Consider the following 57,671-nt stretch of genomic DNA (forward strand, 5'->3'; position numbering starts at 1 on the left):
ACCATGCGCCCGAGTGAATCGTAGGTAAAATCATAGCGATGTCCCATGGCATCGGATTGCTCAATCAGCTCACCATAATGGTTATATTTATATCGCCAGGTACCTTTATCAGGGTCAGTAGTGTTGATTTTACGCCCCCAACTGTCATAGGTGTTAGCAATGACTTGACGGTTAAAGCTATTACTTGTTCGAGTAAGATTTCCCATGACATCGTAAGTAAAAAAGACTTCATTACCCAGATTATCTTTGGTCGAACGTAATTGCCCAAAGGGATCGCGCTGCTCAGTGTGGACTTGACCTAAAGCATTAGTGGTGATGATTGCACCATTACTTCGCGATACCGTTTCTACTTGACCCTCTGGACGCGTCACGCTAGTGGGTCTGCCTAGCACATCATAGGCGGTAGTGGTCGTTGCAGTAAAATCATTCGGTTGCGATACACTTGCTAAACGACCTTGATTATCATAGGTTTTCTTGACCACAATATCCTGATACTCATCGTTAACTTCGCGTTTGCGCGTCACGCTTGCCACCTCACGCCCCCATGCGTCATAATACACGGTCACCGGGGCTTGACCAGGCTGGGTACGTTGCTCATAAAAATGCGCAGCGTAGCTGCTGGTATACCCCATACTGGTGCGCTGTATCACCCCATTGGGCAATGTCGTAGCAACTTGGCGCCCAAATCCATCTATGTGCACACGGGTGCTGACGCCATTTTCTGTCGTGGTGGTGACCTGATATATTATCCCTAGGTGCTCACCGTGTGAGGCATCATAGTCTAGGGTCGTCCTCTCGCCTAGACTGTTAATGCTCGCACTGATGACACGTCCATCGTCGCTGTATTCGGTGTGCGCGCAGCGAGCACCATGTGACTGACTGGATGCATCGAGCACTTGCGTTTGGCTAATATCGTCTGTCGTACACTGGGCGGTTTGTTGTCCATATGCATCATAGGCATAGAGCGTTTTTAAATGATGACCAACGTAGCGCGGGTCTTGCGCGTGATAATTCCCCGTAACGCTATCGCCATAGACGGTACTACTTTGCAGTAAGCCATTGGCTTGATAGGTAAACACACTTTGGCGCTTATTCGTGCCTGCCACATTGCTTGAATGGGTGACTTGTGTTTTGGTCAACCGCCCCAAACGCTGCATGTTTTCATCAGAGCCATAGGTGTTGGTGGTTTCAGTGCGTATATAGGGGGTATACCATGAGGAGCGTCGGTCATATTGCTCGGTTTTAGAGTAAGTCAGATTGCCATAGTCATCGTACTCATAGGTGGTATGGATTGCCCCAACCTCATGCACCGCTTGCGCATCATCATCCACGTGAATAATGCTATCGGTGGAGCTCGCAATATAGGGAAATAGACTGCCCGTTGCCGTCGTTTTCACGGCCAAGGTATTGGTGGATGTCGATAACACTTTATCGTTGAGTGTTTGCGTCGTCGCTAAGGGCATGCCAATCAATGCATACCGCTGGCCACTTGCGTCTTGGTGATATGACGTGGTGGTGACAACGCCCGTTTGCCTATCTTGGGTTTGTAACTCACCAAAGCCCAATACACCGCGTCCTGCAATATGCAATAACGCATCGCGGTAGTGATAGCGCACGCTCAACCGCTCTTTGGTGTAGCTGTCGATATCCACATTACTATCAGTATGCACTTGGTAGACTAAGTTTGGACCCCGTCCGGGCGCAATCACCTGCTCAGGCAAGCTATGTCGAGGCTGGGTCAGGGTATAGACCGCCGGGTCAGATTGCGCGCGATAGTCAATCTCGGTGCTGACCCCAAAGCCATTGGTGATGGTGTGAATGGTATCGACTGCCGGATGCTGTTGCCCCCAGTATACCGACCAGGTGCCGCGCTGGTAGGTCAATACATCGATGTGATTATCGCGGTTGAGCAAGCCTAAATGGATCCGAGCGTTCGCTGACACATGCCTTGTACCTGTGCGTGAAAAGCTCACTCGGTCACTGACACCGTCGATGGGTGAGGACATGTAGATATCCAGTTGCGTTTCTCGCGAAGCGTGCAAGATATCGGTGCGCCCATCGCCGTTGATATCAACAAAGTGCGTGCGGTGGCTCAGCGCATTACTGGCACTTAGCCCCGTCGACTGGCCTTGACGAAAATAGGTGCCAGTTGAGATGCGATAAAACCATGTCCCATTGAGGGTATACATAATATCCGATAGGCCATCGCCATTGATATCCACCGGACGCATCTGTTCGGTACTGGCTGTGCCAAGGGTGCCGGTGGCCCTCAGGCGAGGTGTGGCCATATCCCCTGAGGAGACAAACATCTCTTGGGTGGTGTAGCGCTGAGACACCCAGCGCCCACCCCGACGCATGCACTCAAACTTCCCACCATTATCCAAACCAGCATCCAAACCAGCATCCAAACCAGGCTCAGCGGCCGCAAAGGCATCAAACTCAGTGCGCATAGCGGATATTGCAGGCTCAGCCAATGGCCGGGGCATGCTGCGCGGATTAAAGATGGGCCCTGAAAACACACAATAATATTCCCGTTTTTGTAGCTCAAACACAAAATCCGTGCGCCCATCGCCGTTCACATCAAAGGCGGCGGTGGTGTCTTTTGCCTCATCAAACAGACGCAAGTTCACCACATCGTCGGCAGCAAATGCATGCAAGGTGATGCGCTGCCAGCGCCCTTGTCCGGCAGGATTGATAAGCGCTCTGACATGGCCACTTTGTTGATAGACCAAATCGCTGCGCCCATCGCCATTGACATCGGCGCTGATAACCCCGCGCTGATAGTCAGTGAATGGAATGTGCATTTGGGTGTTTACTTGTACCGGACGGCTGTGCGTGTCAAGGTACACGTACATCACTGTGCTGCCATGAAACACCAGCAAGTCCATGACCCCATCCACATTGCCATCAAACGCCATGGCATAGGAGCGCTCTTTACTGCCCGCCCCAACATGACTTAAGTGAATATCGCCAAAATGAGTGATTCTGGCTCGCCACGCACCGTCTTTTTCATACACCACATCATCCACCCCATCGCCATTGATATCAAAGAGGCGATGCTCAGCATAGCGGTGATGACTGAGCCAGCGCTCTGCTGACGCAAAGGGTTGATAATAGGGAGTATCAGGTACGCCGTGCCAAGCAAACTGAGTCGCCGGTTTGCAGCGCAAACTCAGCTGTTGACCGGAACGAGGGGCGCATTCGACGATGCTCGTTAATGTGGTTTTGGCCTGCAAATGCGCAGCCACATCGTAATTAAGGGTATACTTGCGATACGTATGGCCATCTTGCAACACCGTGATATCCGTTAAGCGCTGGTCATTGCGCACAGGCATACCAAAATAATAGCCGGAAAAGCCAGTGCCGGTGTGCTCGTACTCAAACCGCACATCGATATACGGCGCATCACCTTGGATGTGGCCACCGTATTGAATATGGGATAACAGGGCTGCACCGCTCATGGCAGAGCTATGATAGTGAAACTCAATATAATTACCTGCCACATCCTCAATGGCTTTTAACATCCACGCCTTGGCCACATGAGATTGCTCAGGGTGTAAGACCAACGCATCCTCACCTCGATAGGGATAAGGTGCATGACTGACATCGCCATAATAATGCGTTTCACCGGACTTGGTTTGCACACTAAAATAACGCGGGTGACCGTCATGGTTATCATCAAAGGACGTTATCACGGCAAAATTATCAATATCGGTATGATACGTTGTGCCATCGTGACCTTTTTGCCCCGAGCTCACAACTAAGCGCTGACCATCAAGACAAAAGTGGTCGCGTGTATCAAAATAAATTGGTGTGATGGTGCTATCCATGATGGGCGTGGATGGGCAACGCGTGATGGCTGAGCTGGCCGATAACTGCCAACCGACGCCCAGCAAGCCCTCGCGCGTGTTATGTGAATGATATTGCAAAGCGATCTGAGGTGCTACGTCGCCGCGGGCTTTGGGTACGGTGATGGGCACCGTATACGTCGCTGCGCCACTTTCGGCTACGCGAAACTCGCCCGCTAGGGTGCCGACATACTCTGTGCTGGCATGAGCATGGTACAAGGTACTGCAAACCAACAAAACACATAACACACTTCGAATGAGATACACCATCATCTATCCCTTACTGCCAGTCGATATCAAGGGATTGTGTGCAATACCCCGCATCAAAACGCACCCGATAGCGCGATACACCTTCGCTGTAAGTGACGGTGCCGACAGCAAAACGCGCATTATCCGGTGTGATGGCCACCAATGTCATGGAAACGGCAATATCAGATGCAGAAGACGTTTCAAGCGCAACATGCGCTTCATGAGATAGCGTCAATTGCACTAACTGCTGCCCCACATAAGGGCAATCTGGGGTGCTTGCGCCTTCTAAGGTGGCTATGTGAAACAATGCATCTGGTGTATTGGTATGAAGAGAAGGTAAATCATTGGCGCTCTGCGCCATAGCTGGTGACACCGCAGATGGCAGAAGTATGAGTAACAACGCTCCGATAGAAATAATAATGGGCATTACAACAGGCGTGATAACGCAAGCAAAACAACGTTTCATAGGCAATCAAGACGGCTAAACATGATGTATCATCACGCTAAAAAAAAGATAACCCCTTGTCAATATTTACATTTTATTTACTTTTTAATTGCACTTATTTTACAAGTGAAAAATGATAGGAATATAGCGCCGTAATACGCATTGAAGCGCAAATTCAAAATGGATAAAAAACAAAAAAGCAAAATGTAAGTTAGTGAATAGATTGATTAAAAATTGTACAAATTGTAGCTTTTGGTAATTTCTTGAAAGAGGAAATGCACTAATGATGGCTGAACGAAATTAGGTTACTTTTGATAGACGAGGTTTACCGGACGTGTATGGTTTATCTTCGCTATCGTTCTTTACAAAATTCTCATGATCACACCGTTTTTCCCGATAGGTTTGGTATACAACAAAAATTTATCCATTATAATTTATGACTGACAAATACAGTCAGTTAACTAGGTCACAGTTTTTAATTTATATGCGTCAAATTGAAATATTTGAAATTCCCAGCCCATGTATTGGGGTATGTACTTCTGGACCTAAGGGGTTTTGTGAAGGCTGTTTTCGTTCTCGTGAAGAACGTTTGCACTGGCTGTCTATCGATGACAATACCCGTAAGCAAATCAATGATGCATGTATGCGCCGGAAAACAGCCTACTTAAAACGTCAGCAGGCCAAAATCAAAGTCGTTGAAGAAGATACACAACAAGACCTATTTTAATTTTAGGTTGTTCCTTATGTATCCTAGTGCATCTGATGTAACCCTTTGAGATGAGATAAGTCCCTATTTTCGGCATAATATTATTGGCCTGCTATACTGTTGACTAAAACATTTAGCAAACTATAGAAGTACTGTTTACTTATGCCATTTAGTCAATATGCGGCCTATGCCCAAGACACTTATACTCTCCCAGAAATCAGTCTTCGTTTACGTGAGTTGCTCGACTCGCCAACTACGGATGTGCAAGATATTGCCCGTTTGATTAGTATAGATCCAGCACTAACGAGTAAAGTACTTCGCTTAGCGAATAGTGCATTATTTCGTTTTCCTGCACAGATAGACAATATTGCTAGGGCGATTAATGTGGTAGGTGGTGAGGCTATTTATAACTTAGTGATTGCGGAAACCGCACAGAAAGCTGTTTTTACGTACCATAATGATTTGATTAATACCAAACAGCATTGGTACAAGTCAGTCGTCACAGGAGTACTCGCAAAGCGTCTAGCAAAAGAGCACGTTAGAGGGACAGAACGTTTTTTTGTGTTGGGAATTTTGTATCATCTCAGTGAAATGATCATAGCACAGCACTCTCCCGATGCTTACCAGTCATATCTGAATGATGCCGAGTGTGTTGAACCCTGGCAAAAACAGAGTATTTATTTTGGTTTTGACTTTGCTTTGTGTAGCGGGGGAGTACTTCAGCATTGGCAACTGCCTCTACAACTTTATGCACCGCTCATGGATGCTCATGACAGCTCCCAAGATCATAAGCCGCTAGAAGAGCGCTTACTGTGTCAGGCACAAGCTATAGAGTGGATCTTTAATAGTTGTACAGACCCTGAACAATGTTTTCACAAAGCTAGTTCTTTGACTGAATTATCGTTAGAATATAAGGAATTAGCTGCTTTCTATGCATTAGCAGAACAAGAAGCCCTAACGATACAATCCCTATTTTAACTGTCTTACAAAAAGGACCTTTTATGCGTTTTCTTCCTGTGGTAACCCTTGCGTTATTAGGAGCCACCATTACACCTGTATTTGCCACTTCAGAAGCTGCACCTAAACCTTATTCAATGGATGGTGAGTTCGGTTTTATTTTGACCACAGGTAACACTGATACAACATCTATCACTGCTGGCTTAAAAGGCACTCAGGAGCTTACTGAATGGAGTAATGAGTATACGTTGGAAGGGTTATACAAGCAGGATGAAGTCGCAGGCTCGAAAGAAACTACTGCACAAAAACTCTTTTTATCCGGGCAGGGTAATTATAAGTTAACGAATCCAGATCAACGTCTGTTTGCGTTCTCTTCGTATGAGGATGACCGCTTTTCTAGTTTCCAGTATCAAGCGACTGTGGCCTTGGGGTATAACCAACAAGTACTGCAAGATGAAAAACAAACGTTTAATTATTCCGTCGGTCCTGGTTATAGCTTTGCCAAAGATCAAGCGGGTGCTGACTTAAATAGTGTTATCGTCCGTGCGGCTTTGGATTATAGTTATGTGTTGTCAGATAATGCGCGGATCACACAAACGCTTTCGACAGAATATGGTGAAGATAACACTAAATCACGTTCTAAAACCTCAGTGATTGCTAAGTTAAACAACGGTATTTCAATGAAAGTTTCGTTAAAGTTGGATCATAACTCCAGCGTAGAAGGTGACGCCGATAATCTCGATACTGAAACATCTGTCACATTGGTCTATAGTTTTTTCTAAGCTTGAACTTCCCCTAGGCACAAAAAAAGGAGAATGAAAATTCTCCTTTTTTTGTGCGTTCGCGCTTTGAGAAAGCGTGAGTGCTTAGTGCAAGATCCGAGTTTTAATCGTTCCGGCGATACCTTTCAATTGGGTAAAGGCATCTTCTGCACGGTCAGTTTCTACTTCTAGTACTACGTAACCGATATTTTCGTTGGTTTGTAAGTACTGCGCAGCAATATTAATATTCTGCTCTGCAAATGCTTGGTTAATTTGTGTTAGTACACCCGGTGCATTTTTATGAATGTGCAATAAACGGGAATGCTTAGCATGTCCAGGAAGGGAAACTTCTGGAAAGTTAACCGCAGATAAAGTAGAACCATTATCTGAGTACTTAGCCATTTTTCCAGCAACTTCAATACCGATATTCTCTTGTGCTTCTTGGGTACTGCCGCCAACGTGAGGGGTTAATATGACATTATCAAAGCGACGTAATGGAGATTCGAACTCCTCTTGGTTTGATTTTGGTTCAACCGGGAATACGTCAACTGCAGCGCCGTTGAGTTTCCCTGATTCCAAGGCGGCTTCTAGTGCAGGAATATCAATCACTGTGCCACGCGCGGCATTAATTAAAATAGCACCGTCTTTCATTTGAGCGATTTCTTCTGCACCCATCATATTTTGGGTATCGGCAGTTTCAGGCACATGCAAACTAACAACATCAGATGTGTTCAATAATTGCTTAAGTGTCTTGATTTGGATGGCATTACCCAGCACAAGTTTATCTTCAATATCGAAAAACTGTACACGCATACCCAAATGTTCAGCCAAGATACTTAACTGTGTACCGATGTGACCATAACCAATAATACCTAGTGTTTTACCACGGGCTTCATAAGAACCAACCGCAGATTTCTCCCATTCGCCACGATGTGCTTTAGCATTTTTAGCAGGGACACCACGGAGTAATAAGATCAGCATACCCAGAACTAACTCGGCAACCGAACGCGTATTAGAGAATGGTGCATTAAATACTGGAATACCACGAAGCTGTGTTGCTGTTAGGTCGACCTGATTGGTACCAATACAGAAACAACCTACTGCAATGAGTTTTGGCGCATTAGCGACAACGTTTTCAGTAATCTGAGTACGAGAGCGAAGGCCAATGAAATGAACATCTTTTACTTTTTCAATCAGTTCGTCTTCTGGCAAGGACGTTTTTAAATATTCAATATTGAAGTAACCGTTATTTTCTAGTGTTTCAACGGCGCTTTGATGAACACCTTCAAGTAATAAAATTTTGATTTTATCTTTTGGGAGAGAAACCTTGCTCATGTGGATATGTTACCTATTTGTAAAATTAAGGACATCTAGACGTCTAAATGAGTAATTTAGCAAAAATCCGTTTTTGTGAATAGTCTTTTTTAGTCTTAGTTAAAACAAACATTACGGTTTTGGGTAACGTTTGTCATGTGTATAAATGTTGGCCTATGAAATGGTAGTTACACCATTATTATCTCCAACTAAAACAATGTCAGCACCACGTTCGGCAAATAGTCCGTTAGTGACGACACCAACTATGTTGTTAATTTGCTGTTCCAGTTCACGAGGATTCAATATGGTCAAGTTGTGTACATCGATAATCACATTACCATTATCGGTAACGACACCTTCGCGATAAACCGGATCGCCACCTAGTTTGACCAACTCTCTGGCCACATAGGAACGAGCCATTGGAATCACTTCCACAGGTAAAGGGAAGTTACCAAGTACACCAACTTGTTTCGTATCATCAATAATACACACAAATTTCTGGGCCACGGCCGCGACAATTTTTTCTCGAGTAAGTGCAGCACCGCCACCTTTTATCATGTGTTTGTGTTCGGTGATTTCGTCTGCACCATCGATATAAATATCAAAGCTGCCGACAGAATTTAGGTCAAATACTTCTATACCAAGTGCTTTTAAACGTTCGGTTGATGCGTCTGAGCTAGATACCGCACCTTCGATCAGGTGTTTTTTTTCTGCTAGCGCCTCGATAAAGTAATTGACTGTAGAACCGGTCCCGACACCGACAATTGCATCTGCTTCTACATATTTCAAGGCAGCTCTGGCTGCAGCGCGTTTTTTGTCATCTTGTGTCATGGTGTGTTCACTCATAGTTGATTCATTATTATGCTAATTGTAGCGTAAATTTACTTGCGAGAAATAACCTTTCTATCAGTCACAATATAATCCATTGGTATATCCCATTCAGCAGGGGTGAGCTGTGTTACTTCTTGTGCATCGTGGGCCACTCCAACCAGTAGGGGACGATCTTTATTTTGGTAAATATTGGCCAAAGTCCGATCGTAAAATCCCCCGCCCATGCCCATGCGATTAGCCTGTTGATCAAAGCCAACCACAGGAACTAACATCACGTCTATGTGGGCCATTGTCACTTGCTTATTCTTTTCTAGAAGGGGCTCTGCAATACCAAATTTATTGACTTGCATGTGGCTGTCGGCAAAGTACTCGTGAAAGACCAAGTGCCCAGAGTGTTTGGGATCTAAAATCGGTAAGACAATCGCTTTGTTTTGTTGCCATGCTAGAAGGTGAATGAGGTGCGTTGAGATCTCACCATCAAAGCATAAGTATGAGCTAATGGTTTGCGCCGAAGACCATTGCGGCAAAGCACTAATACGTTCTTGTAGTGCGATTGCCGCGTTAGTTTGTGCATCCTCACTCAGAGCGCGTCGAACTTGTCTGAGGTGCTGGCGCAGTCCTTTAGTTGGCATATGTATCGATAAAGAGTTGGGTTAAAGCAGCGTGATCTACCTGGGTAGCCACGTTAATTTGTGGCGCATCTAGCCACAGTGGACTCATGGTTGAACCTTCTGGGGCAAGCGAAGTTTGTCCTCGGTCTAGGGTATCTACGCCAACTCTAGCGTGACCTCTGGTAAATTTAAATAGCTCAGGTTGGATCAAATAAGCCAGTGGAAATGCATCGTGGAAATAGCAGACTCTCTGAGGTAAGCCTTGTGAATAAAAATCCATATAAAACTGTGACGAATCTCTAACAAAGCCTCCTAAAACTGGGTTTTTCTCAGCTAAAATGTCAACAAAGTCAGGGGCAAAAGGAATGTCATAAGTGACATCTAAACCAAACATGGTGAGTTCCCAATCAGCACCAAAAACAATCGCAGCTGCATGGGCATCATTCCAAATGTTTGCTTCTGCTAATGGCGTCACGTTACCTTTGACAAATGCAGCCCCGCCCATGATGTAGACTTGCTTGACGAGTTTGGGTAATTCCGGCTCCAAGCGCAGAGCAAGTGCTAAATTACCAAGCGGTCCAACGGCAACCAACGTTACTTCGCCCGGCTGTGCTTTGACGGTATCAACAATAAATTGGGCCGAAGAACGTGGATCGAGTTGGCGTTTTGGTGGGGCGACAGGAATATCCCCAAATCCGTTATCTCCATGGACAAAATGTGCATAGGTAGACTCTGGACCTACCCATGGTAAACCAACACCTTGGGTAACAGGCACATCCACTTCGGCCAAATCACACAAACGCAAAGCGTTTTGGGCAGACATTGTCACCGGGACATTACCATAGACCGTGGTTAGCCCAAGGACTTCTATAGCTGGAGATTGGAAGGCAAAAAATATTGCCATTGCATCGTCAATACCTGGGTCGGTATCTAAAATAATTTTATGTGGTTGTGACATAGCGAGTTATCCTTGTTCAGCTAAAAATGCGCTTACTTGTTCCGCCGTAGGGATGGATTGGGCCGCACCGGGCTGAGTAACCGCTAGTGCTGATGCGGCGCAAGCATAGCGCAAGGCACTTTCTGCTTGATTATGCGCTTGGTAATGCGCCAAAAAGAAACCGATAAAGGTGTCCCCTGCAGCAGTAGTATCTACCGCATCAACAACAAAAGCAGGGACTTCTACCGTGGCATCTGCGGTAAACCATTTAGCTCCCTTTTTACCTTGGGTAATGATGACAGCGCCATGTGCAAAATGCGTTCTGAAGAACGCTTCTATATCATCCATATGCGTTTTTTCTGATAATTCGGCCGCTTCGACCTCATTGACAATAATGACATCAATTTCGGTAAACTTTAATGATTTGATATCTTCAGTCATAGGAGCTGGGTTAAATGCCACTTTAAGCCCTTTTGCTTTGGCCTGTCGTAACACTTCAGCTGTACCAGAGGTTTCGTTTTGCAGTAACACCCAATCAGTCGCTTCGGAATCAGCTAAGGCTTTTTGAATATCCTGTTCCGCAATTTCGCGATTGGCTCCACCGAAGAGGAAGATCGCGTTTTCACCGCTCGGTGTTACTTGGATAATAGCATGCCCTGAAGGCGTGTCTGTACAGCGAATAAAACGACCATTGATCCCATTTTTGATCATGGCTTGTTTAAATTGCACATCGTGTTCGTTGATACAACCAACATGTAACACATCAGCGCCGGCATTTGCCAAAGCGATTGACTGGTTAGCACCTTTCCCCCCCAGTAAAATTTGATATGAGGTAGAGTCTAATGTTTCACCGGGTTGGACAAAGTGTGGGACTTGGTAAACGTGGTCGATATTTATCGAACCAAAATTGATAACTGCCATAAGGAACGGTGCCTTTTTTTGTTATTGATTTTATATGTTTGAATTATAAAAGAAATGCGCGGCAGTGTCAGGTGAAGATGGAGAATATTTGCAGGAGATTTGTCACCCAAGATGCCGCGGATCATAATTCGCCCAGAACGCCGAAATGTTCAGGGCGGAAGTATCATCACTACCGTAGGCTTCTCAATACGGGTTGAGCTTGCACAAAAGCAGTGGAGTCAACTTCCTAGGTTTAAAGCATCGGCCAGGGACATGTATGAACACGCCAACACCTCAGGAGACAAAAATAGGATAACAAAACCGTTTCACAAGTCCACATAATTAATTTTATTTTTCCCAGAGAAAATACAGCATTTTGGCTGAAAATTTGCTAGTCTAAAACTATAAAGTACTGCAGAGAATCCCTTATGAGTCAACAATTTCAAACACTTACAGACCTTTTAGCAAAGCACGATATTTTGATTGATGGGGCTGAATTACATGGTCTGATATGTGGTATGTTGAGTGGTGGAATGCCCGTTGATAACCGCGAATGGTTTGCGGTGCTTGCTGACATTTCAAACAATGGCGTTGATTACCCCCAAGAAGTACTAAATGCGGTCGATGATTTGTTCAGCACGACGGTAAAAGAATACGCAGAAAACGATTTTGCTTTAAATATGCTGATTCCAGAGATGGATGCGCCAATCAATGAACAAGGTCAGGGACTGATTCATTGGGTCCAAGGTTTTATGACAGGTATCGGCCTTCGCCAAACATCTTTTGCAGACTGTTCTGAAGAAGTGCAAGAAGGTATCCAAGATTTTGCAGAAATCATGCGTATGGATGCACCGATGGATGATGATGAAGAAACGGAATCTCAGTTAACAGAAGTCATTGAATACGTTCGCATAACCGCAATGCTCTGTTTCAACGAATTCCAACCTGCCCAAGCTGCAACCAAGATTCATGTAGAAGAAACAACGGGTTCAGCAACTGTCGATAGCGATAAACCCACACTGCATTAATAGCACTTCTTTGAGGCCTTATGACATCATTTATTGCTCCTAGTTTATCTAATACAGTCTTCGCAGAAAGACGGGCTCGTTTAGCTGAGTTTATGAGCACGAATAGTGCTTGTTTAGTCCTTGGAGGACAGTTAAAAACACGCTCAAATGACACCGAATATGTCTTTAGGCAAGACAGTGATTTTATGTATCTGACCGGTTTTTTAGAGCCTGATGCAGCGTTACTTTTACTGAAAACTGACGCTGGTTTGGACAGTATTTTGTTTTGTCTCCCCAAAGATCCCCTAGCAGAAATTTGGCATGGAAGAAGGTTAGGTACGGCAGCCGCTCCACAGACTTTAGGCATAGATAGCGCTTGTTCCATTGAGAATTTACATGTCTTGTTAGCTGAGCATCTCTCAGGTTTATCTGAGGTTTATTACCTATTTACCCAAGATGCCGCCCAAACTATCGTACAAGACGCTATTACACAAGTGCGCAAAACACCGAAACAAAGTTTTTTGGCACCGCAAACTATCAAAGATATCAGTGAGAGTTTGCATCAACTGCGTTTGGTCAAAACTGCTGAAGAATTAGAGATTATGCGTTTGGTTGGAGAAATCTCTGCTCACGCACATAAAATGGCAATGCGAGCATGCCGACCAGGCCTGAATGAAGGGCAACTAGAAGCGGTGTTGCATTATCATTTTGCAGTGGCAGGCGCGCGTAATCAAGCTTATACATCGATAGTAGGTGGGGGGGATAACGCTTGTATCCTACATTACACCGAAAACAATCAGATCTTGCAGGATAATTCCTTGGTCTTGATTGATGCCGGTGGTGAGTTGGCTGGATATGCGGCAGATATTACTCGAACTTTTCCGGTTAATGGTCGTTTTTCAAAACCTCATGCGCAGTTATATCAAATTGTCCTCGATGCCCAACAAGCCGCACTAGCACAATGCCGTGCTGGTAATACCTTATCTGAAATTATGCAGGCCAGTTTGGTAGTTTTGGTAACAGGCCTCTGCGAGTTAGGTATTCTGACTGGCAGCGTCCAAGATAATATCGAGCAGAATACATATCGCGACTATTTTATGCATGGTATAGGGCATTATTTGGGATTGGATGTACACGATGTTGGTGCTTACAAGGATACTTATGGCGATCTTCCTCTGGCAGAAAATACCGTCATAACCATTGAACCTGGTTTGTATATCTCTCCTGGCAGTCCTTGCCCAGAAAGATATCATGGTATTGGGATCCGTATCGAAGATAATGTAGTAATTAAATCAGATTCATGTGAGATTTTAACCAGCGGTGTGCCCAAAACCATTGCTGAGATTGAGGCGCTCATGCAAGAGCCTTATCACCATCAGTTATAAATTCCTTAAGGTGAAATGATGCATAACCAGTCTGTTGATATTGTGATAAATGGTGGCTCTACGTTAGGCCTGTTAACCGCACTGGCAATTTTAGAACACACTGCGTTATCTGTGGCGGTGATAGAGCAGAATCAGATCACTCATGAGACAGCTGACCCGCGTTATGTTGCCTTGGCGCAAAACTCGGTTAGATACTTAGCAGAACTCGGTATTGATCCGCATTTATTAGGACCAGGCATTGAGCAAATCCATGTCTCCGATCAAGGACATATTGGGCAATGCCGTTTAACTGCCAAGGAAGTGTCTGTCGCTGAATTAGGTGTCGTTGTGAATTTATCAGCACTGACACAATGCATTACAGATAAATTATATGAGAAGTATGTCGATAGTGGGCGCTTACTTATTTATTCTGGTTATGTGTTGCAATCAGTGGAAAGTATCGCCTTAGCCCCTTTGCAATTGCTGGTAGCGCCGCACACAGAAGCTCATATTGGGCCTGAGGTGAATCCTCAAGCCACTCCGTTTGAAGATGAGACACCTAGCGTATTTACGCTCAGTTCCGAGCTTTTATTTTTTGCAGACGGAGAGCGCAGTCCACTGAAAACTGAGCTCGGTTTTACCAAGTCGATAGTCGATTTTGGGCAATACGGAGTGGTCGCAAATGTGGCCGTTGATCGTGTCGCTTATTCTCGTTACCACCATCCATTAACGGCCTTTGAACGCTTTACCAAACATGGTCCACTGGCGTTGTTACCGATCCATACACCAGCAGGTCAGCCTGCTTACCAGCAATGGTATTCCATGGTATGGTGTATTGCCGAAGACCAAAAAGATGGATTTGCAGCAATAGATTTAGCCGCCTTACAAGAGGTCTTTGGTGACCGTGCAGGACGTTTTTGTGCCAGTACCAAACCCTATGTGTTTCCCTTAAAGCTAACCCAACACCAAGGCGTCGTGCAGCGTTGTATCTGCCTAGGGAATGCAGCTCAAGCGTTACATCCTATTGCAGGGCAAGGATTTAACCTTGGTGTTAGAGATATCAAAGACGCAGTTTTTATTCTGCAAAGTCAGATTGGGGCAGAGCAGTCCGTCGCTCACATAGCGGCTCAATTTAGTGCACAATTCACCGAGTATCGTCGCCTTGATAGAGCACAAACAGTGACTGCAACATCCGCTTTGGTAAGTATCTTTTCAAATGATATACCTGGTGTTAATACACTGCGAAATTTTGGTTTGTTGACCTTGCACAAATATCCCTTTCTGAAATCATTGTTTACCCAACAAGCAATGGGCGAAAAATAATCGAGATTTCATACTTCTGATTGGGCATATCCGGTCGATATAATTAGGAAATGTACTGAAATTAAATGCCAGGCAGTGTTTTTGCGAACGCATTCTTCCTGCAAACCTTACGTTTCCAGCTATACTTAATTATAGCTATGCAGTGGCATTAAAATTAGCTTAGCCACTACGATTATTCAAGGACGATAAATCATGTATGAAGCCCATTATGGACTGAACGCGAAACCTTTCCAACTAACACCCGATCCAGAGTTTTTCTTTGCTAGTACGTTGCACAAACGGGCGATGTCGTACTTGGAATATGGTTTATCACAAGCTGAAGGTTTTATTGTTATTACAGGCGGGATAGGCACGGGGAAAACGACTATCGCAAATAGCTTATTAGCAAATTTGCAAGGTGATATCGTCGCGGCACAAATTGTCACCCCAAAACTGTCACCAGATGATGTGGTCAAAATGGTGGCTACCAAATTTGGTGTCGATGTCACAGACAAATCTAAAACTCAAGTGTTGGACGCACTAGAACAATACTTATATGCGCTAGCGAAAGACAATAAACGCGCGTTATTACTCGTCGATGAAGCGCAAAACTTACCTTTGGAAACCATTGAAGAATTGCGGATGCTGTCGAATTTTCAACAAGCGGGTAAACCTTTATTGCAGAGTTTTTTGTTAGGTCAAGAAGAACTACAACCGATCCTACGTGCACCCAACATGGAACAATTTCGGCAACGCATCGTTGCGTCTTGTCATTTGGCGCCTTTGAATGCAGAGGAGACCAATGAGTATATTAAGTATCGGATGATAAGTGCGGGGTGGAAAGAGCAACAGCAAGATAATAATTCTACGAATATAGCAAAACATGATTTATTTAGTGCCGACGCACTCCAAGAAATTTATTTATTTACGAAGGGGATCCCAAGAAAGATAAATACCTTTATGGATCGTGTGCTGTTATTTGGTTTTTTAGAAGATATGCATACATTCACCGCTGATGATATCCAAAAAGTCATTGCGGAAGTGTCTGCAGAGATGTTTACTCCCGAAGAAAATGAACAAGCTCTTTATAATCTGCAGCAGGGCGTCCAGGCCTTTAACGCACAACACGCTAACAGTCCAGCTTCGGTACCTGTCCAAGTATCCGATGTAGAGACACATCAAGGTCTGGTCATGAAAGCTGCTGTGCAAGAAGACGCGAATGTTCATCATACCCAAGTCCACAAGCATGCCACTATCCCAACGAAGACACTGCGTACAGAAGAGTTATTAGCAGCTGAAAATATAGATATCTCTGCATTAAAAGACTCTTTGTTAAGTGAGACGAAGCGCAGAGAGTTAGCAGAATATGATATTGAATATTACAAGACGATGTTGGATGAATTAGTCTTTGCCCTAGATGATGCGATTGCGAATAAGCTAAAACTTACCCAATATATTGATAAATTACTCAAACGCAAATACCAAACTTACGTCAAAGACAAAGAATCGTAGCCTCTAACTCAAGCAGACATAAATTAAGATACAAAAAATCGCTGTTTAACTAACTAAGCAGCGATTTTTTCGTGTTGATATTATTATTTTAACTGCGGTTGATAAGAAAGCCCGACCGAAACACGTTTATCTTTAAGTTTATCACCTTGGGTAGCAAATCCAGGGACAAAACCATCTCGATTGATATTTGCTAACTCAGCATTTGCAGACCAATCACGGCCAAACGTTCGCTCAAATCTGAGCGCCACCTTATCAGTGTTACCCGATAAATTGTTATCATCTTGATCAATTCTCTTTGTTTCAGAATCTGTCCAAGTCAAAGATAAGGATGAACGGGCTCCCACTTTATAAGTGATTGAAGCATTTTTACTAGCTGTCTCTGTAGTGATGAAGTTCGCTTGGTTTTCATCTTCGTTCAAACTTGCACTAAAACTCAAGGATAACTTACGTTTTTGATAGCCAACACTCACGACATTATTCTTACGTAAGATAATACTGTCTTCTAGAGAAATATTGGGTTGTAAAAAATTGACGAAGTTTTCTCCAGCACCTAAATTATAATCGAGTGTGTCAGGCAGAAAGCAATCTCCCACACTAGTAGCCCCAGTAGGGCAAACAAACGCTGCCAATGAACTCCCTTCGTTGAGTAAGCGAGAGGTCGAGGTGACCGTCTCACTGCGCGTTGCACTAGCTCGCCAATGTTTTGTGTTGTAACTCAGATTACCACTAGCTGAACGACCATAAAATCGTTTTGCAGCATTAAGGGTGAGTTGTGTACGAGAGGAAAATGCCCAATTTATACTGCCCGCAACAAAATTATCCTCTTCTTCTGCTTGGCCGTTTAAACCATCTGTGGTGCCTTTGTTGTAGGTCAGTGCGATAATTCTATTGGCACTTGGAGAATAATTCACACCCAATCCAATTGAACTAAAGTCTCTAAGCTGAGAGAAAGCTTGTGTCGTTCCTGTAACTTCATTTTTTTCAGTTTGGGCCGTTGTGGTTAAACCAAAGTCATTAAAGACTCTAAAATTAGTCGTCAGCTGTGCATACTGTGTTGATAAATCATTTGCAGAAAACTGTTCAGAATCTTGATGGTTGAGCACCAAAGACCACGTCATTGCTTTAGTATCGTCACCCTGTCTAAGCTGCACAGAAAAACCCGAGGTGGAAGATTCATTGTCATTCAGTTCGGTTGCTAAAGCAGATATATCAAACTGGCTATGAAAAGCCTGCAAGTTACCATTGATATAATCATTGTTTTGGATATTGCTATTGAGGCTTATCTGCTGGCTGGTGTTTTTACGCAGGGGGGTATCACGAAACAAGAAATCTTCGATAGCAAATTGATTTGGATTAAAACTCTGATGACTTTGTGAACGAGCCACGGTCAGATAAAGCAGACGATCGACAATGAAAAATTCACCATTTACTCGATAGCTAGTAAAGCTGTCTTCTTGGGTATCTTCATCTACATTTGATTCTTGTTGCGTATGCGCTGCTGTTGCACTAAGAGTGAACTTGCGGGCGCTATATTCAGCGGTAAATGATGGTGTTACTACAAGCGTGTTGATATCTCTTTGTGCATCTGATGCAAATGTATATTTTTGCTGTACTAAACTGGTATCAAGTGCAGGAGCAAAAGATAACTCACCGGCACTTAACATTGCACTTGTCCCTAATGCGTTAGCGACTAATATGACTAAAAGCGGTTTACGCATTTTGCCTACTCCATTAATTAGTTTTCTTCCGAACCGTAATAATAGCCGTAATACCCTGAGTCATCAGAACTCTGGTAGGTGGATTTGTTAACTACAAATCCAACAGCCATTTCTGGATCTAAACGGTCGACCGCTTTGCGTATATCCGTCAATTTAGCCCGGCCTTCTTCTACTACTACCACAGCCTGTCCGGCAAATCCTGCAAGAATCGCAGATTCATTGATACCCAACATAGGTGGAGTATCAATGATAACGACACGGTCAGAATAGCGAGAAGAAAACTCCTCAATGGTATCTTCCATTTTTTTACTGGCTAGTAATTCGGTGGAAAGGTGGTGAGAACGACCCGCTGGAATAATTTTTAATTTATCGATATTCGTCGGGTAGATCACTTCCGCTAAATTTTCTTTTTCACCAATAAGGTATTCCATCAAACCTGAATTGGTTTTCTCGCCTAGGGTACGCATGACATTTGGCTTCAACACATCCGCATCCACTAACAAAACAGTTTTGTCTTTTTCAGCGGCGATTGACATCGCTAAATTTACTGCGGTAAATGTTTTACCTTCAGAAGGGCGCGCACTAGTAACCATAATAATATTGGCACGATTGATCGTCGAAGATAAAAAGCCAAAAGCATTTTTCAATAACTTGCGCTTGATCTCTCGATATTCTTCATTGATGCGAGAACGCGTACTGGTAAGTGAGACAAAGCCTTTTCGTTCAAGACCTGCCACATCAATATTAATCATTTTATCGAGGTTAATCACCTCTTCTGGTGCATCAGGTGCACTGATTACTGCCGAGTTAGCACCGGCAATAACATTTTTTTGCTGTTTAGCAGATGCTTTTTCAATTGAATTGGCCTGCATGGCAGGTGCTTTTGCCTCTTTTGCATCGACATTGTCCATGCTAGCTTGCTCGGATTGTTTGGATTTCTCCAACTCTGCTGCTTTCTGCCTAGCTAGTGCTTTTTCTATTGTATTATTCATAAATGCCTCAAGCTAAGGGGTTAATATTTAAAATTTCTAGGCCGACTAATCCTATAAACATCAGTAGAATAGCCCCCGAAGATAAAGAAAATACGATAATTTTGAATCGATTCTTTTTGGTAATATTATCAATATCAATGTGTGTCACTGACCCAAGGATAGGATATGTGGTCATGGTGGTTAATTGATGTGCACGCACCAAGACTGGTGAAAACTGAGATACTAAAAATGCTAATCCAGTACCGGCACCAAAACCTAGAATAAGAACTGCAGTATAGAAAATCAGACGTTTTGGACCACTGGGTTTTTGTGGAACGAGAGGTGGCTCAATAATTCTAAATTGAAGGTCTTCAGACGAAACATCCGCGCGTCTAGATAATTCTGCAGATTCACGGCGATTAAGTAATTCTTCATACTTTTGCTGCATGATCCCGTAGTCACGGTTTAATGCAGTCGATTCAGCTTCAACTTGCGGGACTAAATCAATCTTACTACGCAAAGCGGTTATTTTTGCTTGAGTATCTTTTGCTCTGACCTCTAATGATGCCATCAAACTCTCTAAACGCGAGATTTCCAGGCGAATTTCTTGGGTGAGTAAGTTCATTGAAGATGAATCAGATGATGGTGAATTTACCATGGCATCGATTTCACGCTGTCTTGACGCTTTCAAATTTTCCAACAAGGTATTGGTTTCAATGACATCTGGGTGAATTTCTGTAAAGCGTAATAGCAATTCATCCAAGCGTGTCTCAAGATTTTCAATCCGTGAATCAAAACGAGTTTGGATAGTGATGTTATCAGTACTGCCATCACTACTAGGTTGCAATTGTCCTTTTAGTGAATTCACTTGCTGTTCTGTTTCACGGATCTGCAGTTGGTTGCTCTCAAGTTGCTGATTTAACGTTTTCAAGTTGTCATAAAAGCTACCTTGCTGCGGTAAAATATCCGCATATTGACGTTTAAAATCGGCTAAGCGTTGTTCAGACTCCAATAAGCGACTTTCATATTCAGCGATTTGCTCATCGAGGAAGCGATTTGCAGTATCGGTATCACGTCGGTTATTTCCCAAGGAGCCCTCGACAAATAAATCTAATGTTTCTTGTACAACCGTTTGCGCCATTTCTGCATTAGGATGCGCATATGCGATAGTATAAATATTATCTCTACCCGTTGATTTGAGCTCAATGTCATTACTGAGTTCATTAATCAAACGCGTGTAAGCAGCATCATCGGTTGCCGTTATGTCCAAATCAGCTTGGCGTGCAATCTCTTCTACATTGGAACGACTTAACAGCGTTTTTGCCATTGTTTCAATTTCTGTTTGCGGATTAGTTTGGAGTGCTAAACCCCGTAATAGAGGTTGTAACAAAGAGCGTGTGTCTACATACACCTTCGCTTCAGATTCATAAACGTTAGGCATGCTAGCGACGTAGAAAAATCCAATGGGACAAAAAATCCACGTACAAATAATCACGAAGCGTTTTTTGATCCAGATACCTCGAAGGTAATCTAGAGCTATATTGATGGTTTGTTGCAAATCCTGCATACCAAAAAGTCCATTTTATTGTATTGATGTTTATCATATGGTTAAACATCGAAAGAGTGGTATTGAAATACACGGGTAACATCGTGTTAGCCTGTGTGAATGATTATCTGTTCTGTCGGTCTAAAACCAAGCTTCTGGGATAATGACAATATCACCTGGTAACATATCAATATTTTTACTGATATCCCCATCCTTGATCAACTTTTCAATATTCAGTGCGTATGACTTTTGCTCACCGTTAATTGTTCTTACTAATACCGCATTATCACCATTGGCAAATTCCGTTAAACCACCTACCGAAATCATTAAATCAAGTAATGTTAGATGCTGTGTGTAATTAATGGCACTGGGGTTAGTTGCTTCCCCAATCACTCGTACTTGTTCTGATAAAGGACCAGAAAAATTATTCACACTCACTGTCACTCGAGGACTGTTGATGTAACGTGATAATTCAGCTTCTATTTCTCGGGCTAGGCTGGTGGGTGTTTTCCCCGCGACTACTATATCTTCAACCAATGAGGTAGTTACTTTGCCGTCAGGACGCACAATAAAGTTCCCGGAAATTTCCGGGTTACGCCAAACAAAGATAGATAAATTATCACCTGGACCGATGAGGTACTGATAATTATCAACGTTAGTGGTAAGTGACTCGCGTACCTGAGCGGTAGGGAGGGTTTGCGTTGCACAGCCTGTTAAAAATACTGATACAACAGCGGTTGCAGCAATCCATAAGCGCTTGAGTTCCATGTGTTAATCCTTTATTCACTTTTTATAAAACTTGTCGATAAACCTTGTATCGGACATAAAACGATTGTCTGTAGCAGTTATTTTGCAAGGGGTAATTTTGCTTTGTACTCATATTTATCTAGCCAGTTAAATCAACATCTCGCTAGCAATTAAAGTACATAAAGTGCTATGACATACATTAAACATAGCATAATATAAAAACTGCAGGATGCAAATATCAAATTTATTGATCAAGGAAGAACAATGGCTAAGACCAAAAATGGAAAAAATAAACGTTTAAGTACTCTCATTTTTGCTGAGAGTATATTAATTGCGTACGTCTGTTACGCTGCGTTTTTTATGGTCAAATTGGCTGATGTATTTGCACCTAGTTTCGCTGCACAGCATATCTTTCCTTTAATCATTTTCACCTTGTTTATCGTCCTCAGTCAGCTCGCAGTGGGATTGTATGAGCCTAAGCTAAGAGAAACCTTTAGGGGGATTATTCGCCGAATATTCGTAGCCCAAGGCTTGGCTTTTTTTGCTATGGCAGTATTTACAGAACTGTTTTTAACCCATGTTTTAATCCATTCTTATTATCTTGTTGTCTGTATTTTGATGACGATTTTGAGTTGCTCATTGTTTCGTTTTTTTGTTATTCGTTTTGGCGCACTGGGACTAGCACAAACCCGTATTGTTATTTTAGGAGCTGGAGAAAGAGCGTCTGTTATTGAAAACCGGATGCGTAGAGCGTCTGATAGAAAAGGTTTTGAGCTAATAGGTTTTATTCCTATCCCTGGAGACAATATAGAGTTAGGGGTCAAGAAAGAACCGATTTTGCATGTGAATATTGATGATTCATTTAAAGAGTTTATTGCGGAAAACGATATTGATGAAATCGTCATTGCAGCAGATCAGCGCAGGGGAACTCTACCTATAGAAGTATTATTTGATTGTCGTTTACAAGGCACGCAAATTACCGATTTACTGGATTTCATGGAACGAGAAACCGGGCAAATACTGGTGAATTTGATGTATCCGAGTTGGCTTATTTATTCTGGTGGGTTTAATTCACAAAATTACGTCAGACAAATTAGTGATTACACATTAAATTTCTGCTTGGCTAGCTTGGTCTTATTTTTTGTCTGGCCATTTATGCTTTTGACCGCTTTAGCTATTTATTTAGACGATGGCCGTAAAACGGGGGCATCCATTTTCTACAAGCAAATTCGCGTTGGCAAAGATGGCGAGAACTTTGGCATTTATAAATTTCGAAGCATGGGGGTTGATGCCGAAAAAAATGGCGCACAGTGGGCGTCTAAAAACGATGCGAGGGTCACGCGTATTGGGGGCTTTATACGCAAATATCGTTTAGATGAATTACCCCAATTATACAACGTGTTTCGCGGCGATATGTCTTTTGTAGGGCCTCGACCAGAGCGTCCAGAATTCGTAGAACAACTCAATAAAGAAGTCCCATTTTACAATCAACGGCACAATGTAAAACCTGGTCTAGCTGGTTGGGCTCAGCTGAATTATCCATATGGGGCGAGCGTTAAAGATGCGATGGAAAAATTAAAATTCGATTTATATTACGTAAAACACCAAAGTTTTTTGTTAGATATATTGGTGTTGATCAGAACAGTGGAAGTGGTGCTATTTGGTAAAGGGCAATAAATTTACCAAAATCAAAACTTAGGTCTATACTTTTAAAGACGATATAGGGACTATCTTGTTTGCCTTTTGGATATTAGCAAAACAAAGGCGATAAACTCGGATACGACTGACCTAAAACAGTACTATGGACTTATCACACTAACGGAGACGACCCGTGCAATGGAATGCAATGACGGTAGACGTGGAAGATTACTTTCACGTTTCTGCTTTTGAAAAATCAATATCCCCAGCTGATTGGCATACAATCTCTCCGCGTGTCGGTGATAATACTCACCGATTGATAGATCTATTCAATGAAAAAAATATCAAGGCGACCTTTTTTACCTTGGGTTGGGTTGCAGAACATTGCCCTGATGTCATTAAGCGAATTGTTGATGAGGGACATGAGTTAGCCAGCCATGGAACCAATCATCGACGAGCAACAACGATGACTCGTGATGAGTTTTATCGCGATGTTGCTGAAAGCAAAGATCGTTTAGAACAGCTATCAGGTTCAGCTATTCTAGGTTATCGAGCACCTAGTTTTTCTATTAATGAATCCAATGAATGGGTGTATGACACGCTACGAGAATTAGGTTTCGTTTATTCTTCTAGCACATACCCGATTGAGCATGACCTATATGGCGTACCGCATTGGCCTCGTTTCGCGCATTTGCATAAATCTGGCATGTTAGAAATTCCTATCCCTACCTTACGAGTGAACGAAAAGAACAAAGGGATTGGTGGTGGAGGGTATTTCCGTTTGTTCCCGTATTGGTTATCAAAACGTCGTATCTCAAAATTTATTACTCAAGAGAAACAGCCCTATAGTTTTTATTTTCATCCATGGGAGATAGATCCTGACCAACCGCGTGTCAAAGGAGCCCCGCTAAAATCGCAGTTTAGGCATTATATTAACTTGTCTCGGATGCAACCAAAGCTAGAACAATTAATTGATGACTTTGCTTGGACCAGCATGGCACAAGCTTATGGGATCAAAGGGAATAACCAGATAGTTACGCGAGAGGCAGTGGCGTGACAACTATGTCTAATGCAAACCTCAATACGAGTAATCCGAAGTTAAACACAGCAGAATTAGCTGCGCCAGATGGTTCACTTTTATCAAGTCAACCGCAACCTGTGTCACATAGTCGCTCGACTTGGTTTATGTTGATAATTGCCGTGTGTGGGTGGGCGGTATTTTGTTATGTTGGGTTGCGTTCAGCGATAGAGATCTGGGCCATTTCTGAAATTTTTCAGCATTGTTTTTTTGTTATTCCTGGTGCGTTTTATTTGATCTATCAAGAGCGTACCAAATTGGCACACATTGCTTTATCTCCTACATGGTGGGCGCTACCTTTTCTTTGTGGCCAAATCGCAGTGTATGTTTTGGGGTTGGCAGGTGACATCCAAGTGTTAATGCACATAGCGACGTTCAGCATGCTTCCGACTTTATTGTGGGCTGTGTTGGGGAATCGAGCAGCGTATCATCTTATTTTTCCTTTGTGTTTTATGCTATTTGCCATTCCCATCGGCGAGGAAATGATCCCCTTCTTACAAGAGGTAACAGCTGATATTTCGGTGTATTTTTTACAGCTTACCGGCGTGCCTTTATATCGTTCTGGCCTGTTTATTGAAATCCCAGAAGGACGTTTTTTAGTAGCTGAAGCATGTTCGGGTATTAGCTTTTTTATTGCCTCTGTCGTGATCGGCAATCTTTATGCGTATATGAATTTACGCAGTCCCAAGCGCCGTATTTTGTTTGTCTTATTAGCCGTCGTCTACCCTATTTTAGCCAACGCGGTAAGGGTCTACGGTATTATTTTAACAGGGCATTTGACGGATATGGAGCATGCAGTAGGTGCGGATCATCTCATCTACGGTTGGTTCTTCTTTTCACTCGTTATTATCAGTTTAATTCTTATCGGGGAAGTGTTTAGACGTGGCGATAAACCGACTAATCAGCTTGACTCCAGGGTACCAAACATGGCACCGCCACTTTTTGTTTCGACAGTGAATAAACGCCCATTTTACAGCGTGTTAGGATTATTATTAGCCGGTGGCCTGTGGGGCTTATCGGTGTTGGATAAAACGCCCGATCCGAAAGCTGTGTTCACAGTGAATTTTGCAAACAGTGATGTTCTGCACCGTTCTTTGACACCGACAGTTTGGCAACCACAGTTCGCTGATTCTGCGAGTCAAGAGCTCGTATCATTGCAACGTCGAGGTGTGGCTTACGAGGTATTCCAAGTTTCGTATGATGGCGCCCAAGGAGAATTAGTTGGGTTTCACAACAAGCTATTCAGTCAAGCGCGCTGGACCCTAGAATCAGTATTTTCTCCGGGGCTTGATTGGCCCGTCAAAGCCCAACAAATTACGTCGGTTAACTCTGAGAAACGCTTCGTGTACTTTGCATATTGGTTTGCAGGCGAATTTTACACGAGTAAAACTCGAGTCAAATTAGCGCAAACGTTTGCCAATTTGCTCAATCAATCTGGAGCGATGCGAATGGTGGCCGTGAGTTTCACTGCCACAACAAATACTGAGCAAATTGAGCAATACGAAGAAATTGTCGCCGCAGTATTTGCTGAATTTAGCAGTGGTGTTGCTTATATTGCACTGACCAAGCATGAAGTATTAGAGCAGAGAAGACCATGAGAATATTGTATGTTTGCCAACGCGTTCCATATCCGCCTAATAAAGGTGAGAAATTACGTTCTTTTCACCAAATTGAATATTTGCTAGAGCAAGGGCATAGCATAGATGTATTCATGCCAGAGCACAGCGGTAAAGATAAAGCGCACATAGAGCAACTGCGTAGCCAAGGGGTAAACCAAACTTTTTCCGGTGAACTCGGTCAACCATATCTTAGTTTTGCAAAAGCACTTTGTAGTGGTCGTTCGTTGAGTGAGGCGAAGTTTTATCGAACAGAACTACAAAATCTTTTTGATAATGTCCTTGAACAAAACGAATATGACGCATTGGTATTATGTGCATCAAGTTTAGCGCGTTATGTTTTCGCTTCAGTTCACTATGAACGCTTACAAAAAACGACGCTGTTGTTTATGGATTTCATGGATGTAGATTCAGATAAGTGGCGTCAATATGCCGCACAGTCTGCATGGCCGATGCGTTGGGTTTACCACAGGGAAGCAGAGAAAGTTGCTTGCTTAGAACAAGTGGTTGTTGAGAAATTTACGCAGTGTTTTTTGATTTCGGATAAAGAGGTGCAATTGCTACAGGACACATTGTCTAAAGTGAATGCTACACCACAGTCTCAAGCGGTACATTCAGAGCAAAAGATTCATACTTTAGGCAATGGGATTGATACTAAAATATTTACACCAAAACCAGATATCAACGCAGATTGTCAGCATTTTTTGTTTGTGGGTGTTATGGACTATAAACCCAATGTCGATGCAATGTTGTGGTTTTGTGAGTACATCTGGCCGAGTATTTTACAACACAATCCCCAAGCAGAATTAACGATTGCTGGGATGTCGCCTACGAGTAAGATTTTAGAACTAGGCAAACAACGCAGTATTCATGTGACCGGGTTAGTCGATGATATTGTGCCTTATTTTCACCGCGCAGATGTGTTTGTTGCACCATTTCAAATTGCCCGTGGCGTCCAAAACAAAATTCTACAGGCAATGGCTTGTGGCTTGCCAGTGATCACCAGTGAGTTAGGTTTGGAGGGGATCACTGCGGCAGAAGGCACCGAGCTTATTGTGGCTAATTCGGCCACAGAATATAAACAAGCATTAAGTCAATTAGCTCAACCTGATGTGCGTGCAGCAATAGGCAAATCCGCGAGTGCAAGAATCCATGCAGAGTATTCTTGGGCGGGCAAGCTCAGTTTACTTGAAGCACTGTTACAGCAGACAGATACAGTAACAGCGACATGCATAAGAGCAGAACAGGATAAGGAGTGTGCATGAAATCTGTCATGCAATGGTTGATTGCTTTACTTATTTTTCCTTACTTTGCGTTGTACAAGATACTAAGCCTAATCACGACAGATAAAGATAGTTTATGGCAATCGTTTACTCAGTTTTTGAGTTTGTTCCCAGGTAAGTTAGGTAGTTATTTACGTGTGCGTTTTATGTATTGGACTGCTACTGAATGCCACAAAGAGACTTTTATTGGTTTTGGTGCATTATTCTCGCATTGTGATACGAGTATCGATGATGGGGTTTATATCGGGCCGCAATGCAATATCGGGAAATGCAGTATCGGAAAAAACACCTTGCTAGGCAGTGGTGTACATATCCTAAGTGGTAAAAAGCAGCATGAATTTTCAGATCCAGGTACACCAATCAAAGAGCAAGGCGGTGTCTTTGAGAAAATCAGTATAGGCGAGAATTGTTGGATCGGGAATGGTGCTATTGTCATGGCAAGTGTAGGGGATAATTCTGTGATTGCTGCGGGCAGTGTTGTAGTTAACGAGTTGCCGGCAGGGGTGATTGTGGGTGGGAATCCAGGAAAGGTAATTAAGCAGGTGGGTTTATGAAATCATTAATGATGAAGTTTATTCATGGGATGGTGTTTGCAGTAGGGGCATTGTTTATATTTGGTGGATTAGCTTTTGTTGGTTTGAAAGTCTTAGGGGGAGCAAACTTTGATTATTATGTTTATAAAGTAAAAGAAAAAGTAGGTTTAGCTAAAGAAGTAGAACCATTTGAAGAGCCCAAAATTGTATTAAAAGATTTTACTAAAGCCTCTAGGGTGGAAGTATCATCTAATGATGAGTTTAGATATGTGAGTAATACTGAGGAGTTTTGGGAAGCATTAAACGAAGCAAATCAAAAGGGTAATTTTATTATTTATCTTATCGATGGAGTATATAAGATTAATAAAACGATTAATATTGATGCAGAAAATATCACTCTTATGTCTCTAAGTGGAAACCCTTACCAGACAGTCATTAAAGGAACTGGGATGCGAGGTGGTATGGGAAACCTCATTAGGGTGAATAATTCACACTTTAAAATTGATGGTGTTACTTTACAAGATGCATCCTATCACTTGGTGCAAGTAGCTGGTGAGTTGGATGTAGATTTTACAGTATTTAAAAATATAATTTTTCAAGACTCATATCAACAGATGCTCAAGGTTTCTTACGATATAAATAATAGACCACAGATATCTGGCGATTACGGTATTGTTGAAAACTGCATATTTTTGTATACAGATGGAATTGCTCCAAATTACTACACAGGTGGTGTAGATGCATTAGGAGCTAAGAGTTGGCAAGTATCTAATTCAATATTCAGAGATATAGCTAGTCCAAAACAAAATATTTCTCAATATGCGGTACATTTTTGGATGAATAGTGCCGATAACATTATAACAAATAACATCTACATCAATAACGATCGTGCAATTGGAATGGGGTTAGGTGTTGAAAAAAGTAATATGGAATATGCCAATAAAAATGGTGAAATTAGTCATAATATCATTTTCCATTCCGATCTTTCTGACCCCTTTGCTGATACTGGAATAGCGGTTGAAAAAAGCATTGGTACAAAGATATATTCTAATTATATATTCTTATCTCATTCGTATCCAAGAGCGATTGAATATAGATTTGAAGAAACAAAGGAAGTGCAGATTAGTAATAATTATACTAATAGAAATGTATCATCAAGAGATCAGGGCGAAGCACTTCTTCGGAATAATGATTCCATTTCTCTAGAAAAAATGACTGTGATCTTAACAGAAAGATTACAACAGTTATCTGTTAAAAATTTATACGCAAAAACTATATAATTACACGGAAAATGGACTTATGGGTGTAGAAGGACTTGGCAAATTAATAATGTTTGTAGCTATTATTTGGCTACTGCTGCATTACAAAAATAATGAGAAAGATCAATGATATCTGATCTGATTACTCTCATTCTTGTTGCTTTTTTTGTAATATATGGAATGACTCGACCACATATCGCTATGTGTGGTCTGATCTGGATAAACACTTATAAACCTCAAGAATCATCTTATGCCTTTATGAGTGGGCAACCAATATCTTTTTTATTCACTTTATTTTTTTTAATAATATGCTTATTAAATCTAAAAAAGGTAAGAATTCCACGTTCTAAAACTTATCATTTTCTATCTATTGGGTTTATGGCATGGCTTACTATTTCCCATTTTGACGCTCACTTTCCAACTTTTGCAGCGTTAAAATATAATAACGTTATCAAATCAATGATATTTTGCTATCTAATTCCTTTCGTAATTATATCTAGAAAACATTTAGAGCAATTCTTATGGATATCCGTTATATCATTAGCTACGTTCGCCTTTTTTGGTGGTGTTAAGTCACTATTAGGAGGTGGAGGTTATGGTATGAACCTTATTGGAATATTCTCTACGATGTGGTCTGAAGGAAGTATTCTTACAAACCAGATGCTCAGCATTATACCAGTATTGATTTTTTTAGGATTTAATTCACAGATAGCTGAAAAGATAAAATATTTTAAATGGTTAGCTTTGGGTTACTCTTTGTGCTGTGTCCTTATTCTGATTGGGACGCAGGCAAGGTCTGGATTAGTCTGTTTAGTTCTATTGTTACTATTTGCAGTTTGGTATTCGAAACAAAAATCTAAAATTATAGCAGTTGCCGTTATTATACCTTTTATAATACTTCCATTAGCACCTCAAGAATGGTTTGATAGGATGAGTACTATACAAAGTAGTGATTCTGTTGCAACAGAAGATTCGGCAATGGGAAGAGTAGTTGTTTGGCGATGGGCGGTAGATTATTTTAGACAGAACCCATTGACTGGTGGAGGGTTCCTTTCTTATAGAGCAAACGCAGGAAAATTAGCTGATTATTCAAGAGAAAATGAAGTCGTTATAAGCACACCTTACCCTAAGGCATATCATAATATTTTATTTGAGGTTACTGGTGCGTCTGGTTTTGTTGGACTGGTATTTTACTTGGGTATCTTAAGTTATATTTTCTTCACATCTAGAAGATTACTACAAGTTCATACTGAAGATAAATATATTCAAATGTTTAGTCGTGCAACAATTATTTCAATGTTGGTCTACTGCGCGGGTGGAATGTTTGTAAATTATGCTTTTTATCCTTGGATATACTATTTATTCGCAGCAACAGTCATCTTAAAACAAGAAGTAGAAAATAACAAAAGGAATTGAAATGAATAAGGTTTTATTTATAGCTTATTTATACCCACCAATTGCAAATTCTGGAACTCAAAGAAGTGTTAAATTCAGTAAATACCTTGGTAGATTTGGTTGGAAACCATATGTTCTAACAGGAACAAATCCCATGGGAAACAATGTAGATAAAAAACTCTTAGATGAAGTATCAATGGTGAAAGATATATTTCGTGTACCTATGACATCAGAAATTACAATATCTAACTGGACAAAATATTTACCTGATTCACTAGCTGGTTTTATAACCGATAAATTAGTTTGGAGGCTAAGAGAAAAAAATAAATTTCCAGATATATATAGAGATTGGATCGAAGCAGCTACAGAAAAAGGGATTCAGATAGTTACAAAAAACAAGTTAGATTTAATATATGCCTCTGGAGTTCCATGGTCATCCTTTGTTGTTGCAAAAAAAATATCAAGTAAAACTGGAGTGCCCTTTATTATAGATTATAGAGACCTCTGGACCGAAGATTATGCGCAATTCGGAAATAAGATTGTTAGTAATAAAGAGTTAAATTTAGAATTAGAATTACTCAATTCTGCAAATCATGTAATAACAGTTACAAATTCAATAGGAAAAGTCTTATCTGAAAAAATTAATAATAATTCTGAAAAAATTACAGTAATAACAAACGGTTTTGATGATGATGAATTTACAATCGAAACCGAGACAAAGGAAAATGGAAAATTCAGCTTTGGATATATTGGTGTTTGGAAAGAAAATTATAATCCAGAACAGTTAATTATGTCGATTAATAAATTATCTGATGCACAAGCAATTCAAGTGGAGTTCATTGGAGCAGGCTTTGATATAGAAAAAGTATCAAAAATTACTAAAAAAAATACAACTATAGAATGTTTGGGATACATACCACATTCGAAAGCAGTGAAGTTAATGAAAGAATTAGATTGCCTGTTTGTAACGACTCCTGATAGTGATTATTCCCAACTATGTTTACCAGGAAAAATATTTGAATACTTAGGTAGTGGCACACCTGTGTTGGCATATATAGACGCTGATTCTGAATTATGGAAGTTTCTAGAAAAGACAGGCGGGGCTTTGCTTGTTGATAAGAAAGAACCAGAAAAACTAGATCATATTATTCGTAAAATAGCAGAAACGAGGATAATAGATTGCCCAGCCATAAATAAAAATGAATTGTGGAAATATGAAAGAAAAAACCTGACCAAAAATCTTGCAATCACATTTAATAAGGTCTTGGAGTCCTCAAACGTTAAAGTAAATGCTTGATGAATGATAAGAAAATACTTTTACAAACAATGCAACAAATAATGAGTAATAATTTTGTTGTGAAGGCTTTGGGTATTCTTAGTTTGGTAATCATAGCTAGGCTATTAAGCCCAGAAGATTTTGGCATAATAGCTATTGCCTCATCTATAACATTCCTTGCTGATGTTCTTAGTGAGTCTGGTACACAAAGATACATAAACCATAAAAAAAAAATAAAGTGGAGTGACATTCATACAGCATACACAATTAATATAATTACCAAATGTATAGTTATAATTGGGGTTATTACAATATGTATGGTGATTTATAGTATTACAAATAATGAATTATTAATTGTTATCTCATTATGCTCTTTAATAATAATTTTAAACTCAATAAATAATCCTGTTTTAATTTTACTAAAGCGAGAGTTAAGGTATGAATGTATAATAAAATGTGAATTGATAACCAAGGTTTTTTCAGTGTTATGTTCAATTATTCTTGTTTTTTTTATTGGGAATTTTTGGGCGCTAGTTTTATCAATAATACTCACTTCAATTTTTCAATTAGTTATTTCGTATTTATGGTTTCCAAACCGGTTTGGTTTAGGGTTGAGTAATTATAAATTTCAAATCACATTTGTAAAGTTGTCATATGCGCAATCAGTAGTAGGTTATCTGAGGTCAGAAATTGATATAATAATTTCTTCATTTTTCTTTAGTGCTACTGAAATAGGACATTATTCAAAAAATAAGGAGCTTGCTACTATACCAGGTAGAGATTTTATTAGGCCAGTGACAGAGCCTGTTTTAAGGTATTTTGTAAATAATAGTATTGAAAAAGAAACTCCCCTTTTAGATATATTAAAGATAATGATGACTTTCTCTGTTCCCCTATCTTCTTTATTTTTTTTATATCATAATGAAATTGTGGTTTTTATACTTGGTGATAATTGGTCTGAATACTCATATTTGTTTTCATATTTTATGATTTTTGTTTTTCAATTTTCAATATATTCAATAATTGAAGAATACCTTATCGCAAACGATAAAATAAAAAGGCTTGTCATTTTTGAATGGTGGCAGTTTTTTATTCTGTTTTCAGGGTTGCTACTAATAGGCCAGTTTGAAGATATAAGCTTTTATGCTTTATTTAGATCTTTTTTTAGTGTTTTTTCTTTATTATTTATATTACGTCTGGTTACCATTGTCTTAGATGTGCCATTCGGTACGTTATTGATGGATTTTATGGTTTTGATTTCTTTTGCTTTGCTATCTTCATTGTTAGTGTTTTTTTGTGATTTTTATTTTTTGATTGAAATTGTAATTTTCTTAATGGTTTATTTTTCTTGCTTATTTTTAATGGATTATAAAAAAGGATTTTTTTAATGAATGTTTTAGTTATGGGTGAAGATTCATCTATTAAAGGTCGTCCTTTGAATACGCTATCTATCTTACTAAAGAAATTAGATTGTAAAGTTTATAATATTTTTGATGAGGATACATCAAACTTTAGTTTTTACTTTAATATACTTAAGAAAGTCAATATTGTAATTTTTCTTGATTATGATGGTCCACAAGAATACAGAGTAAGAAATTATGCTATTGCAAAACTCTTGAATAAGAAAATTGTAAGATGGTGGGTTGGTAGTGATGTTTTATTTTGTCTAGAAGACAAGTTCATGGCAAGAAATGCTTATGATCTTGCAAAATTTTCTGATTTTCAATTAGCTGTTTCACACCATTTGGTAAAAGAACTTGAATCACTACATATTAAGTCACAATACGTACCATCAGTACTAGATCCTCTTAATCATAACTACTCTAAAGAATATGATCTCTCATTGAATTTATCGGTTTTAGTATACTTACCGAGCTCGAGGAAAGTTTTTTTTAAATATGATCTAATTCATGAAGTTATTAAAACGAATCCTGGTTTTCATTTCCATATTGTTGCTGATGAAACCCATTCATTATCTTCATTTTCAAATGTTACTTCGTATGGTTATGTTGAAGATATGAGTATTGTTTGGAATAAATGTAATATACTTTTACGTCAAACCAAACATGATGGTCTACCTAGAATGGCCTTAACTGCACTTCAACTAAACAAGCATGTTATTTATTCTTGGGAGTTACCTGGTTGCATTTTGGCAAATACCACTGAAACTATTTCTTCTGCATTACAACAAATCAAGCAAAGCAGCAAAAAAAATTACTGTTCTGAAACTGCCTTGGATAAAATCTTAAGTCCATGTCCGCATATGTTTTTCAAGAGTCATATTATTAATGCTAAATATAATTTCTCATTATCTAAGTATTTTTGGGCTATTTTATTTGTTTTAAAATATACATTAATACTCAAGTTTAGGAAAAACTATTGAATACATCTAATGCAATTTCTTGGCAAGTCTACGGTGGGGTCTTTATTGCTTTGATTCGTTTTCTTTCTAGCATGGTACTTGCTAGATATTTATCACCTGATGATTTTGGACTTTACGGATTAGCTATATTATTTTTTACATTTATATCTACCCTTGGCTCTGTAGGCTTTAGTAGTGCCTTAGTTCGAAAAAGTCATTGTTCGGATGTTGATTATCAAACTTGTTTCTGGCTTACTGCAGCAAGCCGTTTTGTTATGTTTTCTTTAACGTTTATATTTTTATATCCAATTTCTGTTTTTTTCAATGAACCTGTTTTAATTTCAATATTAGCTATTATTAGTTTTAATTTCCTGATTAGTTTGTTCGAAGTTATTCCAAATTTAATTCTTGTTAAAAATCTGAATTACAAGGTTATTAATATTATTCAAGTTTTTGCAACACTGCTGGAGACAATGCTTATATTGACTTTGGTAATAATTTTTGATTATACGTATTGGGCTCTTGTTTTTGGAATGCTATTCAATGCATGTATAGTTTCTTCAGTTATGTTATTTAAAACAAAGTGGAAACCTTCCTTTCAATTTTCTAAAGATTCCTATCTTGAACAAGCTAATTTTGGTTGGAATACTTTGGGATTTTCTATCATGAATTACCTTACTGGAAATCTTGATTATTTAATTGTAAGTAAAACTTTAGGTACCTATTTCTTGGGTATTTATGAATTTGCTTACAGAATCCCTTTTCTGATTCATCAGCGTTTAGTACAGCCAATAGGTTTAGTTATTTACCCTTCAATGTCAAAGCTTAAAGGTGATAGGGTAGCTATTTTCGATCTCTATTCTGATACGATCTATTTTTTATCATTAATCGTTTTTCCTGTATTAGGTGGTATGCTTGCAGTAGCTGATATTATGGTGATTGTTGTATGGGGGGAAAAGTGGGTTGAGGTAATTCCTCCTCTGCAAATACTGGCTTTATGTACTATTTTACGTGTTTGGCCTCAATCAGTCGGTGCAATATTTATGATTGATAATCGTCCTGATATTCCATTTAAGATTTCTATTGTTACTATGTTGTTTACTTTGTTTTTTGTGTCCTTATTTTCTTTTTTTTGGGGAATAGTTGGTGTGGCTTGGGGAATGGTTTTTTCTTTGATTCCGAGTTATTTTTCTGTTTACCTGGGCCTGAAACGTTTAGATAAGTCTTTTATGGATATATTTAGAAAACAATATCCGATTATTATAGTTAGTATTATCATGGTATCAGTTGTTTTCCTTGTGAAAAATATGTTGTTAGTTAATTTTTCACAAGGCATTTCTTTATTACTTTCAATAATGACTGGATTTATAGTGTATCCATTAGTATTTATTTTATTTTTTAGAAGTAGTTTTATATATATACTTGAAAAAATAGATTTAAAATATAATAATTATAGAATAAAATTTTTAATTAAAAAGATGTCTTAGTTTTAGTTGTTTCATTGTTAACATGTATATCAACACCCAATCCAGGTCTTTTATGTAGATACCAATCACATTGGTCATCAAACATTTCTGGAACAGCTTTTGCTATCATTGCTAATGCTGAAGCTCTAAACCAAGTTGACCAAGTGTCAGACTCACCTAATTTAAAAGGATAAAACTTACAACTACTATATAAATGAATTGAATTATATTGACTACGACTTTTTAGCTTAAATAATAATGTTTTTATTCCGCCTTTTAATCCTTTGTAGTCATTGTTTTGGATAAGTGAATAAATCCATTTTGCACTTGGTCTGACCCTCCAACCATAGCCACCATCTTTATTAATAGCAAATCCTATGCGTTCAGCTATATTTTTTAATTCTTGTTTATGAATTTCGCTTTTATTGGTATCTATTAGGTAAGCTCTAACCAGAATGTCGATTGCATCCATATCCTCACAGGCTCCACCACCGCCACCATAGACAAAAAGTTTATCATCCCATGCTAGTTTTTTAGTTACCTCGGCAGCTTGTTTCAAATATGGTATTTTTCGATTTATAGCATCATATATTACAAATATATGATATCCACCGGCCATGCGTTCAAGAGGATCAGTGTTTGAACCCCAGAAGCCGTCACTTGTACTCTGCTGTTCATCATGCCACCTAAAATAATCATCTAAACCATTTGTAATAAAAGGGCATTCAGGTTTATGTACTTGCCATTCTAGTAAAAAAATACCTAAAAACATATCTAGATTACTAACAAGCCAAGGGTTATTCCAATCTAATTCATTGAGCCATTCATACACAATACCCTTTTTACATAGCTCGTAAGCAAAATTTACAGGTGGTAAATTTTCGCACCCCAAGGCATACAATGCACTTCTACCAAAATAAGCTGTTTGTAAATATAAATATTGTTGGTTGTGTTGCCTACTGTTCGGAAAATCCTCATCATCAAATTCTTCATTATTGAAGCAGCCTGACTCATTATCTAACCTTGTTAATAGTGCTTGTTTTATATGTTCACTTTTTTGTAGTTCAAAATCCATTAACTCTGCAGTTAATACTGCAAAACATGTCCCGTAGAATGAACCAGGTTGTCCTTCCTGTAAAGGAAATGGGAATGCATTTACTTCACATTTTTTAACTTCAATACGATTAATATATGAAATGATCGATGATTTAATTTTTTCGAAATTAACTTTACTTTTCATTAGACAGCTTCCTTGAACACTCCGAACCATGGACAATAAAATAGTGCGTTTCTTTTTAGAACAGTACTTTGTAAGTCATTATCCCTCGCAATTTTCGCCATTTTTGAAAATGTCAGTGCTAATTGGGATGTATATTTGTGTGGATAACTAAGTAGTGGATATATGCCTTGAGTTGTAATTTCTTTTGAAGTGAAAGACTCTCGTTGTAATCTGATATTTTCGTGATTTTTCAATTGATTTTGGATTTTATTAACATATTCAGTTTTGTCTATAGTTGATTCACTACAGTCACTTTCTCTGAGTCGAGCATAAAGTGGTTCAGCTAAGTTCTCACATTTTATTTTAGGGACTAATCTGCTCCAAAGCTCATAATCTTGAACATATCTAAAGTTTTCATTATACCCCCCCTCATCAATTAATTCTGACCTTTTCATCATTATTGCACCATGTATGAATGGGTTATAATCAATAAGTGCTGATTTACACTCAGCGTCAGTTTTGGGGTAATGAAATATCTCATTAAAGATACCGTTCGGGTTTGAAATAAACATAGATGAACCCACAAGGGAAAGTTCTTTATCTTCCTCAAAAGCAGCTAATTGCTTCTCGAAACGATTATATATTGAAATATCATCTGCATCCTGACGAGCGATATAATCCCCTTTTGCAATTTTCAATGCGTTATTCAAAGATCTTGTGAGTCCCTGATTATTTTGGTCTATTACAATTAAACGAGGATCTGAGATAGCGGAGATTTTTGATAATGTATCATCAGTACTTCCATCATTGATAATAATCAGTTCAAAGTCTTTAAATGACTGAGCTAATATACTAAAGATAGCATTTTGAATGTGCTTAGATCCATTATATACGCCCATGATTACAGAAATCATTGGTTTTTTCATTGCGTTATTTCCTTGTATGTAATCGCTAGTTTGTCCATTGAGTGTGACCAACAAAAAGGCTTCGCTAAATCTAGGCACTTTTCCCTTTGCTCATTCCATATTTCTTCATCTTCGAGCAATATCATCAATTTTTCTGATATCTCAGTTGCGGATTCTGCAGGGGCATGTAACAGTTTTTTTTGTGTGATCTCTATCAATACATCTGCATTTGAAGTTACTACAGGTGTTCCAACGGCCATACTTTGGATTAATGGAAACCCAAAACCTTCTTCTCTTGAAACAAATAATAAAGCTACTGATCTCTGAAATAAATTTACTAATGTAATTTCCGATACCCAAGTATGAATTTCCACATAATCCTCGATAGATAATTTTTTAATTGTTTTTTTTATAATCGAGTTATTATTTCCAGTAAATCCTGCAATAACAAGTTTATGTTTTTTTCGGGTGGATTGTGGTAACTTCGCATAGGCTGCTATGGCGTTTTCAGGGTTTTTTTGATAACTATCACCACCTAACATTAAGACGTTTTGTCTCGTATCTTTGTTCTTATGTTCGGAACACGGAACATAATTAAATGGAACACCATGATATACAAAATCCATTTTTTTTGAAGAAAATGTAAATTCTTGACTGATTGACTTCATCGCCGCTTTGGAAATGGTCATAATTTTTTTTGCTTTGCGTAGGCCATAACTATAAACCAACCAAACATATAACCTTTTTTTTAGGAAATAGAGTTTTGTTTTAAAATTGGCATTATCAGGGATGTGATGAATTCTAGTTAAAAATTTCCATTCCATTGCATCATGTAGAGTAACTAATTGTTTAACATTTGAATTTATCAATACTCTATTGGTTGGCATATGAAGTAGTTCAATAGGATTTTTTTTCAGCCACCTAGTTACTATTGATAACTCCCATGATGTTTCATCTTCTGCTTTCAAATCAATAATTGTTACATTTGTTAAATTGCTAACATTTTCTATTCTACTTTTATAATCAGCTTCCTTTTCATTATGTTCGAAATCTGAGTTTACTAGAATATAAAAGTGGTCATCTGGCATGTGTATAGGTAAGTGACTGCACACCATATATACATAAACAGGCATACCTCTCTGTTTTCGCATAAGAAATCGTCCATCTATAGCATAATTAGCCATTCACTATATCCTTATAAATATTTGAATATCTCTGATTCATTTTATTTGCTATGAAAAACTTATTAAAATCATCCATAGCATTAGAGCTTAACTGACATTTTATTCTTGTATTATCGTAAAGAGATCTGATAGCTTTTTTGAGTGAATCTGTGTTATTCGATGGAATGACAATTCCATTTTTATTATGTGTAATGATCTCAGGGTTACCGCCAACGTCTGTTACGATTGATGGTAACCCTAATGACATGGCTTCAAGAAGTGTCATGGAAGTACCTTCACTAAATGAAGTTAACAAAAATACATCAAATAATTTAAAGTAGTATTTTGGATTAGGTTGGTAACCTGTCATTACTACTTTTTCTCGTATATTCAGTTGGTCAATTAAAGATTCTAGTTGTTGTTTATTTTCTCCATCGCCTACCAGAATCAAGGTGCAAGATAACCCTTCGGAATTTAGTTCTGCAATTGAGCGAATCATCATTTCATGGTTTTTTATCGGATCAAATCTTGCAATCGTACCTAAGATAAAATCGTTTGAATTTAAGTCTAATTTTTCTTTTAAAGAATCTAATTTTTCAGTTTCTGTATTATGGAATTTTAATTTTTCTATACCGTTATATATGACTTCTATTTTTTCTTTCGACAAGTTCTCGTATGTGATTAATGCTTCTTTTGTAGCATGAGAAATCGCTGTGATTTTTGCTGTTACTAAGCTTAGCAATGGATTGATTATTTTACGTTTAAATGAAATAGAGTCAGGATAAAAACGACCATGTTCTGTAAAAATTACCTTGGTTTTTAACCCAATACAGGCTAACACGCCATAACTCCAAGGCGTATATTGGTGACAGTGAAGAATATCTATTTCCTCATTCATTATATACTGCCGAATTTGCTGAAGCAGTTGAATATCAAATCCAGGCTTTCTTGTTAGACTTTGAATGTTAATTTCTTCGTCAATTAGTTTTTTTGCAAATGGGCCTAATGGCGATTCAATACATAATACTTGGTGATTAAATTGATCTTTAGTTCCTAATATTAAGTTCAATATTACTTGTTCAGTACCACCGATCCGCATGTCATAGGTAACGTGGCATATTTTGATTTTTTTATCTGACATAATTCACCCACCACATTTGGAACATCAACATGCTCCACAAAACTTGGCTATGATCTGCTTTCTCGGTTTGGTGTTCATGCCACCATTGGGCAATCACCTCAGCATCAAAATAGTCCCTTAAACCATGTTCATAATCGAATAAATACCGTTTAGCAATATCATGGATGTGCTCACGGAACCATGTTGCCAAAGGCACACTGAAGCCCATTTTTTTGCGGTATAGGACATCATTGGGTAAAAGGGGTTTAAATGCCTCTTTTAAGATGTGTTTCTTTTCCCCATCTTTAAATTTCATCTCTGGAGGCAATTGCGCTGCGAACTCAATCACTTCCTTGTCCAGTATAGGAGCGCGTACTTCTAGCGAGTTAGCCATACTCATCCGATCTACTTTTACCAAGATCCCACCTGGTAGATACGTTTTTAGGTCGGTATATAAAATTTTGTCCAAATGGTCTGTACCGTCAGCTTTATCATAAGCATCTAGTGTGATTTGCGCAGGATGATACTCACCTAATCTATCTTGAAATTCCGTATTTGCTAGATGGGCCCATTGTTCGTCTGTGATCTGTGAGTTGGTGATGTAAAAACCCATAGCAGGATCAGTACTTAAACTGGTGAGTAACGAGTTCCCTTTCTTGAAAAAGGTGTGATTGCCTTTGGCACACAGATTCGCTAATTTGGGAAATAAAGATTCCCGTAAACCCTTTGGAAATTTTTGGCGCAATTTGTTTTCTAATGCATCCACGGTGTATTTTTCATATCCAGCAAATACCTCATCGCCACCGTCACCAGCAATCGCAACAGTCACCGCTTGGCGAGCTAATTCACTGACATAGAATGTCGGAACGAGTGAGGGATCAGCAAAGGGCTCATCAAAATACCGAACAATATCCTCAAGCGTTTCAGCTACGTTTTGATGCACCGTAAATTCATGATGTTCTGTGTGGTATTGTTCCGCAACCATCTGTGCAAATTCGGTCTCGTTAAATTTCGGGTCATCAAATCCAATCGTACAGGTTTTGACGGGTTTCTCTGATTGTTGTGCCATCATGGCAACTACGCCACCAGAATCTACACCACCACTTAAAAACGCACCGAGATCAACATCAGCCAGCATTCTTAGTTTTGTTTTTTCTTTGAGTAATGTTTGCAAACGCTCCGTATTCACATCTAGGCTAGACTCTGTCTTGTTGGCAAAGGAGACATCCCAATACTGTCTAATTGTCTTTTTACCCTGATGGATTTGCATCACATGCCCAGGGGCTAATTTATGCATGTGAGTGAAGATGGTTTTGGGATCAGGTACGTATTGATAAGCAAAAAAGTCATATACGGCATCATCTCGCACAGAACGATCTATGTCGGGTAGCGTTAAAATAGCTTTGATTTCTGAGGCAAAGATAAACTGCCCATCCTTCTCGTAGTAATACAGCGGTTTTTTGCCTATACGATCCCGGGCTAGCCATAGTGTTTCCGTGCGCATATCCCATAAAGCAAAAGCAAACATTCCATGCAGCTTTGCTAGGCAGTCAATGCCTTCTTTTTGGTATAACGCGAGAATGACTTCAGTGTCGGTATGTGATTGGAATGGATAACCGTCCGCGACTAATTCTTCACGTAAGGCTTGGAAATTATAGATTTCTCCGTTAAATACAATCACACACTGTTTATCTGCAGAGTACATCGGTTGGACGCCCGCTGAAGATAGATCAATGATACTAAGACGGCGATGGACCAGACCTACGGTGTTATCGAGATAGGTCGCAAAGGCATCTGGACCGCGATGCGCAATCGCTTCACCCATTTCCTGTAATAATTCAGGTGTAGGGTGTTGCATTCCTTGTGTGAGAAAACCTGCTATTCCGCACATGACATAAAATCCTTTTTGTCTAAGCCATTATATTTCAGTAGTTCAATCTAGGGGGAATAAAATATCTTCCCTAGAACGTTTTAATGACAAATCGCTGTGTCATTGTTCCAAACCTGTACATCAGCTATAAACTGATATAGCCACGTACACTGCTACCCACCGCCGTGGAAACGGGAAGGGGTAATTTACGCCAAATTTGTTCGACCAAGCGCCTGGCTGGTGACGTTCCTTTTATGTCAGTATTCACTTCGGCATGACCTAATTCAAACCAATCAAGAGCAAACGCTTCAGCCCCCCATTGTTTTTTAAATCGGTAGGTTCCTTCATTTAACGTGGAACGCCCAAAATCAAACACGCTACATCCACTGTCTGCCGCATACCCAATTAACGTAGCGTATAGCAGCATATTCGGCGCTAATTTGTTGTACTGGGCGATAGTCGATGCCCAAGGAATAGAACACATAGTGGGGTGACACAAAATAATACCTGCACCAATAGCTTTGCCTGCATGGTAAACCACGCCCATACACACTTTTTCTTGATAATTGAGCATGATTTGTTTGAACCAACATTTTTTATGGGTCGGTGAACCTAGGTCACGCATATTGCGACTGAACACCGCATAAAAGTCATCAAGTAAACTGATGTCTTGTGCCAGCTTAATCGTACATCCATTTTTAGTTGATTTGTTGATTTGACTGCGTAGCTTTGATTTATAACTCGCCATTTGTTCAGTGCTAGATGCAGCGAGTTGCATTTTCATAGATACTTTTTTACCTGTCAGTTCTGCCGTTTCTGTTTGGGTAAAGGGCGTTTCACGTAACCCACTGCGATAGTCGATACAGCTTATTCCCTTGGCATGGGCATAATTTTGGATATGCAAAATTAACGCTTTTTCAATGGCGTGACTGTCAGACAAGATATGTCCCATATCGCAATAAGGGAGCGAGCAAATACTCTTGGGTAAAAGCGGAGGAGCTATCACCGCAGCGGGCAAAATGCCAACGATACCATGTTCATCTTCGGCATAGAAGAAAATGGCACCCTGTTCGTACACATTTGAGACAGCCACAAGCCATGCGCTGTAATGATAAGCGCTCCCAAGAGTGTGATGACTCACATATTCATCCCACTTCGCAAGCAGTGACGTATCTTGTAACGTCGCTTGTTTTATTATCATTGCACTATCTCCGATGCTGACACCTTTGGTTCGGGTGTGTGAAAGTCTTTCATAGCTAGCTTTTCAGATTCCGGAATCACTTTCCTCATCTCTAATAGATGCGTGGCTTCCGTAATCGTCGCAAATTTTACATTAGCGATAGTTTGTAAATACTGGACACTTTCTTTGATCGCATTAGTCATCGATGCAAATGCATTCTGATGCTCATAAAAGCCCGTTGCTCCGTCTAGTAAACTTGAACTGTGAAGGTACATATGGATGACTTTTGCGTCATTTTGCAAACTCGCCTGCATTAGGTTTTGCATATCAGTCACACTGGACAACTCTGGGCTTAAATACGTTTTGCGCAACAGTTTTGTGTGCCATAAAAAAGCAACACTACGGCATTTCTCTAACCAAGAGTGCTCTGCTAGGGCGCTGAGTTTACGCATGTATTTAAAGTCACCATGGTTAAAACCCACTGTGACTGGAAGTTCTAAAATACTTCTTTGCTGTCCAGGAATATTCGGATCTTGTAAGTCGGGCCAATAAGGACCAAGCGGTGCGTCTAAACACGAAAAATGTTCATTTTTATACAAAGGATAGACACTGGAATCAACTAAAAAGCCACGGTCTTTAAGAAGACCTAAAACAGCGTCATTGATCCCCCAACGTCCCGTTCGAAACGATGTCATAGTGAGCCCTAAACTAGACTGTACTTTATCGATTAGGCGGTCTAATTTTGCTGCGACCTGGGGCGTCGGTAAATTTACAACATGCGACTCAAATTCCGTCGTCTCGCCAAAGTAAGGCGGGTTGCACCATGGGTGTAAGTGCCCACCAACCTCACAGCGATTATGGGCTACCGCTTGTTTAAAGTACTTTACTGCTCGGGCATCGTCGAGCACCGGGTAATCTACAAAATACGTCGGTCTGATGCCTAAATTATCACAGAATTTTTGCAAAGGAGGGATGTACTTGACGTTTTCTACAGCAAAGCTGTGCTCAGGAAAAGGATCATCCCAATGCCACTCTTCTTCAGTATCTATGCTTAAAACAAATAGGACTTCAGGCTTCGACATATGCACCCTCAGCTTGATCCGTCAAACGTTGGAAGAGGGCTTCGTATTCATCAGCCATGCGCTTACCTGAATAATGTTGATTCACATAGGCAATCGCATTATCCCCCAGCATTTTCGCATAGTCAGGCTCAAACAACGCTTTCTCCCAATACTGGAGTAACAAGACTTCATCATGCAAGGGGGCGAGTAGGCCTGTTTGTTCATGAGTAATCAGTTGATCAATGCCTGGTATATCAAATGCCACGACAGGGGTACCCATCGCACAAGCTTCCATTAAGCAACGAGGGATCCCTTCTAAAGTCGATGTCATGACGAATAGGTCAAAACTCTTTAATAATGCGAGACGGTCATCACGAAAGCCTAAAAAGTGTATGTCAGCATGACAAGCTAGTTTTTTGGCTTTTTCTTCTAATGCTGGACGCGCATCGCCATCACCTAAAAATACGAGTTCTACGTCTAGATGCTTAGCGTGCAACTTGGTAAATGTACGTAAAATCGCATGGATGTTTTTACGTGAAATCATCTGGCCAATAAAACCAATACGTTTTTTCGGCGTACCAGACAGAATAGCTGAATCATCTCTGACTTCTTCAACTTCAGAAAGATCTACACCGTTTTGAATATACTCTAGCTGTGGTTCTTTGACCCCAAATTTTCTCACATCATCACATAATGCAGGAGATAAAGGCACCACTTTGGTGGCAAACTTCATCGCTTGACAACCTAACCAAATAAACGTTCTTAATTTAAAATCTGCGGCATTTTCAAAACCATGTGGTGTGACAACAACCGGAATTCCGGCCTTGCGGGCGGCCCAGACACCTAAAATATCGGATTTATAACCATGAGTATGAATGACATGAATGTTTCTTTGTTGAATGAGTTCGACAAGCTTATCAATGACCGATAAATCAAACCTTCCTGACATCGGTATTTCATGGGCAATTTTATCTTGTGCTGCAAATTCACGAACTAGTTTTAGATCTTGTGAATCAGTCTCTAATGTGACAGCTAACTCGCTATTAATATGTGCAGGAAGATAACGCGTTAACGCTAGGATCCAACGTTCCGCACCATAAAAACCGGTCGGGCAGATAAATTGTAAAATATTTAATGATTTATTCATGAATGAGACTCCGTTCTCAAACGACTAAAAAGCCCTTTTAGCGTACCAATCATCCGCGCTGGAAAATAGACACCATAAAAACACACAATATCCCAAAATGAGACATCTTTGGGGACTAAGCGATACAATCGAATACAGTATAGCCCAAAGGGGATACTGGCAATTACTGCAATACCCATACCCAATATTGGTACATTTAAGATCCCAACCATCACACTTACAAATAAACCCAGAGTGATGGCAAAAGGCATAATAAAACTTGGCCATTCACGCATAGGTATCGTTCTTCCAGCGATGGATGCAATATTTGATTGTCCTCGCCAGATTTCTTTTTTGAACATTGGGCCAAGCGCTTTATCTTCACCGAGGTGGATATAGGTGCTTTGACCTGTATAAAATAACTTACCGTGTTGTGCCAAAGCCTGAGTGAAAAAATAATCTTCGCAGGTTTCTAAGTGCTCCGGAAAACCTTGCACAAGTTCGACATTCTTTTTTGCTACAAATAAGTTTCTGCCCGGCAAAAATTGGACTTCAGTATTGGTCTCTGCATTTGCTAAGGCCGTCCTAATGAGTTCTAATTTAGGACTATCAGTCACTGCACGCTGTTCTGCGCTAACTAGAATACGATCCGCCATCTGTAATTCGCTATACATGGCCACCAACCAATTGGAGGCCAGGGCAATATCGGCATCTAAAAACGCAATATACTCCGCGTTAGTTGCGGCGACACCTAAGTTGCGCTGAGCAGAGATGGTGACGTCATCTGGCGCAAGATGCACTTGGAGAGGGTAAGATTTCGCGGCAGAATAAACGTCATTCGATAATACTGAGTTTTTAGTCACGATATGGATTTCTACAGCAAAGCCGTTGGTATCTAAACCAGCAATAGACTCGATTGTCTCAACTAACATTTGTTCGCGTCCCTTATGCGGGATCACAAAAGCAATACTGACTGGTGCTTCAATATTGGCTTGGGTTAGGGATGCTGAGGGTAACACTGAGCTTTCCATGCTAGGGTATCCATTTGGCAGCTACATGGCTGCGTTTTTTTAAATTAGCTATTTCTTGTTTTATCGACCATTGAGAAGATTTGTTCAATGCTAAATCAGCCCAATTTTTAGTACATAACTCTGATGTGGTCGATGGGTCATTATCTACCGCTAAATGCGTTGAATATGCTTCTATCCCCCCATAATTTTGCATAATTAATGCTTGGATACGGCTGTAATGTAACTCATCACTATTTTGTAAAGCTGAAAATATTTGGTTCTCAAGTGTTTGTGCTTTGGCTCGATAAGCGGATGCGTTGGGGGTATCGAGGGCAGCGAGATAGGCTAAAATATCGACTTTACGTATATCTTGACCTGACCAAGTTTGATTCGGGTATTCGAGGATCTCGGGTCGGTTTAAGTAAGGCTGCTCATTGTGTAACATCCAATCCCCGTAATGCATTAATGTTTGTATCAAAAATGCTTGGTAGTCAGGTGCTAGTCCTTCTCGCTCAAGTAAACGATGACAACGGCCAAGCGCCTGCAGCATCACTGTGTAAAACCAGCGACGTTCTACATCGTCTAAATCTCTTTGTACTAGGTTATCTTCGGGACCTAAAGTATGAGAAATAATATAAAATGCATGCCTTAAATAGCTCTCTTTCTGAGTGAGAATAAACATGTCTAGTACCGCATTAACATAGTTTGCAGTACCTCTATCGAGTGGATATTGTTCCGTCCGAATGTTTTTGAAGCCTAACTGCTGGCTGTTGCGCCAAGCCAACATCCAGCCCAATAACGTACCATCGCCTTCATAAAAATGCGTCACCCACTCATACAAAGAAAACACACTATCTTTAGATTTTTGACATCCCGTCAACAGGTAATGCAACGTTAACCCTTGGGTATAACAATGCTGTCCACCCGGTCCACCGCCGCCTGCATGGTCTTCATAGGCATTCGCTTTATGGTGTTTAGAGTATGTCCGGTGTGAAGCTGTAGACGCCGGTAAATAGTGGTCTGTATGCCAAAATAAGCCACCACAATATTCAGGTTTATCCAAGCAAGTATGATAAATATCAATGTGGTTGATGTGGGTCGCTAACTCATCCGCTAAGGCAAAATATTCAGCTTTGCCGGTGGTTAGCCATTGAGTTAAAAAGCCTTGTAGTGGGTCATATTGGTTGTTGTAAAAACTAATAAAGATATCGTCACCTTGATATCCTGCGGTTTCATGGTCAGCATATACCTCACCAAAGTGCCGTATTCCGAAAATATCAGCTTGTTCTCGTTTGGCAAAAAAACCTTGAGTCGGATCTAACCCTTTAGCGAGTAGTTTTTGCCAGCGCGAAGAGACCAGTGCTGGAGCAAATCTATCTAAAACACCCGTCTGTGCAACATACTCAGGTAGCAGTGTTATGGTAACTGGTTTAAGTACTGGTGCATGGGTTGTTAAAGACTGCTTTTGGGTCCACTTTTCACCCGGTTGTAATTCGTTATAAACACCCAATGCTGTATCAATCATGCTAAAGCACACTGTGTCGTTTTGGATACGCAAGGCAGAAGGGAAGGTTTCCCAAAAGTGTGTTTGAGTCAAAAACTCACAATGCATTGCACGACTAATTTTAACCGTTGGGTTACTACGTTTCTCTGCACTAAGCGCATAATTTTCTAACACACACTCAGCTTCGGTGGCGACGTTATTGGTCAAGTCTAAATGCGTTTTGGCCGTAAAATTATCACCACCACTGCTCAGTTGTCGCAAAGTAAAGTCTGTTGTAGAAAAGAACTCTGCAACGGGGGTTTTACGCACGGCAATCGCTAATGGTGGATTTTGATTGCCTGAGGAAGCAGGTAAGGTATTTGTGTTACTAGAGCCTGTTTGGTTAGAGATAGTTGTGCAGGAGTAAGTCGTATCCCATTTTTTGACAATGACACTATGGGCATCACCTAAGTCCCATTGACCATTTGGATGATGTGCGGCATTAGGGTTGTGCAGGGTATGTTCAATAACGAGCGTATCACTCGCAAACAAGACCTTAATGCAGATTTGATAATGAATAGGAGCTGGTAGTGCTGGTAAGGAAAAATAGCGTGAAATATTCACAACTGCACAATATGGCGCTAAATGCCCCATTTGCTCTTGTACCGTAATCTTGGCAAGTTCTCTGCTTTCTTGAGCTTGATGAATAGGCAAAGCATTCATTTCAGTCCCAAGAGTCTCGACATTTAAAGCAAACTCAACACTTCCCAGTGCTGTGCTTATAGACCACGGTGAAATCATAATCCTTTGCGTATTGCTGTTGATTTGAAACGTATCTTGAGCCACTTGGGTCAGCATCTTGGTATGATTAGAGCGCTCTAACTGTTCACTTAAATGAATAGTGTGAGTGGCGTCTGGTGCACAATCGATTTCAGCGCCTACCAGTAACCATTTAATTGAGTTATCAGACCAAAATGCACTCGGTTTCGTCCATGTATTGTAGGTCATACCTTGTGTATCAACCAATGCATACTGAGATTGCGTAAACATCACTCCTTTGGGGCATGGGATCCCTTGTTGGATATGGTGTTTTACGCTAGTAGAATTAGTATTTTTTATTGAGAATACATCCTGTATTACCCGCATTTGTCTTCCCTAGTCAATCAATGTTTTTACTTTGTGGATCGTTTTAAATAGTTGTGTTTTTAAGTGTTTATGACTCAGTACAGTATGGTGTAGCGCATAAGATTCATCACTCAAAGACGCTTTGTAACTAGCATCCCCACTCATGAAATCATACGTCGTTTTACCGCGTTTGGCATAATATTGCATAGCTAACACATGGATGACTAAACCGACTTTATATTTATTATTCGTGTCAGAGTAATTAATACCAGACAAATAAAAATATACAGAATCAGTACTTAAAAAGTTATAAAGATAGCCTAATACTTGTGTCCCAGCGGTAAACGCGAGTATTTCAATTTGTTCAGCAGGTGCGTTACGAATATAGGCTGTGTGAAAATCAACAAATGCAGGATTGGCAAAGCCACTCCCATACTGAGAATCTTGCCATCGTGCTTGGTGATATACCCCAACTTCAGGTAAGGCCGTAAGGGCGTGCTTGCCTTGGTAACTATGACAACTAATATCGCCATAAGTCTCACTGATGTAACGCAAAGCACGCTTGATTTGTGACCGTTTGTTACTAGAAAACTGGGTCAGTAAATGGGTTAAATCAGAATCAGCAATACACAACGATTTTCGATAACCCAAGCTACTTTCAACATCGGCAATATCACTGCTTGCAGTTTGCCAATGTGGTAAATCATAAGCGCTGCTACGGATGGTAAATTGGTCCACCTGTAAGGTATTAAAACAGTATTCCGGAAGCGCTTTACGACACTGTTCTGCGTATTCAGGAAGTGCCAGTAAATCGTTAAATTCAATCCAAGGCTGGTCAAATTTATCTTGTCCTGTTTGCAGGACAAACGCTTGCGTAAACCGCAACCCCATTAGGTCTTCTTGTTTACAGACCAGCACCGTCATACCTACGAGATGTATGTCGGCATAGAAATAACATACAACAGGGATGACTGCGGTGTGTTTTTCTTGAATGTCGCAGTGCATGATTTGCTGTAACCATGTTTTAATCCAAGGCCATTCTAAAAACGGCGCTAGATGAGTTTGTGATAAACAAAGTATTTGCCACTGCTGTTGTATATCTGCGATGGTGTCCTTCGTCAGCAAATCATGTTCAATACGCACAGACATATTTAGCCTTCAGCTGCTATTTTAAGCTCAGTAAACCGTTGTACGAGTTCATTGTCTTGCACCGTTATGCCTTTTAACACCTGCTGAGCAAGATTTTTTTGGTTATTAGCCAGGAGAGACTCTGCATAATTTAAGACAACGGGGACATTGAACTTGTTTTGTGTGTAAGCGATTTGTAAGAACGAAACCGCACTGGCGGTATCCCCTTGACGGAGTTTTATCATCCCATAAGTATCGAGTACTGAAACATTGTCAGGGGCAATATCTAAAGCCTGTTGCCCATATGTTTCCGCTGAATCCCATTGTTCTTGAAGATATAAACTATACGCTAAATTGTTTAACACAAATAAGTTATTGGGTAGTTCGGTATTGGCTTCTCTAAGTATTGCCTCGGCTTTCGCCGCATCGACTTTCAGATAGTATGAACCTAGCATCAACTTGCCTTTAATATCCATCGGTTGCTGAGCTAAGTGAGCGTTTAAAAAGCTGGTGGCTTCTTCGAAGTCTTTTTGGCGAAAATAGGTATTTGCAATAAGATGAGCAAGGTCCGCATCATTTTGTATTTGATAAGCTTTATGCAAACTCACCAGGGCCGCATCATATTCCTCCAGTCCAAAGTACGCTTTACCCGCCAAGGCCTGAACTTTTGCATCATCTAAGATCGTTTGTGGTAACAATGCTAGTACATTTTTAGCTTGAATATGCCGGTTTAATTGCAGCAGGATATTCGCTTGCATTACGCGAAAAGCATGTAAACGGGGATGCTTATTGATGGCACGCTCCACCAGCTCCAAACTATTCAGCCAATCTTGACTCAGTTCTAAAATGCCCAATTCCGCAACAAAAGGTTCTACTGCCATGGGTTCATTTTGTCGCCATTTTTCATAGATGCGTCGAGCGGCAAGGAAATCTTTTTTAGCAATTTTGGCTGTCGCTGCTAAGGAAAAATACAAGCGAGGCGTTGATGGACCAGTAACGTAATTGTTTAAAATGTCATCGAGCGACTCAAAGTCCTCTAGTGTGTACAGTGCCGTTGCATACATTAACCGATATTCGATGATAGATGGATTTTTTTCAAATGCCGATGCAAACATAGGAAGGTACCTGTCTATGGTTTTATCAGCAATGGTCGCGTTTAGTAAGGGGCGTAAACCACGAACGTTATATGGATTAATATCCACCAAACGCTGTGCATAATCAGTCGCTTTGGCAAACTCATAAGCCGTGTAATAATAATCAGCCAAGAACTCTAAAGCGGTTACATTGTTTGGATTCTCATTCAATAATGCAGAAAAATTAGCCAATGTTTGTGGGTGTTGGTCAAGTGCTAGATGCGACAGACCCTGCATCGTTAAACTAAATTCGATATCATTACTTTGTAGGCTTTTCGCCAAAGATAACGCGTCTACGAATTTTTGATTTTTGTAATAGGCAAGGACTAGTAATCGTTGGTTTTGGATTTGCTCTGGACGAGATAAATTGTCTTGAGCAATACTTTTTTCTAATGCTTCAATCAACGTTGGTTCATTTAACGCTAATGCTAGTAACTGTCTTTTTTCAGCAACATCTTGAACCGAGTTTTCTGGTATTTTACGCAACAGTTTTTGGGCTTTTTCATATTGACCAGCGTTAATCAAATGGTAGGTGGAAGCCGTGATAATACTTGGGTTGATATCATCTAATGTCGTCGCTGATAACAATGCTTCACCTGATTCAGCGTAGCCTAATTTTGTGGCTACTAACAAGCGAGCATAGCCTATGGGATGATCGACAGGGTACTCTAGACGGATCCCATCCAAGTGACGCTTTGCTTGTTCATATTGTTCTAATTGGATCGCACTAAATGCAGCCAGAGAGAAACTTGCAATGTTATATAAACCAAACTCTATCGCTTTTTCAGAATGAATTTTTGCGTTAGTAAAATCTTTTTCTGAATATGCAATAGCGGCTTTCATTTGGTGTAAATACCCATTATTGGGTATATCAGTAATGAGCTCATCGGTCAGTGTTTTGGCTTTTTCGAACTGTTGATTTTGTACTAAAGCACCGGTATAGAATAATTTAAAACGATTATTTTCTGGAGCAAACTCTAATAAAGAACCCAAAGTACTGACCGTTTTATCAAGTTCACCGAGCGTTGTATAAAGTTGTCCTTTGAGCAAAATCGCTTCTACAAAATCTGGTTTTTGACGAATGATGTCATCCAATACCGCTATAATATTTTGGGTGCCGGATTGGTTCTGTTCTATTGTTTCACTAGACTCTACATTTCTGTAGGCTTCGCCTAATTGGGTATAGATATTATCAGTGGTCAGTTCGTTTGCGAGTGTCAGTTGAGCTTGGGCGCTTTGGGTATCATTTAAACTGTAATATGCAATACCCGCATACACGTAAACACTGGTCAAAGCTAATGTATCTAACTTTGCGGCATGCTCTGCAGCTATGGTTTTTGCAGTCTCAATGACATCGGTATATTCTGCGGAGAGATATTGAGCACTAAGCAGTTCTATTGCTGTGGTTTCAACCTGATAACCTTGGCGAAAGAGGCGCTCGAGTTCTTTGGTTTGGCTAACATAATCACCGGTATTTTTATACTGTTGGGCAAGAAGATAACGCAGTTCCGATGATGTTGGATCCTCTACGATGCCATTTTTTAATAAGACAATCGACGTGCGCGCGTCCTGCAGACCTGCTTGATTCACTTGTTGAATGATTTCATCAGTACTTAATGAACGACTACATCCGGTAATGCTAACTAAAATAGCCAGTGCGATGGTGGTTTTTTTCATAAAATATCTACTCCTTTAGATATGTTTTTGTCGGCATCTTTGTCCTAATCATTAAATTATAGACAAAAAAAAGCCTGCCGTAGCAGACTTTTAATATTAATTACATTGAGGTCACAATAAGCGGTTAAATATTACTTTTTCGCTTTTCTTCTCAAACCAGCAAGTGCTAGTAGACCGGCACCAAAGATAGCGATGCTTGAAGGCTCAGGTACGTTTACAACGAAAGTTCCATCTAGCGTAGTTTGACGTACCGCATTCGTGCCGATTGCTAATAATTGGTCAGTAGTAGGAGTAGGTGGATTTACATTAGTATCTAGAGTGATAGTTGGTTTGCCACCGTTAGATACTAAATCCTCTACATCAACAAAGTTACCATTGGTGTCTTGTGTGAATAAGAAGTTATCAGCAGCTTGGTCAATTTCAAACGTAATTTCTAAGTTAGCACCAACAAAAGACGAGCCAACGATATCACCGGCAAGAGCGACGAAGTTATTTGCTGAGTTTAAAACGTCAACAAAATTTACAGTAAAATCACCACCTGTGTACTGTGGGCCACTTGCAGTGATAATCCCATCGAAAAAGTAATCTACTGTAAGTAACCAAGAGTTATTGAAGCCTTCACCATTCACTGAAGCGATGGGGCTTAAGTTATCGATATCTAATTGACCAGGTAGAGGCATTGCTAAGCTCACTGTGGTTGAGCCGTCTAAAGCTAAACCAGAGGTTGGGATACCTAGCGCAAGGAAGTCTGCGGTTTTGTTAGTATCGTAGAAAGTAGTACCAACACCAATAGGACCAGAAGAAATATCATAAACAGATGTGGCAAGTAATTGGCTGAAGCCAAACTCTGTGAAAATATCAGTTTTGGTATCTGCATCAGCAGCAGCGCCTGTAACAGTTGCGCCGCTTGGTAGGATGAACGTGTCATCGTAGGTGTTTGTGCCTAAATCGATATACATGTCAGTTGCTGTAGCGAAAGAAGAAGCTGCGATAGTGGTAGCAGCGAAGATAGATAGAGCGAGTTTATTCGTTTTCATACTAAGTAATCCGTGTGTTGTTAGTAAAGTCACAATAGGTATTGCATCTGTTGTGCCAGTTTTGTAAAACATTGATATATATGGTTTTTCTGTTAATTGGGGCGGAGTGGTATATAGGGAGTGTAAAAAAATTGGACACTAATTTATTTAGCAAACAAAAAAAAGCCTGCCGTAGCAGACTTTTAATATTAATTACATTGAGGTCACAATAAGCGGTTAAATATTACTTTTTCGCTTTTCTTCTCAAACCAGCAAGTGCTAGTAGACCGGCACCAAAGATAGCGATGCTTGAAGGCTCAGGTACGTTTACAACGAAAGTTCCATCTAGCGTAGTTTGACGTACCGCATTCGTGCCGATTGCTAATAATTGGTCAGTAGTAGGAGTAGGTGGATTTACATTAGTATCTAGAGTGATAGTTGGTTTGCCACCGTTAGATACTAAATCCTCTACATCAACAAAGTTACCATTGGTGTCTTGTGTGAATAAGAAGTTATCAGCAGCTTGGTCAATTTCAAACGTAATTTCTAAGTTAGCACCAACAAAAGACGAGCCAACGATATCACCGGCAAGAGCGACGAAGTTATTTGCTGAGTTTAAAACGTCAACAAAATTTACAGTAAAATCACCACCTGTGTACTGTGGGCCACTTGCAGTGATAATCCCATCGAAAAAGTAATCTACTGTAAGTAACCAAGAGTTATTGAAGCCTTCACCATTCACTGAAGCGATGGGGCTTAAGTTATCGATATCTAATTGACCAGGTAGAGGCATTGCTAAGCTCACTGTGGTTGAGCCGTCTAAAGCTAAACCAGAGGTTGGGATACCTAGCGCAAGGAAGTCTGCGGTTTTGTTAGTATCGTAGAAAGTAGTACCAACACCAATAGGACCAGAAGAAATATCATAAACAGATGTGGCAAGTAATTGGCTGAAGCCAAACTCTGTGAAAATATCAGTTTTGGTATCTGCATCAGCAGCAGCGCCTGTAACAGTTGCGCCGCTTGGTAGGATGAACGTGTCATCGTAGGTGTTTGTGCCTAAATCGATATACATGTCAGTTGCTGTAGCGAAAGAAGAAGCTGCGATAGTGGTAGCAGCGAAGATAGATAGAGCGAGTTTATTCGTTTTCATACTAAGTAATCCGTGTGTTGTTAGTAAAGTCACAATAGGTGTTGCATCTGTTGTGCCATTTTTGTAAAGTATTGATATATATGGTTTTTCTGTTAATTGGGGCGGAGTGCTATATGGGGAGTGTAAAAAAATTGGACAATGAAAATGTTCAGTCACTAGGATGTGGAAATATCAGCGGAAGCGATACAAAAAAGCCTGCCGTAGCAGACTTTATTTGCGTTCAGGTCATTGTGTTGTCATGCGGGTAATACAATCTTCTTAGCAATCTGATATTTTAGACGTTGGATCAGTCCTTTGTTACCAAATGGGCACCAAGTTTGTACGGCTTTATTCTTATAAGCATCAAAATGTAAACCGCGCGGAGCGCTAATCACCTTACCTCGACCTAATACGATTTTTAGCACGGTTGATTCTGCCAAGCCTGCGCACATTTTTACGGCAACAGCTAGGGATGGGCCTTTTTGTGCAACAAAGTCTGCTTTTTCAGGGAGAACCAAATAATCTCGTTGGAGTAATGATGGCGATAACCCCACTAGAAACTTAATCAACTTTTCATTTTCTGTGGCACAGGACGAGAAATTAAAGTATTCATCAAATGTCATTTGCCCAGGCATAAACGTCAGTAATGCTGCGCCCATACCTAATGGTGCAGCTGTTACGATAGGGATCCCTTTGTCGGTACATTTTTGAAAGACCAACTCTCGTGCCTCGATGGCAAAAAAATCCAAGCTATCAACATAGATATCGACATCGTCCAAAAACGCCTCTACGTTATGGGCAAATACCCCTTCATCGAAATTTTTAACGCTCGCTTTAGGATTGATATCTTGCACTTGCTCTGCCATTACCGCTGCTTTTGGTTTATCGACTGTAGACATAAATGCACCGGCTTGACGATTAAAATTATGGACATCGAAAGTGTCAAAATCAGCAATATGAAAGTCTTGGAAACCCAATCTTGATAGAGTAATAAGGTGTTCACCGCCAACTCCTCCCATACCTGCTATAGCGATGCGTTTACTGCGAATAAGCTGTTGTTCATCTTCTGTAATCCAGCCAATATTTCTAGAAAATGCTTTTTTGTATTTAAATGTCTGACTCATAATGTTCTTTGTATTGGGTGATAGATGCTCGTACTGGTGATGAATCTAGCTCATGATTAGTCCAGATCATGAATAATCGTTTTTAACAAGTGTTTAAAACCAGGAGACAAGTTTTTCATGAATAACTCCTGGTTAATGTAATAAGGGGCGCGCTGCCCGTGATAATCTACCACGGGACCAATTTGTTCAAACTTAATACCTAAAAACGACATACTGCGAGCGAGTCTAGGTTCCATCATGACGTAAGAATGTTCTATACCATTTTTTAATGCCGCGGCAGCTGCAGCAAGATATAAACCCACTGCAATAAAAGGAAAGCAGCGCAGTTCGGTTTCAGAATAACTTTCTTGGTTGATTACACCGGTGGCGGCACCACCAAAATTATCTGCACGTCGACGCCTAAAGTCACTGGGTACGGCCAAGCGTGATATTTCACAAATTTTCTCTCTGGCCAAAAATTTCGGATGCAACGTTGCATGCGTAATACTGTCAATGCAATATTTTTCAATTGGCAGGAGTTGCCCTTCTGTTTGCGGTGCAACCACTCGTACCGTCCCGGCAAAAGTGTTGGATGCTTTATGCTGTAATAAGGCATGAAATGAATATGCATCAAATGCATCTCGTTCCATTTGATCTTCATTACAAGGCTCGAAACCAAGCTCTGCACAGTAAACTTGGTGGCGAATACTGTATACCGTGTTTTTTAGCTCGAGATTTTGGGCCAATACAGGTTTAAAGTATTCATCAAAATGTCGAGACATTTTATTGGCTTCACGCAACCGCAAGGCACCTTCCCAAAACTTTTTCAGTTTCAATAATAGAGGATGTTGGTAGATCGCAGGTAAGGAGTTTTCCACTATTGCTACACTTTTATTAGACGTAATTAATAAAAGTGTAGCAACGATATTCAGTTTTGCTTATTTTTGTCAGAAAAATCTTACAAGAGATTGTTTCTTCGTTTTATATGCTGAGGTAAGGGAGATCCTCACCTGTGTTATCGCTCAGGCATAAACCAAGTATAGTAAGTTAATGCTAGGTATTCATAAATAGCTCGTTGGCTACTACGCAAGGCATACAAAGCCGGAGGGTTTACAACGAAAGATAGCTGCTTTCTACTTAAATACTCAACCGGGAAGAAAACATAATCCGCTTCAGGCGCAATACTTTCTAAAAACAGTTCAATTCTCGGTATGTGCGTCGCTGAAGAGATAATCAAAGTCCGCTTTTGGTTTAAGTGCTCTACCACCGCGGAAATTTCAGTGAATGTGTTATGTCCATGTGGTACAGCAATCAACGCTTCCTCAGCGACCCCTTTATCTAAAAAAAACACTTTACTAAACTCACTGTACGAGACCTGCTTGTCACTCAAGAAATGACCACCCGTAATGAGGATAGGGACCTGTAACTTTTCGTGTAAAAACAAAGCCGTTGTATTTCGTTTGTAGCTCGCATTCGGCCAACGAGTATGATCAGGAAGTGTACTGCGCGATTCGTAATAACCTGCTAGTACAAAGATTTGTTCGATATCCGCTAAATCAGGAGAATTGATATTATAAGGCTGATGCTGATG

General features: G+C 40.2%; 46 protein-coding genes and 1 other RNA gene (1 of these 47 running past the window's edge). 18 read left to right on the top strand and 29 right to left on the bottom strand.

From position 1 onward, the window contains the following. Positions 1–4,118: toxin TcdB middle/N-terminal domain-containing protein (locus NLF92_RS05860; RefSeq protein ID WP_254099774.1), on the bottom strand; the 4,118-nt coding region annotated here is incomplete at its 3' end. A gap of 10 nt (positions 4,119–4,128) precedes the next feature. Then, positions 4,129–4,563 (bottom strand): hypothetical protein, encoded by a 435-nt coding sequence (locus tag NLF92_RS05865; protein ID WP_254099776.1) that lies wholly within the window; start codon positions 4,561–4,563, stop codon positions 4,129–4,131. A gap of 463 nt (positions 4,564–5,026) precedes the next feature. Here NLF92_RS05865 and NLF92_RS05870 point away from each other — a divergent pair, with 463 nt between their 5' ends. From NLF92_RS05870 to NLF92_RS05880, 3 genes are all read left to right on the top strand, one after another. After that, complete coding sequence (locus NLF92_RS05870) at positions 5,027–5,269, top strand: DUF1289 domain-containing protein (RefSeq protein ID WP_254099778.1); 243 nt, start codon at positions 5,027–5,029, stop codon at positions 5,267–5,269. A gap of 141 nt (positions 5,270–5,410) precedes the next feature. Next, positions 5,411–6,226 (top strand): HDOD domain-containing protein, encoded by an 816-nt coding sequence (locus tag NLF92_RS05875; protein WP_254099780.1) that lies wholly within the window; start codon positions 5,411–5,413, stop codon positions 6,224–6,226. Positions 6,227–6,249: 23 nt separating this feature from the next. Next, positions 6,250–6,987 (top strand): DUF481 domain-containing protein, encoded by a 738-nt coding sequence (locus tag NLF92_RS05880; protein ID WP_254099782.1) that lies wholly within the window; start codon positions 6,250–6,252, stop codon positions 6,985–6,987. 84 nt (positions 6,988–7,071) lie between these two features. Here NLF92_RS05880 and serA read toward each other — a convergent pair whose 3' ends face one another. The 6 genes from serA to ssrS all read right to left on the bottom strand — a co-directional run bounded on the left by serA (position 7,072) and on the right by ssrS (position 11,863). Further along, positions 7,072–8,301 (bottom strand): phosphoglycerate dehydrogenase, encoded by a 1,230-nt coding sequence (gene serA / locus NLF92_RS05885; RefSeq protein WP_254099784.1) that lies wholly within the window; start codon positions 8,299–8,301, stop codon positions 7,072–7,074. A 153-nt stretch (positions 8,302–8,454) separates the two neighbouring features. After that, a complete protein-coding gene (gene rpiA, locus NLF92_RS05890; RefSeq protein WP_254099963.1) occupies positions 8,455–9,111 on the bottom strand; it encodes a ribose-5-phosphate isomerase RpiA in 657 nt (218 codons plus the stop codon). A 50-nt stretch (positions 9,112–9,161) separates the two neighbouring features. After that, entirely contained in the window at positions 9,162–9,743 is a 582-nt protein-coding gene (locus NLF92_RS05895; RefSeq protein ID WP_254099786.1) for a 5-formyltetrahydrofolate cyclo-ligase, read from the bottom strand. Then, positions 9,733–10,680 carry a nucleoside hydrolase gene (locus NLF92_RS05900; RefSeq protein ID WP_254099787.1) on the bottom strand — a complete coding sequence of 316 codons (948 nt, stop codon included), beginning with the start codon at positions 10,678–10,680 and terminating at the stop codon, positions 9,733–9,735. The genes NLF92_RS05895 and NLF92_RS05900 overlap by 11 nt, the downstream gene beginning before the upstream one ends. Positions 10,681–10,686: 6 nt before the next feature. Then, positions 10,687–11,580 (bottom strand): ribokinase, encoded by an 894-nt coding sequence (locus NLF92_RS05905; RefSeq protein ID WP_254099790.1) that lies wholly within the window; start codon positions 11,578–11,580, stop codon positions 10,687–10,689. A gap of 99 nt (positions 11,581–11,679) precedes the next feature. Continuing rightward, positions 11,680–11,863: non-coding RNA, 6S RNA (ssrS, locus tag NLF92_RS05910), on the bottom strand. Between the two features lie 124 nt (positions 11,864–11,987). Between ssrS and NLF92_RS05915 the strand changes: the two genes are divergently transcribed. The 4 genes from NLF92_RS05915 to NLF92_RS05930 all read left to right on the top strand — a co-directional run bounded on the left by NLF92_RS05915 (position 11,988) and on the right by NLF92_RS05930 (position 16,744). Continuing rightward, positions 11,988–12,587: a UPF0149 family protein gene (locus NLF92_RS05915; protein WP_254099792.1), complete on the top strand. Its 600-nt coding sequence runs from the start codon at positions 11,988–11,990 to the stop codon at positions 12,585–12,587. Positions 12,588–12,607: 20 nt separating this feature from the next. Next, on the top strand, positions 12,608–13,951 hold the full coding sequence (gene pepP, locus NLF92_RS05920) for a Xaa-Pro aminopeptidase (RefSeq protein WP_254099794.1): 1,344 nt from the start codon (positions 12,608–12,610) through the stop codon (positions 13,949–13,951). Positions 13,952–13,969: 18 nt separating this feature from the next. Further along, positions 13,970–15,253, top strand: coding sequence for an FAD-dependent monooxygenase (locus NLF92_RS05925; protein WP_254099796.1), 1,284 nt, complete (start codon positions 13,970–13,972; stop codon positions 15,251–15,253). Between the two features lie 192 nt (positions 15,254–15,445). Continuing rightward, a complete protein-coding gene (locus NLF92_RS05930; RefSeq protein ID WP_254099797.1) occupies positions 15,446–16,744 on the top strand; it encodes an XrtA/PEP-CTERM system-associated ATPase in 1,299 nt (432 codons plus the stop codon). 83 nt (positions 16,745–16,827) lie between these two features. On the opposite strand, the gene NLF92_RS05935 is transcribed toward NLF92_RS05930, so the two are convergent. The 4 genes from NLF92_RS05935 to NLF92_RS05950 form a co-directional block, all read right to left on the bottom strand. After that, positions 16,828–18,462: a hypothetical protein gene (locus NLF92_RS05935; RefSeq protein ID WP_254099799.1), complete on the bottom strand. Its 1,635-nt coding sequence runs from the start codon at positions 18,460–18,462 to the stop codon at positions 16,828–16,830. Positions 18,463–18,479: 17 nt separating this feature from the next. After that, positions 18,480–19,454, bottom strand: a complete 975-nt coding sequence (locus NLF92_RS05940) for an XrtA-associated tyrosine autokinase (protein WP_254099801.1) — start codon at positions 19,452–19,454, stop codon at positions 18,480–18,482. A 7-nt stretch (positions 19,455–19,461) separates the two neighbouring features. Beyond that, a complete protein-coding gene (locus tag NLF92_RS05945; protein ID WP_254099803.1) occupies positions 19,462–21,000 on the bottom strand; it encodes an XrtA system polysaccharide chain length determinant in 1,539 nt (512 codons plus the stop codon). 120 nt (positions 21,001–21,120) lie between these two features. Then, positions 21,121–21,747 carry an XrtA/PEP-CTERM system exopolysaccharide export protein gene (locus NLF92_RS05950; protein ID WP_254099805.1) on the bottom strand — a complete coding sequence of 209 codons (627 nt, stop codon included), beginning with the start codon at positions 21,745–21,747 and terminating at the stop codon, positions 21,121–21,123. Positions 21,748–21,990: 243 nt separating this feature from the next. Between NLF92_RS05950 and NLF92_RS05955 the strand changes: the two genes are divergently transcribed. From NLF92_RS05955 to NLF92_RS06005, 11 genes are all read left to right on the top strand, one after another. Next, on the top strand, positions 21,991–23,403 hold the full coding sequence (locus NLF92_RS05955) for a TIGR03013 family XrtA/PEP-CTERM system glycosyltransferase (protein WP_254099807.1): 1,413 nt from the start codon (positions 21,991–21,993) through the stop codon (positions 23,401–23,403). A gap of 169 nt (positions 23,404–23,572) precedes the next feature. Then, positions 23,573–24,421, top strand: a complete 849-nt coding sequence (locus NLF92_RS05960) for an XrtA system polysaccharide deacetylase (protein ID WP_254099965.1) — start codon at positions 23,573–23,575, stop codon at positions 24,419–24,421. Positions 24,422–24,426: 5 nt separating this feature from the next. Further along, positions 24,427–26,040, top strand: coding sequence for an exosortase A (gene xrtA, locus NLF92_RS05965; RefSeq protein WP_254099809.1), 1,614 nt, complete (start codon positions 24,427–24,429; stop codon positions 26,038–26,040). Next, the gene (locus NLF92_RS05970; protein ID WP_254099811.1) at positions 26,037–27,323 is read left to right on the top strand and encodes a TIGR03087 family PEP-CTERM/XrtA system glycosyltransferase; all 1,287 of its coding nucleotides are present in this window, start codon (positions 26,037–26,039) and stop codon (positions 27,321–27,323) included. The genes xrtA and NLF92_RS05970 overlap by 4 nt, the downstream gene beginning before the upstream one ends. Beyond that, complete coding sequence (locus tag NLF92_RS05975; RefSeq protein ID WP_254099813.1) at positions 27,320–27,895, top strand: acyltransferase; 576 nt, start codon at positions 27,320–27,322, stop codon at positions 27,893–27,895. Before NLF92_RS05970 ends, NLF92_RS05975 begins: the two co-directional genes overlap by 4 nt. Continuing rightward, entirely contained in the window at positions 27,892–29,154 is a 1,263-nt protein-coding gene (locus NLF92_RS05980) for a right-handed parallel beta-helix repeat-containing protein (RefSeq protein WP_254099815.1), read from the top strand. The genes NLF92_RS05975 and NLF92_RS05980 overlap by 4 nt, the downstream gene beginning before the upstream one ends. Before the next feature lie 105 nt (positions 29,155–29,259). After that, positions 29,260–30,549 carry a putative O-glycosylation ligase, exosortase A system-associated gene (locus NLF92_RS05985; RefSeq protein WP_254099817.1) on the top strand — a complete coding sequence of 430 codons (1,290 nt, stop codon included), beginning with the start codon at positions 29,260–29,262 and terminating at the stop codon, positions 30,547–30,549. Between the two features lies 1 nt (position 30,550). Continuing rightward, complete coding sequence (locus NLF92_RS05990) at positions 30,551–31,825, top strand: glycosyltransferase (protein ID WP_254099819.1); 1,275 nt, start codon at positions 30,551–30,553, stop codon at positions 31,823–31,825. Continuing rightward, positions 31,825–33,192 carry an oligosaccharide flippase family protein gene (locus NLF92_RS05995; RefSeq protein WP_254099820.1) on the top strand — a complete coding sequence of 456 codons (1,368 nt, stop codon included), beginning with the start codon at positions 31,825–31,827 and terminating at the stop codon, positions 33,190–33,192. The genes NLF92_RS05990 and NLF92_RS05995 overlap by 1 nt, the downstream gene beginning before the upstream one ends. Beyond that, entirely contained in the window at positions 33,192–34,187 is a 996-nt protein-coding gene (locus NLF92_RS06000) for a hypothetical protein (protein ID WP_254099821.1), read from the top strand. The genes NLF92_RS05995 and NLF92_RS06000 overlap by 1 nt, the downstream gene beginning before the upstream one ends. Next, positions 34,184–35,653 (top strand): lipopolysaccharide biosynthesis protein, encoded by a 1,470-nt coding sequence (locus tag NLF92_RS06005; RefSeq protein WP_254099823.1) that lies wholly within the window; start codon positions 34,184–34,186, stop codon positions 35,651–35,653. Before NLF92_RS06000 ends, NLF92_RS06005 begins: the two co-directional genes overlap by 4 nt. On the opposite strand, the gene NLF92_RS06010 is transcribed toward NLF92_RS06005, so the two are convergent. The 17 genes from NLF92_RS06010 to NLF92_RS06090 all read right to left on the bottom strand — a co-directional run. Then, positions 35,637–36,872, bottom strand: a complete 1,236-nt coding sequence (locus tag NLF92_RS06010; RefSeq protein WP_254099825.1) for a hypothetical protein — start codon at positions 36,870–36,872, stop codon at positions 35,637–35,639. The genes NLF92_RS06005 and NLF92_RS06010 overlap by 17 nt on opposite strands. Further along, positions 36,872–37,777: a glycosyltransferase family 2 protein gene (locus NLF92_RS06015; RefSeq protein WP_254099827.1), complete on the bottom strand. Its 906-nt coding sequence runs from the start codon at positions 37,775–37,777 to the stop codon at positions 36,872–36,874. Before NLF92_RS06015 ends, NLF92_RS06010 begins: the two co-directional genes overlap by 1 nt. Beyond that, positions 37,774–38,940 (bottom strand): glycosyltransferase family 4 protein, encoded by a 1,167-nt coding sequence (locus NLF92_RS06020; RefSeq protein ID WP_254099829.1) that lies wholly within the window; start codon positions 38,938–38,940, stop codon positions 37,774–37,776. The genes NLF92_RS06015 and NLF92_RS06020 overlap by 4 nt, the downstream gene beginning before the upstream one ends. Beyond that, entirely contained in the window at positions 38,933–40,060 is a 1,128-nt protein-coding gene (locus NLF92_RS06025; protein ID WP_254099831.1) for a glycosyltransferase, read from the bottom strand. Before NLF92_RS06025 ends, NLF92_RS06020 begins: the two co-directional genes overlap by 8 nt. Continuing rightward, positions 40,050–41,930 carry an asparagine synthase (glutamine-hydrolyzing) gene (gene asnB, locus NLF92_RS06030; RefSeq protein WP_254099833.1) on the bottom strand — a complete coding sequence of 627 codons (1,881 nt, stop codon included), beginning with the start codon at positions 41,928–41,930 and terminating at the stop codon, positions 40,050–40,052. Before asnB ends, NLF92_RS06025 begins: the two co-directional genes overlap by 11 nt. 124 nt (positions 41,931–42,054) lie before the next feature. Continuing rightward, entirely contained in the window at positions 42,055–43,110 is a 1,056-nt protein-coding gene (locus tag NLF92_RS06035; protein WP_254099835.1) for a GNAT family N-acetyltransferase, read from the bottom strand. Beyond that, a complete protein-coding gene (locus tag NLF92_RS06040) occupies positions 43,107–44,171 on the bottom strand; it encodes a polysaccharide deacetylase family protein (protein ID WP_254099837.1) in 1,065 nt (354 codons plus the stop codon). Before NLF92_RS06040 ends, NLF92_RS06035 begins: the two co-directional genes overlap by 4 nt. Then, positions 44,158–45,297 carry a glycosyltransferase gene (locus NLF92_RS06045; protein WP_254099839.1) on the bottom strand — a complete coding sequence of 380 codons (1,140 nt, stop codon included), beginning with the start codon at positions 45,295–45,297 and terminating at the stop codon, positions 44,158–44,160. The genes NLF92_RS06040 and NLF92_RS06045 overlap by 14 nt, the downstream gene beginning before the upstream one ends. After that, a complete protein-coding gene (locus NLF92_RS06050; protein WP_254099840.1) occupies positions 45,294–46,307 on the bottom strand; it encodes a glycosyltransferase family 2 protein in 1,014 nt (337 codons plus the stop codon). Before NLF92_RS06050 ends, NLF92_RS06045 begins: the two co-directional genes overlap by 4 nt. Before the next feature lies 1 nt (position 46,308). Continuing rightward, entirely contained in the window at positions 46,309–48,915 is a 2,607-nt protein-coding gene (locus tag NLF92_RS06055; RefSeq protein WP_254099842.1) for an RIFT barrel domain-containing protein, read from the bottom strand. Positions 48,916–48,924: 9 nt separating this feature from the next. Further along, positions 48,925–50,043: a GNAT family N-acetyltransferase gene (locus NLF92_RS06060; protein ID WP_254099844.1), complete on the bottom strand. Its 1,119-nt coding sequence runs from the start codon at positions 50,041–50,043 to the stop codon at positions 48,925–48,927. Positions 50,044–50,045: 2 nt separating this feature from the next. Beyond that, positions 50,046–52,832: an XrtA/PEP-CTERM system TPR-repeat protein PrsT gene (gene prsT, locus NLF92_RS06065; protein ID WP_254099846.1), complete on the bottom strand. Its 2,787-nt coding sequence runs from the start codon at positions 52,830–52,832 to the stop codon at positions 50,046–50,048. 131 nt (positions 52,833–52,963) lie between these two features. Further along, complete coding sequence (locus NLF92_RS06070) at positions 52,964–53,869, bottom strand: PEP-CTERM sorting domain-containing protein (protein ID WP_254099848.1); 906 nt, start codon at positions 53,867–53,869, stop codon at positions 52,964–52,966. A gap of 223 nt (positions 53,870–54,092) precedes the next feature. Continuing rightward, the gene (locus tag NLF92_RS06075; RefSeq protein WP_254099848.1) at positions 54,093–54,998 is read right to left on the bottom strand and encodes a PEP-CTERM sorting domain-containing protein; all 906 of its coding nucleotides are present in this window, start codon (positions 54,996–54,998) and stop codon (positions 54,093–54,095) included. A 236-nt stretch (positions 54,999–55,234) separates the two neighbouring features. Then, positions 55,235–56,101, bottom strand: a complete 867-nt coding sequence (locus NLF92_RS06080) for a ThiF family adenylyltransferase (RefSeq protein ID WP_254099850.1) — start codon at positions 56,099–56,101, stop codon at positions 55,235–55,237. A gap of 56 nt (positions 56,102–56,157) precedes the next feature. After that, the gene (locus tag NLF92_RS06085) at positions 56,158–56,958 is read right to left on the bottom strand and encodes a PEP-CTERM/exosortase system-associated acyltransferase (RefSeq protein WP_432420213.1); all 801 of its coding nucleotides are present in this window, start codon (positions 56,956–56,958) and stop codon (positions 56,158–56,160) included. Positions 56,959–57,095: 137 nt separating this feature from the next. After that, positions 57,096–57,671: the 3' portion of a YdcF family protein gene (locus NLF92_RS06090; RefSeq protein ID WP_254099852.1), read on the bottom strand. The gene runs 51 nt beyond the window's last position; only the last 576 of its 627 coding nucleotides appear in the window; the start codon falls outside the window, past its right edge — the gene reads right to left on this strand; the stop codon is at positions 57,096–57,098.

Origin of the sequence: Opacimonas viscosa (assembly GCF_024199005.1) — a bacterium.
Classification (GTDB): Bacteria; Pseudomonadota; Gammaproteobacteria; order Enterobacterales; family Alteromonadaceae; genus Opacimonas; species Opacimonas viscosa.

Coding starts and splice junctions, on each gene's coding strand:
- rpiA (WP_254099963.1), bottom strand. CDS start 9,111: ATGACACAAGATGACAAAAAACGCGCTGCAGCCAGAGCTGCCTTGAAA.
- NLF92_RS05905 (WP_254099790.1), bottom strand. CDS start 11,580: ATGGCAGTTATCAATTTTGGTTCGATAAATATCGACCACGTTTACCAA.
- NLF92_RS06070 (WP_254099848.1), bottom strand. CDS start 53,869: ATGAAAACGAATAAACTCGCTCTATCTATCTTCGCTGCTACCACTATC.
- serA (WP_254099784.1), bottom strand. CDS start 8,301: ATGAGCAAGGTTTCTCTCCCAAAAGATAAAATCAAAATTTTATTACTT.
- NLF92_RS05950 (WP_254099805.1), bottom strand. CDS start 21,747: ATGGAACTCAAGCGCTTATGGATTGCTGCAACCGCTGTTGTATCAGTA.
- NLF92_RS05990 (WP_254099819.1), top strand. CDS start 30,551: ATGAATAAGGTTTTATTTATAGCTTATTTATACCCACCAATTGCAAAT.
- NLF92_RS06035 (WP_254099835.1), bottom strand. CDS start 43,110: ATGATAATAAAACAAGCGACGTTACAAGATACGTCACTGCTTGCGAAG.
- NLF92_RS05915 (WP_254099792.1), top strand. CDS start 11,988: ATGAGTCAACAATTTCAAACACTTACAGACCTTTTAGCAAAGCACGAT.
- NLF92_RS06015 (WP_254099827.1), bottom strand. CDS start 37,777: ATGAAAAAACCAATGATTTCTGTAATCATGGGCGTATATAATGGATCT.
- NLF92_RS05980 (WP_254099815.1), top strand. CDS start 27,892: ATGAAATCATTAATGATGAAGTTTATTCATGGGATGGTGTTTGCAGTA.
- NLF92_RS06060 (WP_254099844.1), bottom strand. CDS start 50,043: ATGTCTGTGCGTATTGAACATGATTTGCTGACGAAGGACACCATCGCA.
- NLF92_RS06020 (WP_254099829.1), bottom strand. CDS start 38,940: ATGGCTAATTATGCTATAGATGGACGATTTCTTATGCGAAAACAGAGA.
- NLF92_RS05925 (WP_254099796.1), top strand. CDS start 13,970: ATGCATAACCAGTCTGTTGATATTGTGATAAATGGTGGCTCTACGTTA.
- NLF92_RS05940 (WP_254099801.1), bottom strand. CDS start 19,454: ATGAATAATACAATAGAAAAAGCACTAGCTAGGCAGAAAGCAGCAGAG.
- xrtA (WP_254099809.1), top strand. CDS start 24,427: ATGTCTAATGCAAACCTCAATACGAGTAATCCGAAGTTAAACACAGCA.
- NLF92_RS05930 (WP_254099797.1), top strand. CDS start 15,446: ATGTATGAAGCCCATTATGGACTGAACGCGAAACCTTTCCAACTAACA.
- NLF92_RS05870 (WP_254099778.1), top strand. CDS start 5,027: ATGCGTCAAATTGAAATATTTGAAATTCCCAGCCCATGTATTGGGGTA.
- NLF92_RS05955 (WP_254099807.1), top strand. CDS start 21,991: ATGGCTAAGACCAAAAATGGAAAAAATAAACGTTTAAGTACTCTCATT.
- NLF92_RS05970 (WP_254099811.1), top strand. CDS start 26,037: ATGAGAATATTGTATGTTTGCCAACGCGTTCCATATCCGCCTAATAAA.
- pepP (WP_254099794.1), top strand. CDS start 12,608: ATGACATCATTTATTGCTCCTAGTTTATCTAATACAGTCTTCGCAGAA.
- NLF92_RS06045 (WP_254099839.1), bottom strand. CDS start 45,297: ATGAATAAATCATTAAATATTTTACAATTTATCTGCCCGACCGGTTTT.
- NLF92_RS05900 (WP_254099787.1), bottom strand. CDS start 10,680: ATGTCACAACCACATAAAATTATTTTAGATACCGACCCAGGTATTGAC.
- NLF92_RS06080 (WP_254099850.1), bottom strand. CDS start 56,101: ATGAGTCAGACATTTAAATACAAAAAAGCATTTTCTAGAAATATTGGC.
- NLF92_RS05865 (WP_254099776.1), bottom strand. CDS start 4,563: ATGAAACGTTGTTTTGCTTGCGTTATCACGCCTGTTGTAATGCCCATT.
- NLF92_RS05875 (WP_254099780.1), top strand. CDS start 5,411: ATGCCATTTAGTCAATATGCGGCCTATGCCCAAGACACTTATACTCTC.
- NLF92_RS06025 (WP_254099831.1), bottom strand. CDS start 40,060: ATGTCAGATAAAAAAATCAAAATATGCCACGTTACCTATGACATGCGG.
- NLF92_RS05985 (WP_254099817.1), top strand. CDS start 29,260: ATGATATCTGATCTGATTACTCTCATTCTTGTTGCTTTTTTTGTAATA.
- prsT (WP_254099846.1), bottom strand. CDS start 52,832: ATGAAAAAAACCACCATCGCACTGGCTATTTTAGTTAGCATTACCGGA.
- NLF92_RS05975 (WP_254099813.1), top strand. CDS start 27,320: ATGAAATCTGTCATGCAATGGTTGATTGCTTTACTTATTTTTCCTTAC.
- NLF92_RS05960 (WP_254099965.1), top strand. CDS start 23,573: ATGACGGTAGACGTGGAAGATTACTTTCACGTTTCTGCTTTTGAAAAA.
- asnB (WP_254099833.1), bottom strand. CDS start 41,930: ATGTGCGGAATAGCAGGTTTTCTCACACAAGGAATGCAACACCCTACA.
- NLF92_RS06050 (WP_254099840.1), bottom strand. CDS start 46,307: ATGGAAAGCTCAGTGTTACCCTCAGCATCCCTAACCCAAGCCAATATT.
- NLF92_RS05880 (WP_254099782.1), top strand. CDS start 6,250: ATGCGTTTTCTTCCTGTGGTAACCCTTGCGTTATTAGGAGCCACCATT.
- NLF92_RS06040 (WP_254099837.1), bottom strand. CDS start 44,171: ATGTCGAAGCCTGAAGTCCTATTTGTTTTAAGCATAGATACTGAAGAA.
- NLF92_RS06000 (WP_254099821.1), top strand. CDS start 33,192: ATGAATGTTTTAGTTATGGGTGAAGATTCATCTATTAAAGGTCGTCCT.
- NLF92_RS05895 (WP_254099786.1), bottom strand. CDS start 9,743: ATGCCAACTAAAGGACTGCGCCAGCACCTCAGACAAGTTCGACGCGCT.
- NLF92_RS05995 (WP_254099820.1), top strand. CDS start 31,825: ATGAATGATAAGAAAATACTTTTACAAACAATGCAACAAATAATGAGT.
- NLF92_RS05945 (WP_254099803.1), bottom strand. CDS start 21,000: ATGCAGGATTTGCAACAAACCATCAATATAGCTCTAGATTACCTTCGA.
- NLF92_RS05935 (WP_254099799.1), bottom strand. CDS start 18,462: ATGCGTAAACCGCTTTTAGTCATATTAGTCGCTAACGCATTAGGGACA.
- NLF92_RS06055 (WP_254099842.1), bottom strand. CDS start 48,915: ATGCGGGTAATACAGGATGTATTCTCAATAAAAAATACTAATTCTACT.
- NLF92_RS06075 (WP_254099848.1), bottom strand. CDS start 54,998: ATGAAAACGAATAAACTCGCTCTATCTATCTTCGCTGCTACCACTATC.
- NLF92_RS06010 (WP_254099825.1), bottom strand. CDS start 36,872: ATGAAAAGTAAAGTTAATTTCGAAAAAATTAAATCATCGATCATTTCA.